The 56,077-nt window shown below is 67.8% G+C and carries 55 protein-coding genes (2 of these 55 cut by a window edge); 14 read left to right on the forward strand and 41 right to left on the reverse strand.

Annotated features, from left to right (window positions below; genetic code table 11):
- A protein-coding gene (gene mgtE, locus SMAL_RS19825; RefSeq protein WP_012512456.1) for a magnesium transporter crosses the window boundary here: on the reverse strand, window positions 1-89 show its 5' portion. Its footprint begins 1,282 nt before the window's first position; 89 of the gene's 1,371 nt are visible here — the first part of the coding sequence; it begins with the start codon at window positions 87-89; the stop codon falls past the left edge of the window.
- 340 nt (window positions 90-429) lie between these two features.
- On the opposite strand from mgtE, the gene SMAL_RS19830 reads away from it, so the two are divergent.
- A complete protein-coding gene (locus SMAL_RS19830; protein ID WP_012512457.1) occupies window positions 430-2,217 on the forward strand; it encodes a monovalent cation:proton antiporter-2 (CPA2) family protein in 1,788 nt (595 codons plus the stop codon).
- A gap of 204 nt (window positions 2,218-2,421) precedes the next feature.
- On the opposite strand, the gene SMAL_RS19835 is transcribed toward SMAL_RS19830, so the two are convergent.
- From SMAL_RS19835 to SMAL_RS19970, 28 genes are all read right to left on the reverse strand, one after another.
- Entirely contained in the window at window positions 2,422-5,760 is a 3,339-nt protein-coding gene (locus SMAL_RS19835) for an ankyrin repeat domain-containing protein (RefSeq protein ID WP_012512458.1), read from the reverse strand.
- The gene (locus tag SMAL_RS19840) at window positions 5,753-6,013 is read right to left on the reverse strand and encodes a YcgL domain-containing protein (RefSeq protein ID WP_012512459.1); all 261 of its coding nucleotides are present in this window, start codon (window positions 6,011-6,013) and stop codon (window positions 5,753-5,755) included. Before SMAL_RS19840 ends, SMAL_RS19835 begins: the two co-directional genes overlap by 8 nt.
- 160 nt (window positions 6,014-6,173) lie before the next feature.
- Complete coding sequence (locus SMAL_RS19845; protein ID WP_006401882.1) at window positions 6,174-6,614, reverse strand: hypothetical protein; 441 nt, start codon at window positions 6,612-6,614, stop codon at window positions 6,174-6,176.
- Between the two features lie 62 nt (window positions 6,615-6,676).
- On the reverse strand, window positions 6,677-7,915 hold the full coding sequence (locus SMAL_RS19850; RefSeq protein ID WP_012512460.1) for a beta-ketoacyl-ACP synthase: 1,239 nt from the start codon (window positions 7,913-7,915) through the stop codon (window positions 6,677-6,679).
- Window positions 7,915-8,646 carry a 3-ketoacyl-ACP reductase FabG2 gene (locus tag SMAL_RS19855; protein WP_012512461.1) on the reverse strand — a complete coding sequence of 244 codons (732 nt, stop codon included), beginning with the start codon at window positions 8,644-8,646 and terminating at the stop codon, window positions 7,915-7,917. The genes SMAL_RS19850 and SMAL_RS19855 overlap by 1 nt, the downstream gene beginning before the upstream one ends.
- Window positions 8,643-9,098, reverse strand: coding sequence for a hotdog family protein (locus SMAL_RS19860; protein ID WP_012512462.1), 456 nt, complete (start codon window positions 9,096-9,098; stop codon window positions 8,643-8,645). The genes SMAL_RS19855 and SMAL_RS19860 overlap by 4 nt, the downstream gene beginning before the upstream one ends.
- On the reverse strand, window positions 9,095-10,279 hold the full coding sequence (locus SMAL_RS19865; RefSeq protein WP_012512463.1) for a beta-ketoacyl-ACP synthase: 1,185 nt from the start codon (window positions 10,277-10,279) through the stop codon (window positions 9,095-9,097). The genes SMAL_RS19860 and SMAL_RS19865 overlap by 4 nt, the downstream gene beginning before the upstream one ends.
- Window positions 10,276-10,833 carry a DUF3261 domain-containing protein gene (locus SMAL_RS19870; protein ID WP_012512464.1) on the reverse strand — a complete coding sequence of 186 codons (558 nt, stop codon included), beginning with the start codon at window positions 10,831-10,833 and terminating at the stop codon, window positions 10,276-10,278. Before SMAL_RS19870 ends, SMAL_RS19865 begins: the two co-directional genes overlap by 4 nt.
- Window positions 10,821-12,071 (reverse strand): NAD(P)/FAD-dependent oxidoreductase, encoded by a 1,251-nt coding sequence (locus SMAL_RS19875; protein WP_012512465.1) that lies wholly within the window; start codon window positions 12,069-12,071, stop codon window positions 10,821-10,823. Before SMAL_RS19875 ends, SMAL_RS19870 begins: the two co-directional genes overlap by 13 nt.
- Window positions 12,072-12,124: 53 nt before the next feature.
- The gene (locus SMAL_RS19880; RefSeq protein ID WP_050767043.1) at window positions 12,125-14,500 is read right to left on the reverse strand and encodes an MMPL family transporter; all 2,376 of its coding nucleotides are present in this window, start codon (window positions 14,498-14,500) and stop codon (window positions 12,125-12,127) included.
- Window positions 14,472-15,101, reverse strand: a complete 630-nt coding sequence (locus SMAL_RS19885; protein ID WP_012512467.1) for an outer membrane lipoprotein carrier protein LolA — start codon at window positions 15,099-15,101, stop codon at window positions 14,472-14,474. The genes SMAL_RS19880 and SMAL_RS19885 overlap by 29 nt, the downstream gene beginning before the upstream one ends.
- Window positions 15,098-15,529 carry an acyl-CoA thioesterase gene (locus SMAL_RS19890; RefSeq protein WP_012512468.1) on the reverse strand — a complete coding sequence of 144 codons (432 nt, stop codon included), beginning with the start codon at window positions 15,527-15,529 and terminating at the stop codon, window positions 15,098-15,100. The genes SMAL_RS19885 and SMAL_RS19890 overlap by 4 nt, the downstream gene beginning before the upstream one ends.
- Complete coding sequence (locus SMAL_RS19895) at window positions 15,516-17,066, reverse strand: HAL/PAL/TAL family ammonia-lyase (RefSeq protein ID WP_012512469.1); 1,551 nt, start codon at window positions 17,064-17,066, stop codon at window positions 15,516-15,518. Before SMAL_RS19895 ends, SMAL_RS19890 begins: the two co-directional genes overlap by 14 nt.
- Window positions 17,056-17,997 carry a lysophospholipid acyltransferase family protein gene (locus SMAL_RS19900; RefSeq protein ID WP_012512470.1) on the reverse strand — a complete coding sequence of 314 codons (942 nt, stop codon included), beginning with the start codon at window positions 17,995-17,997 and terminating at the stop codon, window positions 17,056-17,058. The genes SMAL_RS19895 and SMAL_RS19900 overlap by 11 nt, the downstream gene beginning before the upstream one ends.
- 1 nt (window position 17,998) lies before the next feature.
- A complete protein-coding gene (locus SMAL_RS19905; RefSeq protein ID WP_012512471.1) occupies window positions 17,999-18,769 on the reverse strand; it encodes a glycosyltransferase family 2 protein in 771 nt (256 codons plus the stop codon).
- On the reverse strand, window positions 18,759-20,444 hold the full coding sequence (locus tag SMAL_RS19910) for an ApeI family dehydratase (RefSeq protein WP_012512472.1): 1,686 nt from the start codon (window positions 20,442-20,444) through the stop codon (window positions 18,759-18,761). Before SMAL_RS19910 ends, SMAL_RS19905 begins: the two co-directional genes overlap by 11 nt.
- A complete protein-coding gene (locus tag SMAL_RS19915; RefSeq protein ID WP_012512473.1) occupies window positions 20,437-20,988 on the reverse strand; it encodes a COG4648 family protein in 552 nt (183 codons plus the stop codon). The genes SMAL_RS19910 and SMAL_RS19915 overlap by 8 nt, the downstream gene beginning before the upstream one ends.
- Before the next feature lie 22 nt (window positions 20,989-21,010).
- Window positions 21,011-21,268 (reverse strand): acyl carrier protein, encoded by a 258-nt coding sequence (locus tag SMAL_RS19920; protein WP_006402206.1) that lies wholly within the window; start codon window positions 21,266-21,268, stop codon window positions 21,011-21,013.
- Window positions 21,269-21,285: 17 nt separating this feature from the next.
- The gene (locus SMAL_RS19925; RefSeq protein ID WP_005411610.1) at window positions 21,286-21,543 is read right to left on the reverse strand and encodes a phosphopantetheine-binding protein; all 258 of its coding nucleotides are present in this window, start codon (window positions 21,541-21,543) and stop codon (window positions 21,286-21,288) included.
- Window positions 21,530-22,327: a lysophospholipid acyltransferase family protein gene (locus SMAL_RS19930; RefSeq protein WP_006402207.1), complete on the reverse strand. Its 798-nt coding sequence runs from the start codon at window positions 22,325-22,327 to the stop codon at window positions 21,530-21,532. Before SMAL_RS19930 ends, SMAL_RS19925 begins: the two co-directional genes overlap by 14 nt.
- Window positions 22,320-23,063, reverse strand: a complete 744-nt coding sequence (locus tag SMAL_RS19935; RefSeq protein ID WP_012512474.1) for a beta-ketoacyl synthase chain length factor — start codon at window positions 23,061-23,063, stop codon at window positions 22,320-22,322. Before SMAL_RS19935 ends, SMAL_RS19930 begins: the two co-directional genes overlap by 8 nt.
- Window positions 23,064-23,280: 217 nt before the next feature.
- Window positions 23,281-24,294: a cytochrome d ubiquinol oxidase subunit II gene (gene cydB, locus SMAL_RS19940; RefSeq protein WP_012512475.1), complete on the reverse strand. Its 1,014-nt coding sequence runs from the start codon at window positions 24,292-24,294 to the stop codon at window positions 23,281-23,283.
- Window position 24,295: 1 nt separating this feature from the next.
- Window positions 24,296-25,693: a cytochrome ubiquinol oxidase subunit I gene (locus tag SMAL_RS19945; RefSeq protein ID WP_012512476.1), complete on the reverse strand. Its 1,398-nt coding sequence runs from the start codon at window positions 25,691-25,693 to the stop codon at window positions 24,296-24,298.
- A 128-nt stretch (window positions 25,694-25,821) separates the two neighbouring features.
- Entirely contained in the window at window positions 25,822-27,009 is a 1,188-nt protein-coding gene (locus tag SMAL_RS19950; RefSeq protein ID WP_232273999.1) for an ABC transporter permease, read from the reverse strand.
- A 13-nt stretch (window positions 27,010-27,022) separates the two neighbouring features.
- Window positions 27,023-28,318: an ABC transporter permease gene (locus SMAL_RS19955; protein WP_232274000.1), complete on the reverse strand. Its 1,296-nt coding sequence runs from the start codon at window positions 28,316-28,318 to the stop codon at window positions 27,023-27,025.
- 321 nt (window positions 28,319-28,639) lie between these two features.
- Window positions 28,640-28,855 carry a hypothetical protein gene (locus SMAL_RS19960; protein WP_012512479.1) on the reverse strand — a complete coding sequence of 72 codons (216 nt, stop codon included), beginning with the start codon at window positions 28,853-28,855 and terminating at the stop codon, window positions 28,640-28,642.
- On the reverse strand, window positions 28,852-29,505 hold the full coding sequence (locus SMAL_RS19965; protein ID WP_012512480.1) for an RNA polymerase sigma factor: 654 nt from the start codon (window positions 29,503-29,505) through the stop codon (window positions 28,852-28,854). The genes SMAL_RS19960 and SMAL_RS19965 overlap by 4 nt, the downstream gene beginning before the upstream one ends.
- Before the next feature lie 37 nt (window positions 29,506-29,542).
- Entirely contained in the window at window positions 29,543-29,872 is a 330-nt protein-coding gene (locus SMAL_RS19970; RefSeq protein ID WP_012512481.1) for a hypothetical protein, read from the reverse strand.
- A gap of 167 nt (window positions 29,873-30,039) precedes the next feature.
- Here SMAL_RS19970 and SMAL_RS19975 point away from each other — a divergent pair, with 167 nt between their 5' ends.
- The 7 genes from SMAL_RS19975 to SMAL_RS20005 all read left to right on the forward strand — a co-directional run bounded on the left by SMAL_RS19975 (window position 30,040) and on the right by SMAL_RS20005 (window position 38,792).
- On the forward strand, window positions 30,040-32,409 hold the full coding sequence (locus SMAL_RS19975) for a S9 family peptidase (protein ID WP_012512482.1): 2,370 nt from the start codon (window positions 30,040-30,042) through the stop codon (window positions 32,407-32,409).
- Window positions 32,406-32,825: an NUDIX hydrolase gene (locus tag SMAL_RS19980; protein ID WP_012512483.1), complete on the forward strand. Its 420-nt coding sequence runs from the start codon at window positions 32,406-32,408 to the stop codon at window positions 32,823-32,825. Before SMAL_RS19975 ends, SMAL_RS19980 begins: the two co-directional genes overlap by 4 nt.
- Window positions 32,826-32,855: 30 nt before the next feature.
- Window positions 32,856-33,416, forward strand: coding sequence for a hypothetical protein (locus tag SMAL_RS19985; RefSeq protein WP_012512484.1), 561 nt, complete (start codon window positions 32,856-32,858; stop codon window positions 33,414-33,416).
- 35 nt (window positions 33,417-33,451) lie between these two features.
- Complete coding sequence (locus tag SMAL_RS19990; RefSeq protein WP_012512485.1) at window positions 33,452-34,573, forward strand: hypothetical protein; 1,122 nt, start codon at window positions 33,452-33,454, stop codon at window positions 34,571-34,573.
- Between the two features lie 37 nt (window positions 34,574-34,610).
- On the forward strand, window positions 34,611-36,227 hold the full coding sequence (locus tag SMAL_RS19995; RefSeq protein ID WP_012512486.1) for a hypothetical protein: 1,617 nt from the start codon (window positions 34,611-34,613) through the stop codon (window positions 36,225-36,227).
- A gap of 54 nt (window positions 36,228-36,281) precedes the next feature.
- Window positions 36,282-37,178 carry an oxygen-dependent coproporphyrinogen oxidase gene (gene hemF / locus SMAL_RS20000; RefSeq protein WP_012512487.1) on the forward strand — a complete coding sequence of 299 codons (897 nt, stop codon included), beginning with the start codon at window positions 36,282-36,284 and terminating at the stop codon, window positions 37,176-37,178.
- A gap of 93 nt (window positions 37,179-37,271) precedes the next feature.
- The gene (locus SMAL_RS20005; protein ID WP_012512488.1) at window positions 37,272-38,792 is read left to right on the forward strand and encodes a hypothetical protein; all 1,521 of its coding nucleotides are present in this window, start codon (window positions 37,272-37,274) and stop codon (window positions 38,790-38,792) included.
- A gap of 60 nt (window positions 38,793-38,852) precedes the next feature.
- On the opposite strand, the gene SMAL_RS20010 is transcribed toward SMAL_RS20005, so the two are convergent.
- A complete protein-coding gene (locus tag SMAL_RS20010) occupies window positions 38,853-39,332 on the reverse strand; it encodes a DUF421 domain-containing protein (RefSeq protein ID WP_012512489.1) in 480 nt (159 codons plus the stop codon).
- Between the two features lie 330 nt (window positions 39,333-39,662).
- Complete coding sequence (gene polA, locus SMAL_RS20015; RefSeq protein ID WP_012512490.1) at window positions 39,663-42,437, reverse strand: DNA polymerase I; 2,775 nt, start codon at window positions 42,435-42,437, stop codon at window positions 39,663-39,665.
- 98 nt (window positions 42,438-42,535) lie between these two features.
- On the opposite strand from polA, the gene SMAL_RS20020 reads away from it, so the two are divergent.
- Window positions 42,536-42,820 (forward strand): DUF2782 domain-containing protein, encoded by a 285-nt coding sequence (locus SMAL_RS20020; protein WP_012512491.1) that lies wholly within the window; start codon window positions 42,536-42,538, stop codon window positions 42,818-42,820.
- A gap of 134 nt (window positions 42,821-42,954) precedes the next feature.
- On the opposite strand, the gene SMAL_RS20025 is transcribed toward SMAL_RS20020, so the two are convergent.
- Complete coding sequence (locus tag SMAL_RS20025) at window positions 42,955-43,401, reverse strand: universal stress protein (RefSeq protein ID WP_005411629.1); 447 nt, start codon at window positions 43,399-43,401, stop codon at window positions 42,955-42,957.
- A gap of 183 nt (window positions 43,402-43,584) precedes the next feature.
- On the opposite strand from SMAL_RS20025, the gene SMAL_RS21160 reads away from it, so the two are divergent.
- Entirely contained in the window at window positions 43,585-43,731 is a 147-nt protein-coding gene (locus SMAL_RS21160) for a hypothetical protein (RefSeq protein ID WP_006402488.1), read from the forward strand.
- Between the two features lie 84 nt (window positions 43,732-43,815).
- Here the strand turns inward: SMAL_RS21160 and SMAL_RS20030 are convergent, their stop codons facing one another.
- From SMAL_RS20030 to SMAL_RS20070, 9 genes are all read right to left on the reverse strand, one after another.
- Window positions 43,816-44,370, reverse strand: coding sequence for a hypothetical protein (locus SMAL_RS20030; RefSeq protein WP_012512492.1), 555 nt, complete (start codon window positions 44,368-44,370; stop codon window positions 43,816-43,818).
- A gap of 178 nt (window positions 44,371-44,548) precedes the next feature.
- A complete protein-coding gene (locus SMAL_RS20035; protein WP_006402491.1) occupies window positions 44,549-44,875 on the reverse strand; it encodes a low molecular weight protein tyrosine phosphatase family protein in 327 nt (108 codons plus the stop codon).
- Window positions 44,876-44,973: 98 nt separating this feature from the next.
- Window positions 44,974-47,166 (reverse strand): DNA helicase II, encoded by a 2,193-nt coding sequence (gene uvrD / locus SMAL_RS20040; protein WP_006402493.1) that lies wholly within the window; start codon window positions 47,164-47,166, stop codon window positions 44,974-44,976.
- Window positions 47,167-47,175: 9 nt separating this feature from the next.
- A complete protein-coding gene (locus SMAL_RS20045; RefSeq protein WP_012512493.1) occupies window positions 47,176-48,597 on the reverse strand; it encodes an FAD/NAD(P)-binding protein in 1,422 nt (473 codons plus the stop codon).
- A gap of 45 nt (window positions 48,598-48,642) precedes the next feature.
- A complete protein-coding gene (gene cls / locus SMAL_RS20050; RefSeq protein WP_012512494.1) occupies window positions 48,643-50,061 on the reverse strand; it encodes a cardiolipin synthase in 1,419 nt (472 codons plus the stop codon).
- A gap of 242 nt (window positions 50,062-50,303) precedes the next feature.
- Entirely contained in the window at window positions 50,304-50,471 is a 168-nt protein-coding gene (gene rpmG, locus SMAL_RS20055) for a 50S ribosomal protein L33 (protein ID WP_170272460.1), read from the reverse strand.
- A 10-nt stretch (window positions 50,472-50,481) separates the two neighbouring features.
- Complete coding sequence (gene rpmB / locus SMAL_RS20060; RefSeq protein WP_005411638.1) at window positions 50,482-50,718, reverse strand: 50S ribosomal protein L28; 237 nt, start codon at window positions 50,716-50,718, stop codon at window positions 50,482-50,484.
- Window positions 50,719-51,039: 321 nt separating this feature from the next.
- The gene (dnaQ, locus tag SMAL_RS20065) at window positions 51,040-51,549 is read right to left on the reverse strand and encodes a DNA polymerase III subunit epsilon (protein WP_006402525.1); all 510 of its coding nucleotides are present in this window, start codon (window positions 51,547-51,549) and stop codon (window positions 51,040-51,042) included.
- Between the two features lie 165 nt (window positions 51,550-51,714).
- Window positions 51,715-52,608 (reverse strand): LysR family transcriptional regulator, encoded by an 894-nt coding sequence (locus SMAL_RS20070; protein WP_012512495.1) that lies wholly within the window; start codon window positions 52,606-52,608, stop codon window positions 51,715-51,717.
- A 108-nt stretch (window positions 52,609-52,716) separates the two neighbouring features.
- Here SMAL_RS20070 and SMAL_RS20075 point away from each other — a divergent pair, with 108 nt between their 5' ends.
- From SMAL_RS20075 to SMAL_RS20090, 4 genes are all read left to right on the forward strand, one after another.
- Window positions 52,717-53,106, forward strand: a complete 390-nt coding sequence (locus tag SMAL_RS20075) for a RidA family protein (RefSeq protein ID WP_012512496.1) — start codon at window positions 52,717-52,719, stop codon at window positions 53,104-53,106.
- A gap of 454 nt (window positions 53,107-53,560) precedes the next feature.
- The gene (locus SMAL_RS20080) at window positions 53,561-53,896 is read left to right on the forward strand and encodes a hypothetical protein (RefSeq protein WP_006402574.1); all 336 of its coding nucleotides are present in this window, start codon (window positions 53,561-53,563) and stop codon (window positions 53,894-53,896) included.
- Between the two features lie 56 nt (window positions 53,897-53,952).
- Window positions 53,953-55,206, forward strand: coding sequence for a TolC family protein (locus SMAL_RS20085; protein WP_012512497.1), 1,254 nt, complete (start codon window positions 53,953-53,955; stop codon window positions 55,204-55,206).
- On the forward strand, window positions 55,203-56,077 hold the 5' portion of the coding sequence (locus SMAL_RS20090) for an efflux RND transporter periplasmic adaptor subunit (protein WP_012512498.1). Its footprint extends 331 nt past the window's final position; the window shows 875 of its 1,206 coding nt (coding positions 1-875); its start codon is at window positions 55,203-55,205; its stop codon lies off the right edge, out of view. The genes SMAL_RS20085 and SMAL_RS20090 overlap by 4 nt, the downstream gene beginning before the upstream one ends.

Here is a 56,077-nt window from a genome sequence, read left to right on the forward strand (position 1 = left end):
TCCACCGCGTCGGCGGTGTTGTAGTTCGCCAGGGGTGCGGCCAGTGTGGCGGCATCGGCCACCGGGCGCAGCAATTGCTTCTGGTTCATCGGATTGCCTTGTGGGGGTGCGACCTCGCGCAACGCCAACGCAGGCAAACCGTCCCGATGTCAGGCGGTGGCCATCGCTGGCGTCGAACGAGGTCGACTTCTACTGTCGCTGGACATGGGTTGGGGACTCCGGGATGCGTGTGCTGGCGGACGCGCCGCCAGCGGCGGGCAGTCTGGACCCGGCGACATTGCAGGTCAACCCGCGCCGCGCGGCGTGGCCCGGCCCCGCAGGTCGTTCTCGTGCCTGCACGGAGCGGCGCGCATAATGGCCGGGTGGCGCTCGCCACGCTTTTCCTACCCGAACGGACGCGCAGCGGCTTCCCGATGACCAGGTATTCCCATGCATAGCGGCGGTCTGGAACTGGCCCTGGTGCTGCTGCTGGCGGCGGTCATCGCCGTGCCGGTGTTCAAGAAATTCGGCTTCGGCGCGGTGCTGGGCTACCTGGCGGCCGGCGTGGTACTGGGCCCGGACGGGTTGGGCTTCGTGCAGGACGCCGATCGCATCCTCGGCGCCGCCGAGATCGGCGTGGTGATGCTGCTGTTCGTGATCGGGCTGGAGCTGTCGCCCGCGCGCCTGAAGGTAATGCGACGCTCGGTATTCGGTGCCGGTGCGGCGCAGGTGGCGCTGTCCGGGCTGGTGCTGGGCGGCCTGCTGCTGCTCGACCACTTCCAATGGAAAAGTGCGCTGGTGGTGGGCGTGGCGCTGGCGCTGTCATCCACTGCGGTGGGCCTGCAGCTGCTGTCAGAACACAAGGCGATCAACAGCGACCATGGCCGGCTCGGGTTCGCCATCCTGCTGTTCCAGGACCTGATCGCGATTCCACTGCTGGCGGCCATCCCGCTGCTGGGCGGGGTGAAGAACGAGACGCTGCGCTGGGAAGATGCGGCCGTGGCGCTGGGTGCGCTGGCGGTGGTGATCCTGTGCGGGCGGCCGGTACTGCGCAGGGTGTTCAGCATCATCGCGCGCACCCGCAGCCCGGAAGTTTTCACTGCCACTGCCCTGCTGGTGGTGCTCGGCACCGCTTGGTTCATGCAGGAAGCCGGCCTCAGCCCCAGCCTGGGCGCGTTCCTGGCCGGCGTACTGCTGTCCGACTCGGAGTTCCGGCACGAACTGGAAGCGCAGATCGAGCCGTTCAAGGGGCTGCTGCTGGGCCTGTTCTTCATTGCGGTGGGCATGGGCATCGACCTCGACCGCATCGTTGCCGAGCCGTGGCTCATCGCCGCCGGCGTGGCGATCCTGCTGGTGGTCAAATTCAGCCTGCTGTACGTGATCGGGCGCATCGCAAAGCTCAGTTCACGGCACTCGCTGCTACTGGGCAGCGTGCTGTGGCTGGGCGGCGAGTTCGCCTTCGTGGTGTTCAACGAAGCGCAGCGCGCGCACCTGCTGGGCAGCGCCAACCATGACCGTCTGGTGGCGATCGTCGGCCTGTCGATGGCGATCACGCCACTGCTGATGATCGCGCTGCTCAAGCTGCTCGGCCAGGAGAAGGCAACGCCGCGCGAGGCAGCCGAGGCCGACAAGGTGGCGCCGGACAACCGGCCGAAAGTGCTGATTGCCGGCATGGGCCGCTTCGGCCAGGTCATCGCGCGCCTGTTGACCGCGCAGAAGGTGCCGTTCGTGGCACTGGAAGCGAACCCCGATACCGTGGCCGACCTGCGCCGCTTCGGCAACCAGCTGTATTACGGCGACCCGACCCGGCCGGAGATGCTGCGCGCTGCGGGCGGCGAACACATCGATGTGTTCGTGATCACCGTGGACGACCCGGAGACCAACCTGCGTGCAGTGCGCATGGTGCGCCGGCTGTACCCGGACGCGAAGGTGCTGGCGCGTGCACGCAACCGCCAGCATGCGTGGCGCCTGATGGACATGTCGGCCGAACCGTTCCGCGAAGTGTTCGGCACCAGCCTGGAAATGAGCGGGCGCGTGCTGACCGCATTGGGTGTTGCACCTGAAGTGGCCGAACGCCACGTGCAGCGCTTCCGTGAGCACGACGAGCAGCTGCTGCGCGACCAGTATCTGGTGTACGACGACGAGGCCGCGGTGATCCAGACCTCGCGCGATGCACGCAACGACCTGATGCACCTGTTTGAAGCCGACGCGGAAAGTGACGGCGACAAGGAGCGGTGACAGCCAGCCAGTGTGCCGACCAACGGTCGGCACCCACCCGATGGATGGTGGACCCGGTAGTGCCGGCCGCTGGCCGGCAGCCTCGGGATCCCGGAGGTTTCATGAGGTTGCCGGCCAGCGGCCGGCACTACCCACTACAGATTCCCGCAGCGCGGTGTTGGGGTCAGAGCCCTTTCCGTTGGAAAGGGATCCGACCCCGGCCTGTCAGCCGTTGTCGCGCAGGAACCGGGCCATCGACGAGACGCCCGGCACGCGCGGTTCAAACTCGCCGGCCACGTCGATGAAGCCACGCATCACCGCGATCTCGCGCGGGCTGCGGTTGAGGCTGTCGCGCACTTCCGGATCGGCACCGGCGCGCAACAGGCGCTGCACCAGCAGCGGCAGGCCGTGCAGGGCAGCCAGATGCAGCGGGCCGAAGCCACGAGGATCACGCACCTCCAGGCTCACCTCCTCGTCCAGCAGGCGCTCCACTGCGGCCATCACCACCTGCTCGTCGCAGGCGGTACCCGGTTCGGCGCGTGCACCCAGCAGCAGCAGCAGCGGCGTGACCGAGCCCGCGGCGGCCTGGTCCGGTTCGGCACCGGCCAGCAACAGGGTATCGAGCAGGGCCAGCAGGCGCGAGCGGTCGCGGGCACTGAAGCCGTACAGCGCGGCGCAGTGCAGCGGGCCCAGCTGCTGCGCGTCACCGGCATGCACATCGGCACCGGCAGTGAGCAGGCGCGCGACGATGTCCGGCAGGCCCAGCGCCGAGGCCAGCATCAGCACGGTCACCCCGCCCGGCAGGCGGTGTTCCAGCTTGGCGCCGGCGTCGAGCAGGGCCGAAACGATGTCCACCTGGCGCATGCTGACCGCGGCCGACAGTGGCGTCGCACCGCTGGCAGCGGCGTGCTGCGGATCGGCGCCGCGTGCCAGCAGCAGGTCGGTTACTGCCAGATGACCACCGCCGGCCGCACGCAGCAGCGCGGTGCAACCCTGTGCATCGACCGCGTCGACGGCAAATCCCAGATCGATCAGGCGGCGCACCGCATCGACGTCACCGGCCATCGCAGCGGCCGGCAGATCGGCCTCGCGCAGGGTGCGGCGCGGCAACGGCCACACCCGCCAGTCCAGCCAGTCGGCCAGGTCACGGCGACCGATCGACAGCGCCACGCCCAGCGGTGTCTGCCCATCGGCAGCGCGTGCTTCCGGCGAGGCGCCGTGCTGCACCAGCAGCTTCAGCGCACCTTCGCGGGCCAGTGCGGTAGCCAGATGCAGGGCGGTCATGCCGTGGCTGTCGCGCGCTTCGCGGTCGACCCCGGCCTTGAGCAGGGCCTGCTGCAGGCGCAGCCAGCCCAGGCGCACCGCCAGCGACAACGGCGGATCGCCCGCCGGCGAAGCCGCGAACGGATCGGCGCCACGTTCCAGCAGTTCCAGTGCCAGCTGTTCCAGGCCACGGGCGGCCTGGTCGTGCTGTGCGCAGGCGGCAAGGAAGCGCGCCAGGCCACCGCGGCCGGCCGGTGACAGGCCACGCTGCAGCATCACCTGCAGCGCAGGCACTGCATCGATGCCGCGCGACAGCAGCGCGAACATCGGCGTATCGGAGCAAGCGTCGCGCACATAGGGATCCGCACCGTGGGCCAGCAGCCAATCGACCGCGGCCGGCTCCAGCGCCAGTTCGGGGTCGAGCAGCAGCCCGCCCAGCTCTTCCGGCTGGCACAGCTTGGCCAGCGCGGCCATGCCGTCGGTGTTGCCGAAGCCCAGCGCCTCGCGCAGCAGGGTCAACGGCGGGCGGTCCGGCAGCAGGCCACTGGCGCTGGCGGCTTCGCCGCGCTCGGCCAGGCCATCACTGACGGCGGCCGGCAACGGATAGGACGGGTCCAGCAGGGCCACGATCGCCCAGCGGCCGGCTTCGGCGGCGTAGTCCACCGCACGGCGGCCGACCGGATCGGTGGCATCGGCGGCAATGCCCAGATCGACCAGGCGCTTGATCAGCAGCGGCGAGACATCCTCGGCCATGACGGCCAGCTGCACCGCATTGCGGCCTTCACCATCCACCGCGACCAGGTCGGGCTTGTGCGGCAGCAGGTGTTCCATCACACCGGCGCGGCCGGCGCGGGCCGCTTCCAGCCACGGCGTGCGACCGAGCGCATCGCGCGCTTCCAGGTTGGCGCCAGCGCCGAGCAGCACGCCGATGATCTCGACGTGGCCGGCCAGTGCCGCCTCATGCAGCGCGCTGCGGCGCTGGCGGTCACGGGCATCGGCCCGGGCCTTGTGCTTGAGCAGCAGCTGCACGCCGGCCGGATCATCGTCTTCGGTGGCGGCGGCGGCCAGCAGCACCGGCGTACCCTCGGCCGGTTCGCTGCGCGCACCGCGCTCCAGCAGGAAGCGGGCCAGGCGCCAGTTACCGACCTGGCAGGCCACCGCCAGCGGCGACCAGCCGTCGCTGTTCAGTGCATCAACTTCGGCAGCGGCATCGCGCAGCAGCGCGGCCACGCCCGGGTCGGAACTGCGCGCGGCATGGTGCAGCGGGGTATTGCCATCGCTGTCGGTGGCACGTGAATCGGCACCGTTGGCGAGCAGGGTCATCACCGCTTCCGGGCGGCCGTGCCAGCTGTCGCGGGTGGCGGCCAGCAGCGGGGTCATGCCCCGGTGCGGCGCGTTCACGTCGACGCCGCGGCCAATCAGTTCGCGCAGCAGGCGCAGGTCCGGCAGCACCGCGGCCAGCACCGCCAGGCTGCGCTGGTCGCGCCAGTTCGGGTCCGGCAGCGCATAGGGATCGGCGCCGGCCTGCAGCAGCTGCAGGCCACGGTCGATGCGGCCATGGCGCGCGGCTTCATACAGCGCCGGAGTCAGCTCCTGCGGCGCCATCGCCTCAAGCGGCACGGTTTCGACCGCGGCGGAGAACATCGGTTCGTGCTCGCTGCTGGCCGTGGCCAACGGGCTCGCACGCAGTGACACCAACGGCGCCGGCGCCACCCGTTGCAACAACAGGTGCAGCAGCGGCGACAGCACCAGCACTGCCAATGTGGCGGGCCAACGCGCGCTTTCCGGCAGCAGGTCCGGCCAGGCCGGCAGTACCACCAGTGCCGCCAGGGCAATCACCAGCGCGGCCACACCGAGGCCACGCCAGGCGGTCAGGTCGCGCCCGGCCAGCGCCTGCCAATGCTGGGCCAGGCTGCCATCAAGCCGTTCAACATCGTTCCACAACGGCCAGGTGCGCCAGGCTGCCAGCAGGCCGGCACTGACCAGCACGCTCAGGCCCAGCACCGCAGCCAGGCTGCCGCTGTCGCGCAGCGCCGCCAGCGGCCAGGCCAGCAGCAGCGCCAGCAGCAGCGGTGCGGCGGCCCACAGCGCCAACAGCGCGGGCAGGTCCTGGCGCGCGACCACCTTCAGTGGCAGCAGCGCGCGGCTGCGCCGCCACCAGGACACGCCCAGCGCGAACGCCGGTTGCGCCAGTGCGGCAAGGATGGCCCCTGGAATGCCGCCCACAGCGGCACCCAGCGCCAGCACGGCACCCACGGCAAAGGCGATCGACAGGACGCGCGGACGGGAGGCGTCAGTCATAGTGTCGCGGCATCAGGCTGGACACCGATGGCGGTACCTGCAGGTAGAAACCACGTTCATTCATTTCGCTGCGGACCTTGTCCGGATCAGCCTGGGCCAGGCGGCGCCGGGCCTCCAGGGCCACGTCCAGGACGAAGGTAAGCGCCCCCAGCGAGGTGAGCAGCGGCGCGGGCAGCGCGCTGAAATCATCGCGTCGGGGGACGTAGACGTAGGTGTCTGGCTTGAGTTGGCTTTTATAGACGTAGGCGTGCATGTCCGCGGGACGATAACCCGGGAAGAGCCATGATTGTGTCGGAAAGCCGACACCGGGGAAAGCCGTCAGCCGACGATGGCGGCGTGATCGGCGGCGTTTCCCCGGCGGGATTCAGCAATGTGGCGGCGGCGTTCAGCCAACGCCGCCGCCGCACGGGCGCTTACTTGACCTTGGCGTAGGTGCCCTTCAGCGCGACACCGGCGAGGATGGTGCCGGCGTAGCACTCGTAATTGGTGCTGCTCTTGAACTCGTTCTTCTTGTAGTAACTGACGATGTCGACCACGGCGTTGGCACCGCGCGACTTGGCACCGTCCTGCAGCGCGCGCAGCGCCGACAGCGCAACCCAGCGGCAGGCCTCGGCGTCGCTCTTGTTGGCGGCGTTGGTCTTCTTGTTGGTCACGTCTTCGCCGAGGCGCTGCTGCACGCTGACCGGCTGGCCGGCCAGGTAGAAGCGGACGCTGCCGTCGATGCCGGCGTCCTTGGCAGCCTGCGAGCTGACCAGTTCCTGCAGGGACTGCTCCACGCGGGTGTCGCGGGCGGAGGCGGTGGAGGTCAGGGCCAGCAGCGCGGTGGCCGTGGCGATCATCAGGGTGCGGCGCATCGGAACATCTCCTTGTCGAGGGTGCGGGTAGGTTGCGGGAACAGCAGCGGTGGGGCGGTGGATCACTCGCTCCAGCGGCGGAACACCAGCGAGGTGTTGATGCCGCCGAAGGCGAAGTTGTTGCTCATCACGTACTCGGCCTGCAGTTCGCGGCCTTGGCCGGTGATGAAGTCGAGCTGGCCACAGCGTGGATCGACCTCGGCCAGGTTCAGCGTAGGGGCGAACCAGCCGGCGCGCATCATCTCGATGCTCATCCAGGCCTCGAACGCACCGCAGGCACCCAGCATGTGGCCGACGTAGCTCTTCAGCGAGCTGATCGGCATGCGGCTGCCGAACACCTGCGCGGTCGCCTGGGTCTCGGCGATGTCGCCGTGATCGGTGGCGGTGCCGTGGGCGTTGACGTAGTCGATCTGTGCCGCGTCCAGCCCGGCATCCTCCAGCGCCAAGCGCATGGCCTGGGCCATGGTGTCGGCGCTGGGCTGGGTGACGTGCTGGCCATCGCTGTTGGTGCCGTAGCCGACCACTTCGGCAAGGATGGTGGCACCGCGCGCCTGCGCGTGCTCCAGGTCTTCCAGGATCAGCGTGCAGGCACCCTCGCCCAGCACCAGGCCATCACGGCCGGCATCGAACGGGCGCGGCGTGGTCTGCGGCGCATCGTTGCGCACGCTGGTGGCAAACAGGGTGTCGAACACCGCCGCAGCGGTGGCATCGAGCTGCTCGGCACCGCCGGCCACCATCACCGTCTGCTTGCCGCTGCGGATGGCCTCGTAGGCCGCGCCCACGCCCTGGCTGCCCGAGGTGCAGGCACTGGAGGTGGTGTAGACGCGCCCGGACAAACCAAAGAACACACCGATGTTGACCGGCGCGGTGTGGCTCATCATCTTCAGGTAGGTGGTGGCACTGATGCCGTCGGTGGTGAATTCGTTGAGCATGCGGCCGAATTCGCCGGTGGCCTCATGGCTGCCCGAGGACGAGCCGTAGGCCACGCCGGTACGGCCGCTGCGCAGCACCGGGTGTTCATGCAGGCCGGCCCGGCGCAGCGCCATCTCGGTGGCGCGCACCGACATGATCGCGACCTTGCCCATCGAGCGGGTGGTCTTGCGGTTGTAGTTCGGCGGCAGCTCGAAGTCCTGCGCCGGCGCGGCCAGCTTGGTGTTCAGGCCGGCATAGACATCCCATTCGGGCATCGTGCGCACGGCATTGCGGCAGCTGCGCAGGTGCGCTTCGATGGTGGGCCAGTCGTGGCCGAGCGGACTGATGGCGGCGGCACCGGTGACCACCACGCGACGATCGGCGGCCATCAGAGCATGCCTCCGTTCACCGAGATCACCTGGCGGGTGATGTAGCCGGCCGGCTCGGACAGCAGGAACGCCACCGTGGCCGCCACTTCGTCGGGACGACCGACGCGGCCGGCGGGAATCAGCTTGAGCGCGTGTTCGATCACTTCATCATTGAGCATTTCGGTCTCGATCAGGCCCGGGGCCACGCAGTTGACGGTGATCTGGCGGCTGGCCAGTTCCAGCGCCAGCGCCTTGGTGGCACCGATGATGCCGGCCTTGGCGGCACTGTAATTGACCTGGCCGCGGTTGCCGGCCAGCCCGGACACCGACGACAGGGTGACGATGCGGCCCGGCTTGCGCCGCCGCACCATCGGCATGATCAGCGGATGCAGCACGTTGTAGAAGCCATCCAGGTTGGTGTGGATGACCTGGTCCCAATCCTCCGCCGACAGCGCCGGGAAGGCGCCATCACGGGCGATGCCGGCATTGCAGACCACGCCGTAGTACGCGCCGTGCGCTTCGACATCAGCCTCCAGCGCGGCGCGTGCGGCCTCGCGGTCGGCTACGTCGAACGCCAGCACGCGGGCCTGCTGGCCCATGGCCTGGATCTCGGCCACCACGGCCTGTGCCTCTTCCAGGCGGCTGCGGCAATGCACCACCACGTCGAAGCCATCGCGCGCGATGCGCAGCGCGATGGCCCGGCCGATGCCCCGGCTGGCGCCGGTCACCAGCACGCTTCGATTCCCTGTCATGCCTGTCCACTCTCCAGATAGGCCATCGCGTCGGCCGGTTCGAACACCGACACGTTGGCTGTCGCCCATTCGTCCTCACCTGCCAGGATGCGGCAGGCGAACATCCCCAATCCATTGTCACCCAACAGCTCGCAGCGCGCCTGTACGCGCAGCCGCGAACCGCTGGGGAAGCTGCTGCGCGCGCTGCTGTAGCGGCGGCTGCCGAGCAGGAAGCCCAGCTGCGGCGGCTTGCCGGCCGCACGCGCGCGGCAGCCGGCCCAGGCCGCGATGGCCTGCGCCATGTATTCGATGCCGACCCATGCCGGCACCTGGCCATCCTCGACGAACAGGCCGGCCTCGGGCACCACCAGTTCGGCCTCGAGGGCGTCCTGGTCCCACTGCGTGATGCACTCCAGCAGGCACATGTCCTGGCGATGCGGCACCACGTCTTCGATCGCGTACAGCGTGTTCATCGACGCTCCAGTGCCAGCACGGCATTGCTGCCGCCGAAGGCGAACGAATTGCTCAGCACCCGCCGCGGCGCCTGCGCCAGGCAGGAGCCCGGCGCGACCAGCGGCAGCACCGGCAGTGCGGGGTCGGGCACGCCGTCCCACCAGTGCGGCGGCAGCTGCTGCTGTGGGTTCTCGGCCAGCAGGATCCAGCACAGCGCCGCCTCGATCGCGCCCGAGGCACCCAGCGTATGGCCGGTCAGCGGCTTGGTCGAACTGGCCGGCACGCCATTGCCCAGCACCTGCGAGACCGCCAGGCTTTCCATCGCATCGTTGTGCCCGGTGGCGGTGCCATGCAGGTTCACGTAATCCACTTCGTCGGCACCCCAGCCGGCGCGCAGCAGCGCCTGCTGCAGGGCGTCGATGGCCCCCATCCCCTGCGGATCGGGGGCGGACATGTGATGGGCATCGGCCGATTCGCCCCACCCGGCCAGGCACACCGGACCCGGCTCGCGGGTAAGCAGGAACAGCGCGGCGCCCTCGCCGATGTTGATGCCGGCGCGGTGCTGCGAGAACGGATTGCAGCGCAGTGCCGACACCGATTCCAACGCGCTGAAGCCGGCCACGGTGAAGCGGCACAGCGAATCGGCACCGCCGGCAATCACCGCATCGACGATGCCGGCGCGCAGCATGCGCGCGGCCGACATCAGCGCCTTGGCGCTGGACGAGCAGGCGGTGGACAGGGTCCATGCCGGCCCCTGTGCACCACTGCGCTGGCGCACGAACTGCGCGGCGGTGCCCATTTCCTGCTGGGCGTAATCGAAGCCCTGCGGCCACTGGCCCTGTTCGGCGTGGGTGCGCAGGGCCTGCTCGGATTCACCAATGCCCGAGGTGCTGGTGCCCAGCACCACCGCCACACGCTCGGCACCATGGCGGGCGATCGCGGCGGCCACCGCTGGTGCGATCTGCGCCAGTGCCACGTCCAGCAGGGCGTTGTTGCGCCCGCGCAGGGCCACCGGCAGGTCCTCCAGCGCCGGCAGCGGCGTGCGCACCTCTCCCAGCGCCAGGGTGCGCCCCGGCAGCAGGCTGTCGTTGTCGCTGAGCCCGCCCGGCACATCGGCGAACATCGCCGACGCGACCGCGGCGCGGCCATCGCCGAGCGCGCAGACTACGCCCAGGTCGTTCAGGTAGATCGGTGCACTCATCGGTCCTGCCCGGCCATGTCGATCGATTCGATGCGCAGCGCATAGCCTTCGGCGCGGTTGTCCAGCTGCACGCTGCCATCGTCCAGGCGCTGCAGCTGCAGCCACACCGTGCCGTCGCGCGACAGGCTGCGCTGTCGGCCGTCATCGCTGACCTGCCAGCCGGCCGGCAGCGCGGCGGCAATGGCCGCGGTCGGCCACAGCGCGAACTGCAGGTCATCCAGCACACGCTCGGCACGTACCTGCGGCGGCAGCCACGGTGCGCGCTGCTGGGTCAGCTGCTGGCCGTCCCACTGCAGGCGCACGCCGGTCTGGCCCATCGCCTGCACCGCCAGCTGCACCTGCTGCGCATCGGCTTCCAGCAGAGCATCCAGGTCGCGCTCATGCGTACCGAAACGGAAATGCAGCTGCTGCTGCAATGCCAGCGGCGCCGGCAGGCTGGCCGGCGACAGGCGCAGCGGCGGCAGTTCCACCAATGGCTTGGGCATGCGGCCGGCACAGGCGGCCAGCACCAGGCACAGCAGCACGGCCGCGGTACGGGCGATCAGGCGCTGCACAGCTGCTCCAGCACGCGCATGCGGCGGCCGCTTTCGTCGGCCACATACGGGTTGTTGGTGTCCCAGGCGTAGCCGGCCAGGATGGAACTGATCATGTCGCGTACTTCGGGCTGCTGCTGCGGGTGGTAGATGATCTTCTGGAAGCCGCCCTCGTACCAGCTTTCAACGAAGCGGCGGAAGGTCTTCACGCCAGCACGCAGCGGGATCGAGAATTCAGCTTCCCAGTCGACGGTTTCGCCGGCATAGCGGCGCGCCAGGCATTCGCTGGCCAGCTGCGCGGACTTGAAGGCGATGGTGACGCCGGAGGAGAACACCGGGTCGAGGAACTCGCCGGCATTGCCCAGCAGGGCGTAGCCCGGGCCCCACAACGAGCTGACATTGGCCGAGTAACCGGTGATGCGGCGCACCGGCAGCACCGCCCATTCGGCGTTGGCCAGCAGCCGGGTCAGGTTGGGGTCCTCGCCGACGATGGCCCGCAGCTTCTGCAGGTCGTCGCCTTCGTAGCGTTCGAAGAACGACGGCTCGGCGACCACGCCCAGCGAGCAGCAGCCGTTGGAGAACGGGATCGTCCAGTACCAGACGTCGATGTGCTCGGGATGGGTGGTGATCAGGATCTTGTTGCGATCGAAGTCCGCTTCGGCCGGAATGTTGTCCCGCACGTGGCAGAAGATCGCGCCGCGCACCGGGAAGTTGGACGGCGATTCCAGCTGCAGCAGGCGCGGCAGCAGGCGTGCGAAACCGGATGCATCGAGGATGAAATCGGCTTCGATGCGGTACTCGCTGCCGTCCGGACGGCGCACGGTCACCGCCGGCTGCTCGCCCGCTTCAACCGACAGCACTTCATCACCGAAGCGCAGCGTGGTGCCCATGCGTTCGGCACCGCGCGCCAGCACGTTGTCGAAGTCGGCGCGCTGCACCTGGTAGGTCGTGCCCCAACCCGGCGAGAACTTCTTCCTGAAGTCGAACGCGGTGCGCGCCTCGCCATGCACGAAGGCCGCGCCGTTCTTGTGCTGGAAGCCCGCTTCGACCACGTCCTGCAACAGGCCGGCAGCCTCGATGTACTCCATGCTCTGCGGCAGCAGGCTTTCACCGATGGAGAAACGCGGGAACTGCTGGCGCTCCAGCATCAGCACCTGGCGGCCCTGCTGGCGCAGCATCGCCGCGGCCACCGAGCCGGCCGGGCCCGCACCGATGATCAGGATTTCAGTACGTTCGACAGCATCCACAGCAGTATTCATCGGTGCGTCCTTGTTGCTCGATCAGGTGGAAAGAAGGAAGTCAGAAGACAGGTTCAAGCTGGCGGCAGGTCATGTGGCGGCGGCCGGAACAGCGGCGAGATCAGCCAGACCAGGCCGATGCCGAACAGCAGCGTCAGGCCGAACGCGCGCAGCGCCGGGGTCTGCGACAGGCCCAGCAGGCCGAACGACAGCCAGGTGCTGGCCGCGCCCACGCACACTGCCAGCCAGGCGCTGGCATCGCCACGGTGCTCGATCAGGAAGATGCCGTAGTCGATGCCCATGCCCAGCAGCAGCATCAGTGCCAGCACGTTGAACAGCTGCAGCGGCTGGCCGAACAGACCCAGCAGGCCCAGGGTCAAGGCACCGGCAATCAGGGTCGGCGCGAACACGCGCCAGGCCTGGCCGCGGTAGCGCAGCCACAGCGCGCCGAACACCAGCGCGATGCCGACCAGCAGCAGCCCACCCATCAGCTTGCGGTAGTGGCCCAGCAGCGTGGAGAAGTCGGCAGTACGGTCCACCCAGCGCACACCCGGCAGGCCTTCGGCCGCGCCCTGCAGGGTGGCCAGCGCATCGGCGCGCGACAGGTCATCGACCATCACCACGCTGATCATCTGCCCACCGACCTCGCCCACCCACAGGTGGCGGAACGGCTGCGACGCCGGCGAGGCCAGGAAGGCTTCGGCGCTGAGTGGTGCGGCCGCGAACTGCGGTCGCTGCAGCGGCTCGCCCACGGCCTCGGACACGGCCGACAGCACGCTGGGTTCCACCCTCGCGGTCAGCGCGGCATCGGCCTGCTGGCGCGACGGCGACGGCAGCCAATCGCTGATCGCGCGATAGCCACCAATGCGCTTGTCGTTGGCCAATACACGCAGGCGTTCGGTCAGCGCTTCTTCGCGCTGCAGCAGCTGCGCGGCATCGGCACCCTGCACCAGGTAGAACTGCGCCGGGCTGGGCATGCCCAGCAACTGGCTCAGGCGGATCTGCTGCGCCATCAATGCCGGCGGCGACGACTGCAGGCTGCGCAGGTCGTCGTTGCTCTGCAGGCGCGCGATGCCGATGGCAGACAGTGCCAGCGTGATCACCACGAACATCGTCACCGCGCGGCGGCCATGCAGGCGCGGGAAACGCTCCAGCGTGTTGCCCAGCCACTGCGAGAAGCGGGTCTGGCGGATCTCGCCACCATCCAGCCACGGGAACCAGAAGATCACCGTGAGGAAGGCGGCAGCCAGGCCGACCACCGAGAACAGCGCCATCTGGCGCAGGCCCGGGAACGGGGCCAGGCCCAATGCCAGGTAGGCCAGCGCACTGGTCAGCAGGGCCAGCCACAGGCCAGGCAGCAGATGCCGCAGCAGTTTCCAGCGACGATCGGCCGGCTCGGCCTGGCGCGAGGCGAACCAGTGAATGCCGTAGTCCTCGGCCACGCCCACCAGCGACGCACCAAATACCAGAGTCAGCACGTGCACCTTGCCAAACACCAGCACGGTCACCGCCAGCGCCACACCACAGCCGATCAGCAGCGAGGCGGCCACCAGCAGGATCGGCCGCAGCGAGCGGAATGCCAGCCACACCAGCAGCAGCACCGCCGCCAGCGACCCCCAACCGATGGTGTTGATCTCCTGGTTGGCCTGCACCGCGGCCGCTTCGGCGTGCAGTGGCACGCCGGCATGCAGGATCTCCAGATCCGGAGCGGCCGCTTTTGCTGCCTGCCCGGCACGTTCCAGCAGGCCATCGAGATGGCGTTCGCCGTCGAGCTGGAACGCCGAACCCGGCGTGTCGAACTGCAGCGCGGCCCAATGCTTGTCCTCGGCTTCGAGCAGGCCGTCATCGCCCAGCCGCAGTCCCGAACCCTGCGCCTGCTGCTGCCACCACTGCGGCCACAGCGACAACGGGTCCTGCCGCCAGTCGGTCAGGCGCGGCGCGCCCATCGGGCCGTACAGCGCGGCCAACGCCTGTTCGGCCAACGCGCCCGGCTCGCTGCCCTGCAGCTGCTCGCGCTGTGCAGGTGTCAGCAGGCGGTCACGGTACGGCGCGTAGAACGCGCGCGCCTCATCGAACCAGCCTTCGATCGAGCCGCTGGGTACCAGCAGGGCGTGATCGGCGTCCTTGGCCATGGCTGCGGCAAAAGCCGCCTGCGCACGCTTGGCGACAGCACCGTCCTTGCTGCCCAGCAGCACGACCACCTGCCGCGAGCTGCCGTCGGCGATGCGCCGGGTGACATCGCTCAACAGGCGGTCGTGTGCATCCTGCGGCAGCAGGGCGAGGATGTCGGTGTCGATCCGCGATTGCTGGCTCCACAGGTGCCACTGCTGCGCGCCCAGTACCACCAGCACCAGCAGCCAGGCGATGCCCAGCCAGTGCCACCAGCGTCGCAACCGGTCCGGTGCGTTCGATGCCGCGGCCTCACTCAAAGCGGCGGGCCTCGTCGGCATTGAGCGTGGCCGGCGTCTCGCTCAACACGCTGAACTGGATCTGCGTGCGGTCCTTGTTGGCCTCCACGATCTCGACCTGGCGCACATAGCGGTCGCCCTGCAGGGTCAGCGATTCGAAAGCCTTGGCCAGCATCGCCGACTTCGGCGTCAGCCGCAGCCGCCAGCCCTGCCCTTCACGACTGGCCGCCACGTTGAACTGGCTGGACAGCGCCTGCACGTCGCCACTCATCAGCGCGAACATGATCGCGTTCACCGAACGCATCGCCGGTTGCTGCCGTGCATCGAGTTCGACGCGGGCGCTGCCATCGCGCTGGCGGCTGAGGATGCGGTCGGCGGTGACCACCACCTCGGAGGGGAACGGCTTGAGCGTGGACCAGATCACGCCGTGCTGGCGCGCGACCACGAACCGGCCCTGCGAGCGCAGCGGGTTCTTGAAGCCGCTGACCTGCTTTTCCTGGCTGAACTGGCCACGCAGCACGTCCGGCCGCGCCACCGCCTGGGTGATCGCATCGATGGCGGGGTCGGCCGCCTGCACCAGCGGTGCGGCCAGCAGCAGCAACGCGCACAGCAGTGCGCGCGCAAAACGGTTCGCTCGGTTCATGGCGCGGGCACTCCCAGGCGTTCCCACAGTACCGGCGGGCACTGGTACAACATTTCCTTGCTGGCCGCGTCCACCGCGACCTGGATGGTCATCGCACGGGTCAGCACCTGGCCGCTCTGCGCATCGATAATTTCGTACTCGATCTTCAGCCGGTTCTCCCATTCCACGATGCGCGCGATCACGCGCAGGGCCTGGTTGAACAGCAGTGGGCGCACATACTTCACCCGCGCATCGACCACCGGCCACAGGTAGCCCGATTCAAGCATCTGCGGGTAGTCGTAGTCGTAGCGCCCGAGCAGCGCGCAGCGCGCGATCTCGAAGTACTTGAAGTAGTTGCCATGCCAGACCACGTTCATCGGATCGCAGTCATGGAAGGCCGGGGTCAGCGCAATCTCGCCGACCCGTTCGATTGCTTCATTCACCGGCATACAGCTCCCAACGTTGCGCGCGGATCTCCACCAGCAGCTCCCGCAGTTCGCGATCCAGCGCGCGGTCTTCTTCAACCAGGGCGATGCGCTGCCCCAGGTCGGCGTACATGTCGGCCAGACTGCCATGCAGCTGCGCGTTCAGGCCAACCCGTTCGCGCAGCGCCAAGCCCTGGCGGGCAGCGACCAGCATCGCGGCCACAACCTGTTCAGTCAGCTCGATCACGCGCAGGCAATCGCGCGCGGCAATGGTGCCCATGCTGACCTTGTCCTGGTTGTGGCATTCGGTGGAACGCGAGAACACGCTGGCCGGCATGGTCTGCTTCAACGCTTCGGCGGTCCAGGCCGAAACGCTGATCTGCAGCGCCTTCAGGCCATGGTTGATGGCTGCGCGCGGGCCGGTGGCCGCCGACAGGTTGGCCGGCAGGCCATGGTTGTAGCGGGCGTCGACCACCAGCGCCAGCTGCCGGTCGAGCAGATCGGCGACGTTGGCCACGGTGTTCTTCAGGGTGTCCATCGCCAGCGCGATGTGGCCGCCGTAGAAGTGGCCGCCGTGCAGGATGCGCTCGCCATCGGCGTCGATCAGCGGGTTGTCGTTGGCGCTGTTCAGCTCGGTTTCGATCAGCTGGCGCAGGAACGGCAGGCTGTCTTCCAGCACGCCGATCACATGCGGCGCGCAGCGCAGCGAGTAGCGGTCCTGCAGGCGCTGTTCATTGCGCGGCGGACGCTCGCTGTGCAGGTCGCTGCGCAGGCGCGCGGCGATGCGGCCCTGGCCCGGGTGCGGCTTGGCGGCGAACAGGGTTTCGTCGAAGTGATGCGCGTTGCCGTCGCTGGCCAGCACGTTGAACGCAGTCAGCCGCGTGGCCATGCGCGCAAGGTAATCGGCGCGCTGCCAGGCCAGGCATGCCAGGCCGGTCATCACCGCGGTGCCGTTCATGATCGCCAGGCCTTCCTTCGGTCGCAGCTTCAGCGGGGTCATGCCGATCTTCGCCAGCACATCCGCCGCCGGCTGCACGCGGCCGTCGTGCAGCACCTCGCGCTCGCCGCACAGCACAGCGGCCACGTACGACAGCGGGGTCAGGTCGCCACTGGCACCGACCGAGCCTTCGGCCGGAATCATCGGCAGTACATCGTGCTGCAGCAGCGTGGCCAGGCCTTCCAGCAGCGGCACACTGACACCGGACATGCCGCGCACCAGCGACGCCAGGCGCGCGGCCAGTACCGCACGGGTCTCGACCGGGTCCAGGTAACGGCCCAGGCCACAGCCGTGGTAGGTGTACAGGTGGTGCGGCAGCTCAGCCACCAGCGCCGGCGGGATGTTCACCGTGCACGAGTCACCGTAGCCGGTGGTCACGCCATAGATCACACCGTCCTCGCGCAGCAGGCGGTCGAGGAAGTCGGCACCGCGCTGGATGTGCGCGCGGAACACCGGCGCGTCGCTCAGGGCGGCGTCGCACTGGCGCTGGGCCAGGGCAACCACGTCTTCAATGGTCAACGGTGCATCGCCAAAGCGGCACACGGGTACGGCGTCAGTCGTCATGCGGAGCCTGATCCCAGAAGGGGAAGAAATTGAACCAGTCCAACGGGGACTGGATGACCTGGAGTTCCAGCCAGCGCGCGAAGCGCTGTGCCTGTTCGGCCAGCGCGGCGTCGCGCGAGCCACGCGGCAGCACGATGCGGTCGGCGAACTGTTCAAATGCCACGCGATAGCCCTCGCCCTGGTGCAGGCAGGCCATCGTGTAGACCGGGCAGCCCAGCGCGGCAGCGAGCACGTAGGCGCCGATCGGGAACGGCGCGCGGTGGCCAAGGAAATCGGCGGTGACGCTGCGGCCGCCCTGCACCGGCGTGCGGTCGCCGACGATAGCGACGAAGCCACCGGCCGCCACGCGCTCGGCCAGCATCATTGCCGTGGCCGGGCCCATTTCGGTTACCTGCACCAGCTCCACCGCCGCCAGCGGGTCCAGCCGCTGCAGCAGGCGGTTGAAGCGCTGTGCATGCGCGGTGTGCACCAGCACGGTGATGCGGAAACCCGGCACCTGTTCGGCCAGCACCTGGCACAGTTCCAGGCAGCCGATGTGCGCGGTGAGGATCAGCCCGCCTTCGCGGCGCGCGATCTTCTCCAGCACCAGGTCGCGATGCAGATGGATGCGTTCGGCCGGATAGCGCCCGCCCAGGCCGAGGATCTTGTCCAGCATCGTGTCGGCGAAGGCGAAGAAGTGGCGCAGGCTGTCGCGCCGGGTCGGCGCACGGCCCAGCACGCCGCTGTGCGCCTGCAGCCGCTGCAGGTACTGCATCGAGGCCTGGCGACCGACACGGTTGCCCAGCCAATGGCAGGCCACCACCGGCCACACGCACAGGCGGAATGGCCAGCGCCCGAACCAGCGGTGCACCCAGCACAGGAACAGCACGCCGGCCACCGAGGTGGATTCGCCGATGTCGGCCCAGTGCGGGGCACCCTGCGCGGCCGCCATCTCAGTGCTGTCCCCGCAGGCGGCGCCACAGCAGGCGCGGTGCGCGCCAGAGCATGCCGAAGAACAGGCGGGTGTGCATGCGGCTGATGCGCACGTTGTCGCGCCACACATCGAAGTGCGACACGCCATCGGATGGATAGGTCACGCGCGTGGCCAGGTGCTCGACCGGCAGTTGCCGCCAGTACAGGCGCACCATCACTTCGGTATCGAAATCCATGCGCCGGCCGATGGTCTCTTCGCCGACCAGGCGCAGCACTGGCGGCAGTGGATACACGCGGAAGCCGCACATGGTGTCGCGCAGGTGCAGCGACAGCGTGTTGATCCAGACCCAGATGTGGGTGGCGTAGCGGCCGTACAAACGCGCCTTGGGAACGCTGGCGTCGTAGGCCGGAATGCCACAGATCACCGCCTCGGGATGGGCGCGCGCCGCTTCGATGAAGCGTGGCAGGTCAGCGGTATCGTGCTGGCCGTCGGCATCGATCTGCAGCACGTGGCTGTAGCCACGCGCGCCGGCTTCGGCGAAACCGGCCAGCATCGCCCCGCCCTTGCCCTGGTTGATGTCCAGGCGCAGCAGGTCGACGCCCTGGCGCTGTGCCAGCGAACGCAGTGCTGCCGCGCACGCCTCATGCGAGCCATCGTCGACCAGCAGGCACGGCAGGCCGGCGGCCTGCACGCCGTCGACCACCGCCGCGATGGCATGCTCGTGGTCGTAGACGGGAATCACCACCAGTGGCGCGAACGCGGCACCGGCAACGGCCGGATCAGTCCGCATCGGCGAAGACCACCTTGCCGCTGGCATGCACACCGTGGCTGGAGGTGTAACGGAAGGCCAGCACGCTGCGTGTGGCATCCCAGTCCAGCTGCAGGGTCAGCTCTTCACCCGGGCGGGCCACGTGCTGGAACTTCACCGCATCCATGCGCAGGAATGCTGCCGGCATCGCGAACACCTGGCGGCCAAAACGCACCGCCCAGTCCAGCTGCGCCACGCCGGGGAGGATCGCCGCCTGCGGGAAGTGGCCCTGGAATGGTCGCAGCGCCGGGTCCAGAGTCATCCGCAGCGTGGCGCTGGCAGCATCACGGTGATCCCAGACCGGCACCGGCATCAGCGGCTGGAACAGCGCTGCCAGTGCCGCCTGGGTGACCTTGCCCTGTGCGTTGATCGGCAACGCCGGCACCAGCCGCCAGCGGCGCGGTCGGGTGACCGCGTCATGAGCCTGTGCCAGGCGTGCGCCAAGGCGCTGGCCCAGCGCGCGGCGCGCGGCCTCACCGCCCTCCAGCAGCGTCGGATCGGCCGGTACCACCACCGCGGCCAGCTGCTCGCGCTGCCCGGGCAGCACCAGCACGCGCACGTCATCCACTTCGGCGTCTTCGCGCAGCGCACGTTCCAGCGCATCCAGTGAAACGCGGCGTTCTTCGATCTTGACGATGCGGTCGGCGCGGCCCAGCAGGCGGAAGCGGCCATCGGCCAACGCTTCAACGCGGTCCTGGGTACGCCACCAATCCGGGGTTTCCAGATGTGCGGAGGCCACCGCCAGGCAGCCCTCCTCAATGCGCCACTGCACGCCGGGCAGCGGCTGCCACGGCGGCAGGTCGGTGTCCCAGCGGCGCCAGGCGATGCCGCCGGTCTCGCTGCTGCCATAGACCTCGGTCGGGGCCACGCCCAGCCACTGACGCACCTGGCGTGCGGCTTCTTCCGGCAGCGGGCCGCCAGAGGAGAACACCGCACGCAGGCGGCCATGCAGGCTGGCCCAGTCAAGCTGCTCGGGCAGGCGCTTGAGGTGGGCAGGGGTCGCGACCAGCACCGTGTCGGTACCGGCCAGCGCGCCCACCAGGTCCTCATGGAAGAACCGGCGTGGATGGATCAGGCGGCCGGCGGCCAGCGGCCACAGCACGCGGAACAGCAGGCCATAGATGTGCTGGTGGGACACCGTGCCATGCACCTGCACGCCTTCCAGCTGCGTGCCGAACGCAGCCTGCAGTGCGTCCACCTCGCGCGTCAGCTGGTCCATGCGCTTGTTGATCGCACTGGGCTGTCCGGTGCTGCCGGAGGTGAACACGCACAGCTCGCAGGCGCGCTCGTCCAGCGCCTGAAGACCCTCGTCCGATGTGGCGCCCAGCGCCGCCAGCGGGCGGTAATCGGCGGACACGTCGCCTGCGAAACCACTCACCTGCGGCTGCAGCGCCTGCAGCGTGGCCGGCAGGTTGTCGGCGGCCAGGAACACCCGCTTGCCGGCATGCCAGGCACCGAACAACGCAGCGGCAAAGGCCACCGCATCATCGAAATACAAGGCCCAGTCACGGCCTTCGGCCGCCGCAAACGCGGCGCGCCAGGCCAGTACGCGCTGGCGGAAGCAGGCGTGGTCGATCACCTCGCCATCGCAGACGCCAACGCTTCGATGCGGCCGCGCCTCCAGCAGCAGCCGGTCCAGAGCAATCCACTCAGCCATGCGCGTGCGCCGCCTTCACCCGCCGCCGCACCAGCCACTCACCTGCGAACAACACGCCCATCATCACGTACGCCAACAATCCGTTGTAGAGCATCCAGACCCGGTCCGACGCGTACAGCGCGGTCAGCAGGGCCAGGCTGCCGTTGAGAACGAAGAAGCCGCACCACACCTGGGTGACGCGGCGGGTATAGGCCACCGCGAACGGGGGCAGGTCCGGTTCCTGCAGCCGAGCCAGGCGTTCCACCAGCGGCGGGCCGAAACGCAGGCTGGTGCCGAATACCGCCAGCATCACTGCGTTGACCAGCGCCGGGTACAGCTTCAGCGGCAGGGCCTGGTTGAGCACGGTGGCCAGCACCGCCAGCAGGCCGGTGCCGGCTGCCGCGGCCCACCACAGCGGCTGGCGCGTACTCAGCGCGCGCAGCAGGGCCAGGGTGAACAGCAGCAGCGACAGCCAGCGTGGCTCGAAGCGGCCCATCGCCAGGTACACCAGCACCGGGTAGGCCAGCGAGATCGCAGCCACCACGACCGTGCGTGCGCGTGCCATGGTGGAGCCGCCGGCGCTGCGGTCAGGCTGCTGCCTGGTCCGGCAGCAGCCTGTGCACCACATCGACGATGTCCTGCACGGTACGCACGGCCTTGAACGCTTCCGGCTGCAGGTTGCGGCCGAGCAGCGGCTTGAGCTGCACGATCAGGTCGACCGCGTCGATGCTGTCGATGTCCAGGTCGTCGTACAGGCGGGCCTCCGGGGTGATCCGGGCGGTTTCGATCTCGAAGCTGTCGGTCAGGATGCTGACGATGCGTTCGAACAGTTCATTCTTGGTCATGGCAGGTCCTGGCACCGTTACGACTGGCGGGCGGCGACGAACTCGCCGAGCGCGCGCACGCTGGAGAAATGGCGACGGGTTTCTTCCGAATCGGCCGAGAGGCTCACACCGTACTTCTTCTGCAGCGCCAGGCCCAGCTCCAGCGCGTCGATCGAATCCAGGCCGAGACCCTCGACGAACAGTGGGGCGGTCGGATCGATGTCCTCCGGCGTGATGTCCTCCAGCGAAAGGGAGGAAATGATCAATTCCTTGATCTCGTGCTCAAGTGCTTGCACGGTTCGGATCTCCAGACAGGTCGAAATAACGAGAAAGGTGCTCGGTGACGCGACGGGCTGCCAAGGCATCCCCCCTTGGCGAGTCGTCTTCGGCCAGAAATGGCGCGATCGGGATATCTTCGCCGATCTGCAGCCGAACGTGAAAGCGACGTGAGGGGACACGATACCACTTCTGCCCCTTGGTCAGCGTTGGCGGGCTGCAGGTGATCCGCACCGGGGTGACGTCCAGGCGGCCCCGCACGGCGATGTTGGCGGCCCCGCGCTGCAGCCGTGGTGGCTGCCCTGGCACGCTGCGGGTGCCCTCCGGGAAGATGACCAGGGTGCCGCCGGCATGCACCGCGGCCACGCAGTCATCGACCAGGCCGGCGCCGTCGTCATTGGAGATGTAGCCGGCGGCCCGTACCGGACCGCGCATGAACGGGTTGCAGGCCACGGCCCGCTTGACCACGCAGTCGGCGTTGGGCAGCAGCGAGATCAGGCAGACCACGTCGATCAGGGTCGGGTGGTTGGCCAGCACCAGCAGGCCGTCGCGCTGCAGGCGTTCACCGCCCTCGATCTCGTAGGTCATCACCCCCAGCCCGCGCATCAGCCGCAGATGGCTGGCGAAGGCGGCCTGGACCACGCGGCGGGCCCGGCGGCGGCGGACCACCGGGTCGCGCATCAGCAGCAGCACCGGCATCACCAGCACGCCCAGCAGCAGGCCGCCGAGGCCAAATGCGACAAAGCTCAGGCCGGTGCCAAACACCCGCCAGGCATGGTCGAGGCGGCGCAGCAGCTCAGCCACGGCGGCTCCAGCGCCAGCGCTGGCCGTGGGCCACGTGTTCCAGCGCCGGCGCGCCGGACAACAGGAACCGGTGCAGGTCCAGCGCATGCGGCAGCAGGCCGGGCGCAGTGCTGGCCTGGGCGTCGGCCTGCTGCCACTGCAGCGACAGCGTCGGTCGGCCCTCTGCCGGGGCGGTCAGGCGCCAGCACCAGGCAAAGAACGGGTCGGGTTCGTCGGCGAACGTCGCGTAAATTTCCGGAAGTGGCGACTCATAGACCACCACCCGCACCTCGCGGGCACCGTCGGCCAGCAGGCCGACGGCCTCCAGGCAGGCCGTCTCCACGGTGGCCTGGCCCGCCGCCAGCGCCAGGTAGTTGCCGCGGTGGCCGCGGGCGATCGAGTACAGCGCCGCGATCGCGTTGTGCACAGACAGACCGAATCCGGTCGGCGACAACGGCTCGTCGGCGGCCAACGCACCCAACAGGTCCATCGAGCGGGCGACATCGCCGTGGCGGCTGGCGAACACCAGCGGCACGTCACTGTCGGCGCCCTGCCCGTCCTCGCACCAGCACGCGGCCTGGATCGCCATCCGGCCCAGCCGCTCGATGCGGCGGCGCTGCATCGCCGGCACTTCGGCCAGCGCCGGCGTGTCCGCGCCATGCGGCAGGTACGGCGCATCGGCCCAGCCCAGCCACTGGCTACGCTCACTCAGGCCGGGCGCCCAGGCAGCCCAGTCGACGATGGAGAATTCGATCATTTAGCGATGGTGCTTCAACGGGAGAACGATAGGCACGAGCCATTACAGCGACGCGCGGCGGCCCCCCGTTCCTGCAGCCGTGCGTCCGTCCAGGACGTCGCCGGCTGCCCCCCTGGCCGCCGGAAAGGAGCGCACGCTAGCACGTCCCGCGCAGGGTGTGCAGGTTTCACATTCCCCAACACGGGGCCCGGCAACGGCAGGCCCCGTGTTCAATCGATCAGTGGTAACCGGTGTCGGCGTGCACCTTGCCGCGGAATACCCGGTAGGACCACGCCGTATAGCCGAGGATGACCGGCAGCAATATGACCAGCCCGACCAGCGTGAAGCCCAGCGACGACGCCGGCGCGGCGGCCTGCCACAGGGTCATCGACGGTGGCAGCAGATAAGGCCACATGCCCAGTACCAGGCCGAGGAAGCCGAGCACGAACAGGGCCAGGCTGAGCAGGAACGGCGGCAGGTCACGGCGCGGGTGAGTGGCACTGCGCCACAGCGCGGCGGCCACCACCAGGGTCAGCAGCGGCACCGGTGACAGCCACCAGAAGTTGCCGTCGCTGAACCAGCGATCCATCAACCGCGAATCGAGGAACGGCAGCCAGCTGCTCACAAGGCCCATCGCCGCGATCACCGCCACCACCAGTGGCCGGGTCATCTGCCGCGCCAGCGCCTGCACGCGCCCCTCGGTCTTCAGGATCAGCCAGGTGCTGCCCAGCAGCGCATAGCCGGCCACCAGCGCGGCACCGGTCAGCATCGCGAACGGGCTGAACCAGGCAAACGGCCCGCCCTGATAGACACCGTCCACCAGCGGGATGCCCTGCACCAGGGTGCCGAGGATCACGCCCTGGGCAAACGTGGCCAACAACGAACCGAGGCCGAACGCCACGCTCCACAGCCGGCGCGATCGATGCGCCTTGAAGCGGAACTCGAAGGCCACACCGCGGAACACCAGCGCCACCACCAGCAGCAGCACCGGCAGGTACAGCGCCGACAGCAGCACCGCATACGCCTTTGGGAACGCCGCCAGCAGGCCGGCGCCACCGAGCACCAGCCAGGTCTCGTTGCCGTCCCAGATCGGCGCGGCGGTGTTCATCATCAGGTCCAGCTGTTCCTCGTCCTCGGCGAACGGGGCAAGGATGCCGATGCCGAGCACGAAGCCGTCCAGCACCACGTACATCAGCACGCCGAAGCCGATCACCGCGAACCACGCCACCGGCAGCCAGGTCATCAGGTCCATGTCAGCGCTCCTCCAGCGGTTCATCGGCCGCCGACAACGGACGCGCCGGGGTGTGGCTGCCGTGGTCCAGCGACGGCCCCTCGGCATACGGCTGCGGCCCATGGCGCAGGATCTTCACCAGGTACCAGATGCCCCAGCCGAACACGAAGGCATAGCCAACCACATAGACACCCAGCGACAACGCAGTCATCCACGCACTCTGCGGGCCGACCGCATCAGCGGTGCGCAGCACGCCATACACCACCCACGGCTGGCGCCCCATCTCGGTGACGAACCAGCCCGACAGAAGAGCGATGAAGCCGCTCGGCAGCATCCAGTTCCAGCCGCGCAGCAGCCACGGCGAATCCAGCAGCTTCTTCCGCCAGAGCTGGAACGCTGACACCCAGGCCAGCAGCAGCATCAACGTGCCCAGCCCGACCATGATGCGGAAGGCAAAGAACACTGGCGTCACCGGCGGCCGCTCGCTGGCCGGCACCGAGGTGAGCGGATCGAAGGTGCCGTCCAGGCTGTGGGTGAGGATCACGCTGCCCAGCTTCGGAATCGCCACTTCGAAGTCGTTGCGCTCTTCCTTCTCGTTCGGCAGCGCGAACACCACCAGCGGCACGCCCTCGCCTTCCTGGGTTTCATGCCAGTGCGCTTCCATCGCCGCGATCTTCATCGGCTGATGCTTGAGCGTGTTCAGTCCATGCATGTCGCCGACGAAGATCTGTACCGGCACGGTCAGTGCGGCGAACGCCACCGCCGCGATCAGCATGCGCCGTCCGGCCTCGACATGTGTGCCCTTGCGCAGGTACCACGCGCCGACGCCACCGATCACGAAACAGGTGGTGATGAACGAGCCCAGCGCCATGTGGGCCAGGCGATAGGGGAACGAGGGGTTGAACACCACCTGCCACCAGTCCACCGGATGCACGATGCCGTTGACCATCTCGTAGCCGGCCGGTGTATGCAGCCAGCTGTTGGACGACAGGATCCAGAACGTGGAGAACAGCGTGCCCAGCGCCACCATGCAGGTGGAGAAGAAATGCAGGCGCGGCGAGACCCGGCCCCAGCCGAACATCATCACGCCGAGGAAGCTGGCTTCCAGGAAGAACGCGGTCAGCACCTCATAGGTCAGCAACGGACCGATGACCGTACCGGCCACCTCGCTCAATCGTGGCCAGTTGGTGCCGAACTGGAAGGCCATGACGATGCCGCTGACTACGCCCATGCCGAACGACACGGCGAAGATCTTCTGCCAGAAGAAATACAGCTCGCGCCACACGGGCAACTTCGTGCGCAGCCACCGCCATTCGATGAAGGCCAGCCAGCTGGCCGTACCGATGGTGAAGGCGGGGAACAGCACGTGGAAACTGATGACGAATCCGAACTGGATCCGGGACAACAACAACGCGTCCAAGGGACGCCTCCTGCCAGCTGCCGGTGGGATACCGCACCACTTTAGGTGGATATTGTTAAAACGGGATGCGACCGGGTGACGCGCTGCTTCACTTTGTCGCAGGGAAGCTGGATGACAGAATGAACGGGCTACAGGGGCTTCAGCAAGGTCAAGGGCGGCTCCTTGGCGATTCGCAGGGCCCGGGGTACCAATGCAGTCAAGCAGGCCGCCATCACCAGTACGACAGCGCTCGATATCGAGAACCACAGTGAACCTGTGATGCCATCCTGTGGCGGCCCTATCCACTGCAACGACAACGCGCCGAGCAGGGCGCCCAGTGTGGTGAACAGTGAAACTTCGAACATGATTTCGGCAAAGATCACTGAGCCGCGAGCACCGAGTGTCCGTCGAACCCCAATGGAGTGCCGGCGCCGATCAAGCCAGGCGCCTACGACTCCGGAAACCCCGGCCATCAGCACACCGAGAACGATGGCCGTCATGACCGCGAGCACGGTCGTAGCGAAGCGATCAGCTTTGACGTAGGCGTCGCGATATCCCGCCAGCGTCTCGACACCGGTCGAATTCACGATCCGATAGGGCCGCTGCAGCGCATCGACAGTGCGATCAAGCGATGAACGATCAACCTCCGACTTCCACTTCGCCAGATAATAGCGACTGGCGCCCGTGGGAAGGCCCGGAAGCAGCGCCCACTGCGAGTCCCGCTCATTGCCTCCTGGTGCCGGTCCAGCAACAGACGCAAATACGCCCACGATGACCCGGCTGCTGCCGGGGCCGAAATACAGGTGGCGGCCAACAGCACTCTCCGTTCCGAACAGACGGGCAGCCAGCGCTTCACTGATCAGCACTATCGGAGCACCTTCAGCCATGTCGTCCTCTGTGGCATCCCGTCCCAGGACGATTCCCGCGCCCAGCATCGCCAGCAAGCCAGAGCTGGCAGTTGCCACGGGAATGCGATCACATCCAGCAACGTCTGTCGTACCCGCGTTCATCGAGTACGCCATGGCCGACTCGCTGGTGCACACGCCGTATCGATGGGCTCTTCCCCCGAACGGAACAGCGTCGCTCACAACCGTGTCCTGAACACCGGGCAGCCGGATCGCGGACAGGTCTGCCCGCAGCACTGCAGCATCAGCGCCTTCTTCGACATCCGAGACCCTGACCACACCAATCGATACTGCGTCCCGGATGCTGCGGGTGTTCAATCTGGCGAAGCTGTCCAGCACAGATTGCAGTGCGAACGCACATGCCAGGCTTGCAAGCGCAGCCTGCACTGCAAGCAGTGCGGCGCTTCCCAGATGTCGTCGAGTCTCCCTCATTGATTCGAACATTTCAGGCAGCCCCCTTCGCGAAGGCACTCGACAGTGAGCTGACCCTGCAGATTCCAAACGATGGGACCAATGAACAGAGCAGCGTCGTGACGACTCCCAGACCAACCGCCATCAGCACTGCTCCGGCATGCATCGCTGTTATCGCGCTGGGCAGAACGTCTCCCGCAGCAACCACCCGGATTCCCAGCGTATAGGTGACGACAGCGAGCGCACTGCTTGCGACGCCCGCCGCGATGGATTCCCACATGAGCTGGATGAACACGTCTCGGCGTCGCGCTCCCAGTGCACGTCGAATCGCGAGCTCCCGCCGACGGCGCCCCAGACTGAAGCTCAGCAGCGCCGCCGCGTTGACGATGCACACGCCGAGAAGGATCAGCGACAACCGAAGCTGCATCCTGGCCTGCTCCGGAACCAATCCCAGCCTGTCCAGCCAATCCATCAACGGCCAGAGTGCCACCTGCTGGGCGCCTGGCTCGATCCGAAGCCCCTTCTCCTGCGCATAGGCGTTCAGATTCGCGCGGTAAGCGGCGACATCATCTGCGGTGGGCAGCCACGCCCACAATTGAAGCCAGGAAACATTGGCCCCTGCAGGATCCGTGTCCTGGTCACCACCCCAGATCGCCGTCCCGTCCACAACAGTCAGTTTGTCTGCGATTGCGGTTTCAACCGGCAGGTAGATCTCGTCAGGTTCCACAAACGGCCTGCGTGTGAGATCTCCCTGAAACATTGGCACCGGATGCCAATCCTCCGCGACACCCACCACGGTGTAGGCGCGTCTACCCAGTTCCAACCGATGACCAACGCAGTCCTGTGCACACTCGCGCGCTGCGAGCGCACGCGACAGAACCACGATTCGGCTCGCAGCATGCCCCTCCTCGGCGGTCCATGCGCGCCCTTGAACAACGGCAATGCCAAGGACACTGAAGACTTCGGACGTGGCGAACCTGGCACGCAGTCTTGCGCTGGGCTCTCCCGGCCGGGAGAGCGTCACCGCGCCCCCTGCCATTGCTGCCTGCTTCCACGTCCGGCCTTGGTTCAGAAGCACCTTCGCGTCTGGCCAGGTCAGTGCCTGGCCAGGATCCGGAGAGCCACTGCGCAGTGCATCTGGACGCGCGTCAAGGTAGGGGCGGAACAATGCCGAGCTCCGGCCTGGAGCGGGATCCGACGATGCCTGGAGAACAATGGAAAGCATCACGGTGGTGATCCCTACCCCCGCACCCAGCATGAGAGCGATTGCCAGATGAGTGCCGATTCGCTGCTTGAATCGGGCGAGCGAAAGCTGGATGTAGTAGAGCATCATCCAACTGCATCCGGCATTGGCTTACTCGCGCACCTGTCCATGTGATTCTCACTCCATACCCCTGGAAACTGATGGTTGAGAATCTCTGATTGTGAAACTGCGCCTCAAGTGGAGACATGGAATTTGCAACTTTCCTCAGGAAACACACGCAGCTCGTAGGTCCTGGATAGAGCCACCGACACTGATGACGAGACCGAGGTGACGGAATCTGACGCGGAAGACCAACTGTCGATTTGCAGACAACGCCCGATGCCTGGCCATCTGATCGGGTGTTGGAGGAAAAAGCGTCCAGAATCAGGTGCAGGCGTCAGTGCTTTCCTAGACCCAGAAATACCAGACAGCCGCCGCCACCAACGCCCCCAGCAACACCACCTGCACCACCACATAGCCCACGCCACTGTCACGCGACTCTGCGGCAATGCGCTTCTGCAGCGCCTCGCTCACATCCGGCGTTTCTTCCTGTTGCGTCTGCTCACGCAACGCCTGCGCCAGCGCGCGTTCTTCCGCATCGCGAGGGTCAGTCGATGGGCTCACAGCAATTCTCCGGCGGCGGCATGCCGCGTCAGTTCCTGCTTCAGGACCTGGCGCGCGCGGTGCAGGTGGATCTTGATGGTACCGCGTGCCAGCCCGGTCACCTGCTCGATCTCGGCCAGGTCGAAGTCCTCCAGATAGTGCAGGCCGACAATCAATCGTTGCGGTGCACTCAACCGCTCCAGCGCGATGCCAAGATGGCGGCCGGCCTGCAGCGCCTCGCTGAATTCGGCCGGCCCCGGGCCTTCATCGCCGATCCCCAGTTCCTCCGGCACCTCCACCGCCACCATCCATTGCGCCTCCAGCCGCCGCCGGCGCAGGTGCTGCAGCGCGGAGGTGTAGGCCACCCGGGAAACCCAGGTGCGCAGCGAGGATTCAAAGCGAAACCGGTGCAGCTGGCGGAACACGGCCAGGAAGGTCTCCTGCAGCAGGTCGGCCACCTGGTCGCGGTCGCCGACCATGCGCCCGATCACATGCGCGCAGGTGCGCTGGTGGGTCTCGACCAGCTGCGAAAACGCCGCCTGCGAGCCATCGATGATGGCCCGTACCAGGGCCTGGTCCGCATCCAGCGGTTCAACAGCCGGTGCGGCCGCTGCTGTGTCCTGCCGGTCACGACCCCTCAATGCCGACAGTGCGTCGCCAAGCAGGCTCATGTGCGGGGCGCCCCCTGTGCCCGTGGCATGTCCTGGCTCAGCCCTTGCGCGCGACGGGACGGGTGAAGTGCCAGGCCAGCAGCTGGCCGAGGCCGGCACTGCCCACCATTGCGGCAGCGGCACCGAAGGTCAGGTCACGGGCACCGATGGCTTCCAGCAGGGCCATGGCCAGCGCCAGGCAGACCAGGCTGATGCCCCAGCGCAATGCGCCTTGGCGGCGGCGCTCTTCCTCCAGCATGGCCAGCGAGCGGATCACTTCCTCCGGCACATGGGGAGCGACCAGTTTGCTGCGGGCGCGGGCATCGGCAATGGCGTGGATCGCGTAGGCGATGCAGATGAAGAGGGTGATCGGGATCAGTTCCTGCATGGTCGGGCTCCTGTTCGGTGGATGATGCGGGTTCAGGAGAATGGATGCGCAAGCCCGGCAACCGGTTGCACCACTTTGCCAATCCCGCTGCCATGACCTGTGGCCCCCTCCCCCGGCCCGGGCGGCTGCTACCCTTGCCCGGTTTCCTCTACTGGTGCTGTCCGCCCATGTCCCGAGTGCTGCCCCTGTCCCTCCTGCTGTCGGCCGTGCTGGCCGCACCGGCTGCGCATGCCGCGCCGACGCCGATCACCATCGAACAGGCCATGGCCGACCCGGACTGGATCGGTCCGCCGGTCGAGAAGGCCTGGTGGTCGTGGAACAGCCAGCAGGTGGAATACCAGCTCAAGCGCAGCGGCAGCCCGGTGCGCGATACCTTCCGCCAGCCGGTGGCGGGTGGCGTGGCCGCACAGGTGGCCGATGACCAGCGCGGCACCCTGGACGTGGCCGAGCCGGTCTACGACCGCAGCCGCAGCCGCAGCGCCTTCGTCCGCAATGGCGACGTGTTCGTGCGCGACCTGCGCAGCGGCGCGCTGACGCAGCTGACCCGCAGCAACGAGCGCGCGGGCAACGTGAACTTCGCCGCCGACAATGGCGTGATCTGGCGCGTCGGCCAGAACTGGTTCCACTGGACCGCCGCCAGCGGCGTGCAGCAGGTGGCCAGCCTGAAGGCCGAAAAGGACCCACGTACGCCGCCGAAGGCCGACGTGCTGCGCGACCAGCAGCTGCGCACGCTGGAAACCCTTCGCCGCGACCGTGACCAGCGCGAAGCACTGAAGGACCAGGACCAGCGCTGGCGCCAGGCTGACCCGACCCGCGCGCCGGGCCCGGTGTACCTGGGCGCCGACGTGGAGATCGCCGACAGCGTGCTGTCGCCTGACCTGACCCACCTGGTCGTGGTGACCAAGCCGAAGGACTTCGATGACGGCCGTGGCGGCAAGATGCCGCTGTACGTGACCGAGTCGGGCTACGAGGAAACCGAAGACACCCGCACCCGCGTCGGCCGTAACGGCTTCGAGCCGCACACGCTGTGGTACGTGGACGTGCGCACCGGCAAGGCCGAGAAAGTCTCGCTGGCCGGCCTGCCGGGCATCAGCACCGATCCGCTGGCCGAGCTGCGCCGCAAGGCCGGCAAGGACGCGCTGAAGGGCGAGCGCAGCCTGCAGGTGATGAGCGACTTCATGGGCGGTGGCATCCGCTGGAGCCCCGATGGCCAGCAGGCCGCGGTGATGCTGCGTGCCAACGACAACAAGGACCGCTGGATCATCAGCGTCAACGCTACCGATGGCCGCGTGCAGAACCGCCATCGCCTGACCGACAGCGGCTGGATCAACTGGGGCTTCAACGATTTCGGCTGGATGGCCGATGGCCGCACGCTGTGGCTGCTGTCCGAGGAATCGGGCTTCTCGCACCTGTACACCCAGGCCGGCACAGCCAAGCCGCAGGCGCTGACCAGCGGCAAGTGGGAAACCTCGGCGCCGGTGCCGTCGGCCGATGGCAAGGGCTTCTATTTCCTGTGCAACCAGCAGGCACCGCATGACTACGAAGTCTGCGCGGTGGACACCGGCAACCGCCAGGTGCGCGAGCTGACCAGCCTCAACGGCGTGGAAGACTTCTCGTTGTCGCCGGACGGCCAGCAGCTGCTGGTGCGCTATTCCGGTGCCTACCTGCCGCCGCAGCTGGCCGTGCTGCCGAGCACCGGTGGCCAGGCCCGCGTACTGACCGACACCCGCACTGCCGACTACAAGGCGCGCCAGTGGATCCAGCCGAAGCTGGTGGCGGTGCCGTCCAAGCACGGTGCCGGCGTGGTCTGGGCCAAGTACTACGAACCGGAAAACAAGGAACCCGGCAAAAAGTACCCGATCGTGATGTTCGTGCACGGTGCCGGCTACCTGCAGAACGTGCACCAGCGCTACCCGGCCTACTTCCGCGAGCAGATGTTCCACAACCTGCTGGTGCAGAAGGGCTACATCGTGCTGGACATGGATTACCGTGGCAGCGAGGGCTACGGCCGCGACTGGCGAACGGCGATCTACCGCAACATGGGCCACCCGGAACTGGAAGACTACAAGGACGGCCTGGACTGGCTGGTCGATACCCAGCAGGGTGACCGCGATCATGCCGGCATCTACGGCGGTTCCTACGGCGGCTTCATGACCTTCATGGCCCTGTTCCGCTCGCCGGGCACGTTCAAGGCCGGCGCCGCGCTGCGCCCGGTGGTCGACTGGCACCAGTACAACCACGGCTATACCAGCAACATCCTCAACACCCCGGACATCGATCCGGAGGCGTACCGCGTGTCCTCGCCGATCGAGTACGCGCAGAACCTGCAGGACAACCTGCTGATCGCCCACGGCATGATGGATGACAACGTGTTCTTCCAGGACTCGGTGAACCTCACCCAGCGCCTGATCGAACTGCACAAGGACAACTGGTCGATCGCACCGTACCCGCTGGAGCGCCACGGCTACGTGCGCGCCGATTCCTGGCTGGACCAGTACAAGCGCATCCTCAAGCTGTTCGAGCAGAACCTGAAGTGAGCAACGCCGCGGCCACGATCCACATCGTGGCCGCGGTCATCCTGGATGACCGCGGCCGGGCGCTGGTGGTGCGCAAGCACGGCGCCAGCCGCTTCATCCAGCCGGGCGGCAAGCCCGAACCCGGCGAAGCACCGCTGCAGGCGCTGGCCCGCGAGCTGGACGAGGAACTCGCCGTGCAGCTGCGCACCGATGCCTCCATCGCGCTGGGCCACTTCGAGGACTGGGCGGTGAACGAACCCGGTCACCGCGTGCAGGCACAGGCATGGTGGGTGCGGGTGGACGGCATGCCACAGGCACGCGCGGAGATCGCCGAACTGGCCTGGGTACCGCTGCAGCCGCCGCACGGCCTGCCCTTGGCACCGCTGAGCGAACACCATATCCTGCCGGCCGTCGCCACCCGGGTGACGGCCCGCTGATCGCGCGGGTGACGACTGCAAGGACACCGGATGTCAGTGCCGATCCCGCCGCTTCCCTCGCCTGCCGCTCCAGCCTATTACGCCTGGGTGCGCCCGATCGGACAGGCTTCGTTCTGGCTGTCACTGCTGCTGACGGTCTACTTCGTGCTGCAGGGCCTGCTGCTCTGGCCGCTGCACGATCTCCCGCTCTGGCAACTGCTGGCCAATGAAGCGCAGCACCAACAGGTGCACAGCCTGACCTGGCTGCTGGCGCACCCGGTGGGCGCGTCGATGATCGCCGCACTGCTGTGCCTGGCCTCGACCCTGGCCAGCTGGGGACTGCTGCGCGAGCGTCGCTGGGGCCTGTGGAGCTTCGTGGCGATACTGCTGCTGAGCGCATTGACCAACTTCGCGATCGCCGGGTGGCTGGACGTGTTCATGCGCGACCTCATCCCGCTTCTGACCGATGAACCGGGGCTGGTGCAGGAACTGCAGGTGAAGCGCTGGCTGATCACGTTGACCGTGGTCGGCACCTCAATCCTGTTCCTCGGCCTGCAGGGCTGGCTGGCCTGGCGCCTGCTGCGAGCAGACATCCGCTCGCGCTTCCACTGAGCCCCTCCCCTCCTCTGCTCGACAAGGACCGTCGCATGCGCTTGCTGACCCTTCTCCCCGCGCTGCTGCTGTTCGCCGCGCTGCCTGCCGCCGCCGATGCGCTGCGCTGTGGCGAGTACCGCAGCACCGACGGCGGCATGGCGCTGGTGTTCACATCACCCAGCACCGGCTACCGCCACGACGACGGCAGCGAGCCGGAGCCGCTGTGGGTCGATCGCAGTGCGGCGCAGACCCGCCTGGTCATGCTCGACGATGGCGTGGCACTGCCGGTCCGGATCAGTGCCGATGGGCAGCGCATCGAAGACGAGGTTGTGGTGGTCTACACGTTGCGCCAGTCCCGGGACTGCGCCAGCGAACCCGCCGCGATTGCCGGCAGCTGCCGCGCCGCCGGCAGCCACTGCATTGCGCAGCTGCCCGCGGCTTCGCCCGGCCAAATCCAGCGCGCGTGCGACGAAGGCGTTGGCGCGGGCTGCTCGGCGCTGCTGCGACAACTGCGGGATGGCAGCCCAGCAAAGGCCACCGACGACGTCGGTGCCACGGGCTTTGAACGCCCGCCTGCCTGCCGCGAACACACGCCCGGGCATGACCCGCAGGCCTGCGAGGCGCTGACGAATGATGCATTGGCTGCCGCCATGCAGCGGGTGAATCAACGCCTGCAGCAGGAAGACGAAGACACGCTGGGTTCGCCGCTTCAGGCCGCTGCTCGCGATCAGCTGCAGCAGCGGTGCCTGCAGCACCGCAATGGCCGCTTCTGCGTGGAAGTGGCCGCGCAGCAATTGAACGCGCTGGAACCTGCGTTGGCAGTGCAGGCCCTGCAGGTGGTCTGCGATGCGGGACGCGTTACTGCCTGCGAACGTACCGCACCGCTGCGTGAACTCGGCACCGACCTGCGCCTGGTGCCGTTGCAGCGGGTGCCGTGCGGCCGCTATCAGGCCGACGGTGGGGTGATCGACATGCTCGACTTCGGTGATGGCGCGCGTGCCCGCCTGCACGAAGGCGCCGTCCAGCTGCAGCAGAACGGCGAAACCCTTGTGCTGCGCCAGCTCGGCAATGGCGACCTGCTCGGCATGGACAACCAGACGGCCTACCAGCGTTACCAGCTCGTGCCCGGCACGGCACAATGCACGCCCCCGCGCGAGGGCCAGGGTTCGCCGTAGCGCCAGGAGCTTCCCGTTCGATCGTCAAGGAGACGACATGCATTCACCCGCACCGCGCCGCCGCTGGCTGGCCTGGGCGTTGCTGCTGGCCGCGCCGATGGCTGCCGCACAATCGCCGCAATGCGGCCTGTTCAAGGCCGATGAAGGCAGCAGCACGCTGCGCATCAGCTCACCCAACCGCGGCGAGCAGAAGCACTTCGGCAGTGCGCCGTCTCCGGTCGCGTTCCAGCAGATCGACGGAAAGCTGCAGCTGGTGAACCTGGAGTACGGCCTGCCCAGCGCGCTGCAGGTGCGCGATCGTGGCCGCACGGTCGAGGTGGATGGCACGGTCTACCTCCTGCAGGCGCCAGCACAGTGCGCCGCAGCCGCCACGCCGGCTGATGGCAGCTGCCTGGCCGATGCGGCGGCGTGCCTGGACAACCGTCGCGAAGCGACCCCGGCCGCGCTGGAAGCAGGGTGCCGGGAAGGCGTGCCCGGCATGTGCCTGCAACTGGCCGATCGTTGGCACGAGGAGGCCAAACCCACGGTCGAGGCCGATCCCGCCCTGGCAAAGGCAGCGCTCGACGCCGTCTTGTCCGGTATCAAACTCCCCGCCGCCTGTGACAACGGTGGCTTCGAACAGGGAACCCCGGCGTGTGCCGCCGCACTCGAGGCCGACCCGGCAGTGCAGGAGCAGCTGGTCAAGGCCGCGATGACGGCCGCCATGACCGAAGCCATGGTAACGATGACGGCACCGACCGTGCCGGTGATCATTCCAGCTGAGCGGCGGCAACAGTTGTTGCGGTTGTGCCGCGAGGTACCGCACGGCGGCTTCTGCACCCGCGTGGCTGAGCTGTCCTGGGACGCGGGAGATCCCCAGCAGGCGGTGCAGGCCCTGGCTGCAGCCTGCACCCCCGGCAACGACACCGCCACCTGCGAGCGCCTGCCGGCGTTGCAGGCGGTGGGCGCATCGCTGCGACCGCAGCCCGCGACAGCATTGCCCTGCGGCAATTACCGGTCCGACGGCGGCCTGATGGACACGCTGGACTTCGGCGATGCCGGCCTGGTTGGCGTTGGCTGGAGCAGCCATCTTCGCGCACGTGTCGAAAAGGGCGACATCCGCATCCACCACGACCGGGACGGCGACTTCGTGCTGCGCCCGCTGCCCGGCGGCCAGTTGCTGGGCCTGGATAACTGGACCCGCTTCCAGGTGTTCGTCCCCACCGGCGAGGGCCCGACCCGGTGCAGTGCACCGAAGCAGTTCAAGGTGCTGCCACTGCCACAGGATTGCCCGCTGGCGCTGGCCAACGAGGGCGGTGCCGAAGCCTGCTGCGCGCAGGGCAAGCTGCAGGGCTGCAACATTCTCGGCAACCGCCTTGCGCTGTCCGGGAACTGGCTGCAGGCCGCCGGGCACTACACCACGGTCTGCCGCGCCGGCGTGCGCGAAGGGTGCGAGAACCTGGTGACCGCGCAGGGCAACGGCGCGGAACTGGACGCACGGGCAACCCTGGAGCAGCTGTGCAAGGCCGACCGTAGTGGCCTGCATGTGGCCTGCGACGTGCTCGGCACCCAGAACTGGGAGCTGATTACGTTGGGTGGTGCCCTGCAGAAGGCGGTTGATGAGGCAGCCGAGGACGACACTCCAGCGCCGCGCAACTCCAACCGCAAGCGCTGAGCCGGCCAGGGCCTGTCCGCAGCTTCGGGCAGGCCCTGCGGTAAAGTACGCGCCATGAACGAATTCGAGCGCGTGCGCGCCTACCTCACCGACCTGCAGGACCGCATCTGTGCGGCGATCGAGGCCGCCGATGGCCAGGCCCGCTTCCAGGAAGACCTGTGGCAGCGTGCCGAGGGCGGTGGCGGGCGCACCCGCGTGCTGCGCGACGGTGCGGTGTTCGAACAGGCCGGCATCGGCTTCTCCGACGTGGCCGGCAGCCGCCTGCCGCCCTCGGCCTCGGCCAACCGTCCGGAACTGGCTGGCGCCTCCTGGCGCGCCACCGGCGTGTCGCTGGTGTTTCACCCGCTGAACCCCTACGTGCCGACCACCCATGCCAACGTGCGCTTCTTCCAGGCGCAGCGCGACGGCGAGGTGGTGGCCAGCTGGTTCGGCGGCGGCTTCGACCTGACCCCGTTCTATCCGTTCGACGAGGACGTGCAGCACTGGCACCGGGTTGCGCGCGACCTGTGCGCACCGTTCGGCGATGAGCGCTACGCTGCGCACAAGCGCTGGTGCGACGAGTATTTCTTCCTGCGCCATCGCAACGAGACACGCGGTGTCGGCGGCCTGTTCTTCGACGACCTGCACGGCGACTTCGAGCGTGATTTCGATTATCTGCGTGCGGTCGGCGATGGCTTCCTTGATGCGTACCTGCCGATCGTGCAGCAGCGCAAGGACACCGCCTACGGCGAGCGCGAGCGAGAGTTCCAGCTGTACCGACGCGGCCGCTATGTGGAATTCAACCTGGTCTACGACCGCGGCACGCTGTTTGGCCTGCAGAGTGGTGGCCGCAGCGAAAGCATCCTGATGAGCCTGCCGCCGCGGGTGCGTTGGGAGTACGGCTTCAACCCGGAAGCGGGCAGCGCCGAGGCACGCCTGGCCGATTACCTGGTGCCGCGCGACTGGCTCTGATCTTCCGGCACCACGCCTGAGGCGTGGTGCTTTCCCCTGCCTGGTCCGTCCTGTATCGGACGGGTCGTGTTTTTCTTCTTCAAGGATGACGTCATGCCTGCTGCTGTTCCCCTCCGTCCCCGCGCTGCGGGCTGGCGCCCCCTGCTGTTGCTCGCCCTCGCCTCGGCCAGTCTGCCGGCTGCCGCGCAATCGATGGCCTGCGGCACCTACAAGGACAGCGACGGCAATATCACGCTGACCATCGAGAGCGAAGGCCACGCCTTCCTGTCCGGCCCCTACCAGGCCACCGAGGAGCTGCGCATCGCCCGCCAGGAAGACGTGCTCGGCACCGGCAACCTGTCCACGGGACGCCTGGAAAACTGGTTCTTCTCGGACAACGACCGCACGATCAACACGCCCTATCGCGAGTTCACCCGTGAGCACGCCGCCGCCTGCAAGACGATGCCCGAGCCCATCGAAGATGGTTGCGTGATGAACACCTCAGAGTGCCTGGAGGCGCTGCCGGAGGCCGCACCGGTGAAGCTGCACGCCTGGTGTGCCGAGGGCGTGGGCGCGGCCTGCTCCCAGCTGTTGGAGACCTACCAGCAGCAGGCCAAGGACGCTGCCCCGGCGCCTGCACGGGCCGAGCCGCCGAAGCCGGAGATCTGCAAGGAGGATTCCGCGTCCTTCAACGCCGAGGGCTGCAGGGCGATCGCCGAGGTGGTCGGGCTGGAGATGATCGGCAAGTCCCTGCTCGGGCTGCAGCATTCGGTTGATCCCGTGTTGCCGTCCGCGCAGCTCGATGAGCTGGCCGCACTGTGCCGGCAGCAGCACGGCGAGACCTTCTGCGCCGACGTTGCCGAGGTGCTGTGGAGTGGCGGGCGCCTGTTGCAGGCCCACGAAGCGCTGCAGCTGTCGTGCGCGCAGCGCGCGGACGGCGTGGCCTGCGGCCGCGCCAAGGCGCTTGCCAGCCTGGCCGCTGCGCCGGTCGCTTCACTGGCTCCGGTGCCGGCCACTGCGCTGCCGTGTGGGAGCTATGAAGCCGAGTACGGTGTGCTCTCGCAGCTGCGCTTCCTCGATGCCGGCCTGGTTGAGGCCGAGGGCCGCGACCAGCGCCTGCGCGCGCGCCTGCAGGACGGCCGCATCCTCATCCGTCCCGATGTCGGCAGCGACTTCGTGCTGCAACCGCTGAAGAACGGAAACCTCGCCAGCGTCGACGGCGGCAACCGCTTCGCCTACTACGAGCGCAAGCTCGCCGCAGGCAATGCCAGCTGCAAGCCGCCGGTGGCGTTCGTGGAAATTCCACTGCCACTGGATTGCCCGACCCTGGGCCGCAAGGATGGTGCCAAGGCCTGCTGCGCCGATGGCAAGCTGCTCGGCTGCAAGGTTGCCGGCGAAGCGCTGTTCGAGGCCGAGAAATGGGCCGCGTCGCTGCCCTATTTCGAGACGCTGTGCGGCGCCGGTGTCCGCGAAGGGTGCCTGGCATTGGCAGCGGTGTATTCGCACACCGCCGACCCGAAGATCCCGCAGGCCATGGCGGCACTCTGCGCGAAGGATGGCAAGGGCACGCATGTGGCCTGTGATGTGGACGCCACCCGCAACTGGCCGGCGCTGAAGGCCGAAGCCGCGCCCTGAGGCTCATGCACCTGTAGAGCTGGGCGCAAGGCAGCCGAGCATGGGCTCGGCTCTACAGGGTCAGGTGCTCTTCCTGGGGATGATGGTGATGTGCCCGTTGATCTCCAGCAGGGCCAGCTCGACATCCTCCACGCCCAGGCAGCCCTGCTGACGCATCGCGGCCTCGAAATCGGCGCGGGTGACCTGCTCGCGTCGCAGAACGGCGTCGAACAGGCGCCCATCGCGCGCGAGCACCACCGGTTCCCCCTCGACCAGGCGCTCGATGCGACGGCTGCGGGTACTCACCCAGCCTACGCCGTAGTTGAGCAGGATCAGGGTCGCGGCCAGCAACAAGCCACCGCCCAGCGAGGTATCGGTGCCGAGCAGTGCGTTCTGCACGGCATTGCCCAGCAGCACCACCAGCAGCACGTCGAAGGGGGTGATCTGCCCCAGCGGACGTTTGCCACTGAGCCGGACCATGCCCAGCACCACGACGTAGACCACCACCGCGCGCAGGATGAACTCCCACCACGGCATCGCCAGTGAGAACAGATCGGGCATTGCGGGTTCCCCTGCGGAGCGGTGGCCCAGCGTGGCGCAGGCCACGTCATCTGGCAACGGCACAAATAAAAAGCCCCGCTGACCAGGGGGAGGTCAACGGGGCCGGGGAACGGGCACTTGGGGAGGAGTCCCCGTTCCGAGATCTGCTCCAGGGGATGGGAGAGATCCACAACAGGCGTTGCGCCTGTCGAGAGTTATAGAAGCACTCCGAACACTAACGGTTCGTGAAGGGGCCCAATTTAATGAACCTCCATCAGGGCAACATTCATGATCGAGTCAGAAACCTCTGACGAATGAACGAATTCACGTCGTTTTCGGCCTGAAACACCCTCAGTGTGCTTCGTCCCAGTTGTTGCCGATGCCGGTATCGACCACCAGCGGCACCCGCAGTTTGGCCGCTTGCGACATGCGCTCGACCACCTGCAAACGCAACTCCTCGACGAAACTGCTTTCGGTTTCGAACACCAGTTCATCGTGCACCTGCAGGATCATCCGTGCCGGCGCGCCGCTGTCACGCAGCCACTGGTCCACGTCCACCATCGCACGCTTGATGATGTCGGCGGCGGTGCCCTGCATCGGCGCGTTGATCGCGGCGCGCTCGGCACCGGCGCGCAGGCCCTGGTTACGTGCATGAATGTCGTTCAGGTACAGGCGGCGGCCGAACAGGGTTTCCACATAGCCCTGGTCGCGGGCCTGCTGGCGCATCCGCTCCATGAAATCACGCACGCCCGGGTAGCGGCTGAAGTACAGCGCCACGTAGTCCTGCGCCTGGCCACGGTCGATGCCCAGGTTGCGGGCCAGGCCGAAGGCGCTCATGCCGTACATCAGGCCGAAGTTGATCGCCTTGGCCGCGCGGCGCTCGTTCGGAGTCACCTCTTCCAGCGTGCGCCCGAACACCTCGGCGGCGGTGGCGCGGTGGACGTCGGCGCCCTGCTCGAAGGCGCCCACCAGGCCCGGATCTTCCGACAGATGGGCCATGATCCGCAGCTCGATCTGCGAATAGTCGGCCGCCAGCAGCTGGAAGCCCTCCGGGGCGATGAATGCGCGTCGGATACGGCGGCCATCCTCGGTGCGGATCGGGATGTTCTGCAGGTTGGGGTCCGACGAGGACAGGCGGCCGGTGGCGGCGCCGGACTGGTGGTAGCTGGTATGCACGCGGCCGGTGTCCGGATTGACCATCTCCGGCAGCTTGTCGGTATAGGTGCTGCGCAGCTTGGCCAGGCCGCGGTACTCCAGGATCACCCGCGGCAGCTCGTGCTGGTCGGCAATCGCCTCCAGTGCCTCTTCGTTGGTGCTGGGCTGGCCCTTCGGGGTCTTCACCACCGCCGGCAGCTTCAGCTCATCGAACAGCACCGCCTGCAGCTGCTTGGGCGAATCCAGGTTGAAGCTGCGGCCGGCCAGCTCGGTGGCCTTCTGCTGCGCGGCCAGCATGCGCGAGGACAGGTCCTGGCTCTGCCGGCGCAGCTCGACGGTATCGATCCGCACGCCATTGGCTTCGATGCTGGTGAGCACCGGCACCAGCGGCATCTCGATGTCGCGGTACACGCTGTCCAGCGCCGGCTCGGCCAGCAGCTGCGGTTGCAGCGCGCGGTGCAGGCGCAGGGTGATGTCGGCGTCCTCGGCCGCGTAGCGGCTGGCTTCGTCGATGCCCACCTGCGAGAACGGAATCTGCTTGGCGCCCTTGCCGGCCACGTCCTCGAACTTGATGGTGTTGTAGCCCAGGTAACGCAGGGCCAGCGAATCCATGTCGTGGCGGGTGGCGGTGGAATTGAGCACGAAGCTCTCGAGCATGGTGTCGTCGTGGTAGCCCTGCACCTCCACGCCGTGGCGGCGCAGTACGTGCAGGTCGTACTTGCCGTGCTGGCCCAGCTTCTTCTTCGCCGGGTCCTGCAACACCGGGCGCAGTGCGTCCAGCACCTGCTGCATCGGCAGCTGCGGCGGCGCGCCCGGGTAATCGTGGCCGACCGGAATATAGGCGGCCTTGCCCGGCTCGACCGCCAGGCTGATGCCCACCAGGCGCGCACGCATCGCGTCCAGCGCATCGGTTTCGGTATCGAAACTGATCAGGTCCGCCTGCTGCAGGCGCTCGACCCAGGCCTGCAGCTGCTCGGCGGTCAGCACGGTCTCGTATTCACCCGGCGCGGCCAGGGCCGGATCCAGCGTGCCCGCTGCCGGTGCCTCGGCGCTGCCCCGGGCGAAGCCAGCGGCGGTGCCACGCAGGCTCGGCGTTGCTTCGCTGGCGGCCGTCGGCGCCGGCAGCGGTGCACCCAGCTCCTTCAGCGCCTGGGTGAAGCCATAGCGCGCATACAGCTCGGTCAGCTCCGGCACGTCCTGCTCGCGCAGGGCCAGCGTGGTCGGGCTGGCCTCCAGCTCCACGTCGGTGCGGATGGTCACCAGCTCGCGGTTCAGCGGCAGGCGCTCCAGCGCGGCGCGCAGGTTTTCGCCGATCTTGCCCTTCATGGTCGGCGCGGCCGCCATCACCCCATCCAGGTGCTGGTACTCGGCCAGCCACTTGGCGGCGGTCTTCGGCCCACATTTCTCCACGCCCGGCACGTTGTCGACGGTGTCGCCCATCAGCGCCAGCAGGTCGATGATCTGGTCGGCGCGCACGCCGAACTTCTCCATCACCGCCGCATCGGAATCCATGCGGCTGCCGGTCATGGTGTTGACCAGTTCGATGCCCGGGCGCACCAGCTGGGCAAAGTCCTTGTCGCCGGTGGAGATGGTCACCTTCAGGTCCTGCGCCACGCCCTGCAGGGCCAGCGTGCCGATCACATCATCGGCCTCCACGCCAGGGATGCGCAGGATGCTGATGCCCAGCGCTTCGACGATGCGGCACATCGGTTCAACCTGGCTGCGCAGCTCGTCCGGCATCGGCGGGCGGTTGGCCTTGTACTGCTCGTACAGGTCATCGCGGAAGGTCTTGCCGGGCGCATCGACCACGAACGCCACGTAGGCCGGGCGCTCCTTCAGGGTCGAGCGCAGCATGTTGACCACGCCGAACAGCGCGCCGGTGGGTTCGCCCTGTGCATTGGACAGGGGCGGCAGCGCGTGGAACGCGCGGTACAGGTAACTGGACCCGTCGATCAGGACTAATCTGCTCATGGGTCGATTCTACGCGCCCGTGCCTGCACTGCGACGACACGGCACAGCCGCGGCGATGGGGCATAATCAAGGCTCTTTCCAGGCAAAGGCCCCCGCCGATGAAGACCCTGATGCTGGCTTCCGTGCTCCTGCTCGCTGGCTGCGCCAGCCTGGGCGGCGCCGGCGCTCCCCCGGTGGACGTCAAGGGCGCGGATGTGTCCAAGCGCACCATGGACAACGGCGACACGATCGAGGAATACCGTGTGTCCGGCCAGCTGCGCATGGTCAAGGTGACCCCGTCGCGCGGCGCACCGTTCTACATGTACGACAAGAACGGCGATGGCCGTTTCGACAACGACAAGGACGGCGTGTCGCCGGTGTACTGGAAGCTGTACAGCTGGTGATGTGATCGGGGGTCAGAGCCCTTTCCTGCGGAAAGGGATCCGACCCCAACAAGGCAATCGCCACGGCCCACAAAAGATGACGCCGGCACGCATCCTGCGGCCGGCGTCGGGTCCCCTCCCCGGGAACGCTTGAATCAGCGGATGACCAGCACCGGCAGGGTGCTGCGTGCCAGCACTTCGGCAGTCTGGCTGCCCAGCAGCACGCGGGTCACGCCACGACGGCCATGCGAGGTCATCACGATCAGGTCGCTGTTGCGCTCCCCTGCTGTCTCGATGATGCCGTCGGCGGCGTAGCGGTCCAGCACATGCACAGGGTTGGCGGTGATGCCCTGCTCGGCAGCCTTGGCCAGCGCCGGCTGCAGTACCTTCTGCGCACCTTCCTCGCGGTCGGCCTTGTATTCAGGGCTGTTCATGTAGCCCACGCTCCAGCCCATGGCGTCGTACATGCCGACGGCCCACGGCTCGGAAACGGTCACGATATCGACCTCGGCGTTGAGGTCCTTGGCCAGCTCCAGACCCTTGGCCAGGCCCTTGTCGGCCAGCTCGGATCCGTCGGTGGCAATCAGGATGCGCTTGTACATGGTGGGGCTCCGTAGCGATCTGCCAGATGGGAACGACACCATTGCACACCGGATGTGCAGGGCGCGCCTTGAGCAGGATCAATCCGGCGCGGCGCAGCGGCGTGTGCGCACCGCCGGCTTGCACACCCCCTGACCGCAGCGCATGCTTGACCAGCGGCACCGCGCCGCCCTGGGAGAACGCCCATGCAGGACAGCAAGCCGACACCACGAAGCCCCCTCAGGATCATCCTTTGGAGCCTCATCGCCGCCTTCGTGCTGTTCTACGGCGGCTATCATCTGGGCAAGGACATGGCGCTGCGTGACAACGCCCGGCAGTCAGCCGGCCGATAACGCTCTTCTGTAGAGCCGAGCCATGCTCGGCTGCTTTTCCCGCCAGAAGCAGCCGAGCATGGCTCGGCTCTACATTTTCTGCCCTCAGGCGATCTGCACCACGCGTGCGTTCTGGCACAGCGGGTAGCTGCCGACGAATTCAGCAATCGCATCACGCATCGCCTCGAACGATTCGCCGTACATGTACAGCGCCGTTTCGGTCGGGCCCTGCCACCAGCTGCAGATCTCGCCCAGGCCATCGATGCGCTCGGACAACTGCTCGAACACGTGGTTGGAATCGCACTGCTCGTAGACCTCGTCCGGCAGGGTCAGGCCATCCAGGTAGATGCCCAGGCCCTCGGTCACGCCGAAGCCTCGATCAGCGTCGCCCGCACCCTGCAGTTGCGAACCCTTCGGCGCGCCCAGCTGCTCCAGCAGGTCGATCAGCTTCGGCACGCCCGCAGCGTCCACCAGCGCCACTTCGATATCGCCGTACTCGACCTCGCCCTCGTCGGACATCGCGGTGCCACCGCCAGTGATCCCGCCGACCTCGGCCGCCTGCAGCAACGCATCGAGCGGATCCTCGAACAGCTCATGGCGATGCTCGGGCTGCAGCTTGGCGTTCAACTTCACGGTGACGTGCAGCGTGGGTTCGGTCATCGGGGCGTTCCTGGAAGATGTCAGGCCCCATTGTAGAGTCGAAGGTAGCGGCAGGAGCCGCTGCCAACGTCGCCTGCGACGGCCCGAAGGGTGCCGGTCAGGACGACCGGCATAGCCGTGCTCGGCTGTTCTTCCAGCCAGAAGCAGCCGAGCATGGGCTCGGCTCTACAACAGCCCGTCAACGCAGGAACGCCGCCACCTTGCGCTTCAGCAGCTCCACCAGCACCGGGTCCATGTAGTCGTAGTCGTCCGGGATATCCAGGCAGATCACCCGCTTGCCGTTCAACCAGGCCTTGTAACGGCTGGACAGACGGTTGCGGTGCGCCTTTTCCATCACGAAGACCAGATCGGCCCACTGCAGCAGCTCCGGGCTGAGCACTTCTTCGGCGTCAGCCAGCAGCCCGGCCGAGGCCGTCTCGATGCCCGGCCAATCGGCGAATACCTGCTCGGCCGTGGGGCTGCGCAGGCGGTTCTGGCTGCAGAGGAAGAGCACGTTGCGGGTCATGAGTACTCGCCCTTGTAGAGCCGAGCCATGCTCGGCAGCGTTTTTCCGCACCAGGGTCAGAGCCCTCCCTGTGGGAGGGATCCGACCCCTGACGTTGATCAGATCACCGTCAGGTTGGCATACGCCATCACCAGCCACTTGCTGCCGGCATCGGCGAACTCGACCTGCACGCGGGCGTGGGCACCGTTGCCTTCGTAGTCGGTCACCATGCCTTCGCCGAACTTGGGATGGGTGACCAGTGCGCCGAGCTTCAGCGGCGGTGCCTCGATCGAGGCATGGCCCATCACCCGGCTGGCGCCCATCGAGGCCGGCCGCGAGACCTGCACCTTCGGGCGCACTTCGTGCAGCAGCTCGCGCGGAATCTCGCGCAGGAAGCGCGACGGCAGGCTGTAGTTGTCCTGGCCATGGATGCGGCGCGATTCGGCGTAGCTCAGCACCAGTTTCTGGCGTGCGCGGGTGATGCCCACGTAGGCCAGGCGGCGCTCTTCTTCCAGCCGCCCGCTTTCCTCCAGCGAACGTGCGCTGGGGAACAAGCCTTCTTCCAGGCCGGCCAGGAACACCAGCGGGAATTCCAGGCCCTTGGCCGAGTGCAGGGTCATCAGCTGCACGCCTTCCTCGCCCGCCTGCGCCTGGCCCTCGCCGGCCTCCAGCGCGGCATAGGCCAGGAATGCGACCAGCTCGTCCATGTCCTCGCCCACTTCCTCGATGTCGTCGGCGCGGCGCACGAAGCGAGAGGCCACCGAGACCAGTTCGTCGAGGTTGTCGGTGCGCGATTCCGAATCGAGCGCGTTGCGGCTTTCCTTGCTCCAGTGCTCGCGCAGCTGCGAGCGCGCCAGCACGTGGTCCACGCGCTCGGCCAGGGTCATGTGCAGAGTCTGCGCCTGCAGCTCGTTGACCAGCACCAGGAAGCCGGCCAGCGCATTGCGCGCACGTGCGGCCAGCGCGCTGCCCTGGGTGACCAGCATGGTCGCTTCCCACAGCGAAATACCCTGCGCGCGCGCTTCGCGGCGCACTTCGTCCAGCGTGCGGTCGCCGATGCCACGCGTCGGCGTGTTGACCGCGCGCTCGAACGCCGCGTCATCGTTGCGGTTGGACAGCAGGCGCAGGTAGGCCAGCGCGTCCTTGATTTCGGCACGTTCGAAGAAGCGCATGCCGCCATACACGCGGTACGGCACCTGCTCGCTCAGCAGTGCTTCTTCCAGCGCGCGCGACTGCGCGTTGCTGCGGTAGAGCACGGCCACTTCGGTGTAGCTGCCACCGTCGCGCACCCACTGGCGGGCACGCTCGACGATGTAGCGCGCTTCGTCCATCTCGTTGTAGGCGGCATACAGGTCGATCGGCTCGCCGTCGCCGCTGTCGGTCCACAGTTCCTTGCCGATGCGATCCGGGTTGTGCGCGATCACCGCGTTGGCGGCACCGAGGATGTTGGCGGTGGAGCGGTAGTTCTGTTCCAGGCGGATGGTCTGCGCGCCCGGGAAGTCGCGCAGGAAGCCCTGCACGTTCTCGACCTTGGCACCGCGCCAGCCGTAGATGGCCTGGTCATCGTCACCGACCACGAACACGTGGCCGGAATCGCCGGCCAGCACGCGCACGAAGGCGTACTGGATGGCATTGGTGTCCTGGAACTCGTCTACCAGGATCTCGCGGAAGCGCGCGCGGTAGTGCGACAGCAACGCCGGGTTGTCGCGCAGCAGCTCATGCGCGCGCAGCAGCAGCTCGGCGAAGTCGACCAGGCCGGCGCGGTCGCAGCGTGCCTGGTACTCGATGTAGGCCTGGCGCATGGTTTCCAGCCACGCGTCGTGCGGTTCGGGCTGGATGTGCTGTGGGCGGCGGCCCTCGTCCTTCTGCGCGTTGATCCACCACGCGATCTGCTTGGCCGGGTACTTGCCGTCATCCAGTTCCAGCGCCTGCACCACGCGCTTGACCAGTCGCAGCTGGTCGTCCGAATCCATGACCTGGAAGCCTTCGGGCAGCTTCGCGTCCTGCCAGTGCAGGCGCAGCAGGCGGTTGGCCAGGCCATGGAAGGTGCCGATCCACATGCCGCGGCTGCCATTGGGCAGCTGTGCGTCGATGCGGTGGCGCATTTCGCCGGCCGCCTTGTTGGTGAAGGTCACCGCGAAAATGCCGTGGGTCGGCACGCCATCGACTTCATGCAGCCAGGCGATGCGGTGGGTGAGTACGCGGGTCTTGCCGGAACCGGCACCGGCCAGCACCAGGTGGTGGCCGGGGGGAGCGGAGACGGCTTCGCGCTGGGCCGGGTTCAGGCCATCAAGCAGGTGGGAGACATCCATGCCCCCATTTTACGGCATCGCCGTCGCGGCTCCTGCGACCACCTGGGTTGCCAGTGCCTGCGCCTGCTGACGCAGTTCAGGCACCGCCAGGCTTTCCCACAGGCTGCCGATGCGCAGGCTGCCGAGCACGCCCAGCCGTGCCTGCGGCTGGCCACCGGCGGCACACAGGCGATCGCCCGGCACCGTGCTGTCCAGGCCCAGCCCGTGCGGGCCGGGGCGCGCCAGCCCATCGGCCTGCAGCTGCTGCAGCAACGGATTGCGCAGCGCGCTGGCGCGGGTCTCCACGCCGGTGGCGTTGATCACCCCGCTGATCGTCCACTGCTGTTCATTGCCCGAGGCATCGCGGCCGGACAGCTGCAGCGCATTGCCGTCGCGCCAGACGCGTTGCAGGCGGGACCGGTGGATACGCAGCTGGCCGCTGTCCTGCAGGGACTGCAGCTGCGCATCCACTTCTTCGGCGATGCGGTGGCGATGCACGTCCCAATAGCGCACCACATGGCGCAGGAAGCGACGCTGGTCCGCCCCATCGAGGCTGCACCACAGCGCCTGCCCGTGCGGACGGATGCGGTCCATCACGCCCTGCCACGGCAGGCCGTCGGCCTGTGCCTGGCGTGCGAACCCACGCAACGCGCGCAGGCGCTGGCGCAGGTTCATCGGCAGCAGCGTGGCCGGGTCGAACGTGGGCAGGCCACCATGCGCGTGCGGCAACGGCAGCAGGCCATGGCGCGAGATCACATGCAGCGGTCCGCTGTGGCCGGCGGCGACCAGCGCCAGCACGGTGTCGGCCATGCTCAGGCCGGAGCCGACAATGGCTACAGCCTGTTCGCCGGCCAGGGTGCGCACGCCGTCGTAGTCCCAGGCCTCGATCACGTCATCCGCAGGCAGTGCCTCGGCACCGGCTACCGGCAGCGGCCGCATGCTGTTGCCGGTGGCCAGCACGGCCTGTGCGGCGTGCAGCGTCTGGCCATCGCCGAGTGTCAGCTGGTAACCGTGGTCATCCGGCTGCAGGCCCAGCACCGGCTGCGCGATCACCTGCAGCTGTGCCGGGCTGGTCGCAGCGGCCTCCTGCAGGCGCTGCTGCAGGTAGGCAGCAAAGTAGTGGCGGCACACATAGCGCTCGCCCAGCACCTCGCGCGCCTCGCCCGGGTAGGCATTGGCGGCCATCAGGTAGTCGAGGAAATCGCCGGGCTGGTCGGCAAACGCACTCATCTTCGCCGCCGGCACGTTCAGCAGGTGCTCCGGCCACGGCGTGGCATAGGCGATACCCTGGGCCAGCTGCGAGGCGGGTTCGAAGATGGCCAGCGCCAGCGGCGCCTTGGCCTGGCGCAGTACCTGGATCGCCACCAGCACCCCGGCCGCACCACCACCGATGATTGCCAGGTCCAGTTCGCCATTACGCGGTGAATCAGTCATGTGCCGATTGTAGGCCATCGGCGATGACAGGCCGGATTGCCGAAATGGGCGGCCGGCATTGCCTTACATCAACGCATCGGCCAAGCGTGCGATGCCCTCGCGGCTACGCCGCCACGTGGGGCGGCTGCGCCACTGCTGCAGATCCAGCTGTCGCGACTCACGCAGATAGCCATCCTCGATCTCGCACAACTGCTTCACCAGCGCGTGGTCGTAGCAGATCAGGCCGATCTCGGCATTCAGCGCGAACGAGCGGATATCCATGTTGATCGAGCCCAGCACGGCGATGTCCTCGTCCACGCTCATGTGCTTGGCGTGCAGGAACTGTGGTTCGTACAGGGCGATGCGTACACCACAACGCAGCAGTTCGTCGTAGTACGCCTCCTGCGCCCACGAGGTCAGCCGCTGGTTGTTGCTGGCCGACAGGATCAGCTGCACGTCCACGCCGGACAACGCCGCGATGCGCAGCGCGCTCAGCGTGGCTTCGTCGGGCACGAAGTACGGGGTGACCATCACCAGCCGGCGCCGTGCGAGGTGGATCAGCGCCGCCACCGCGTCGCGTGCGTTGCTGTACGGGTAGGCCGGGCCGCTGGGCAGCAGCTGGGTGGCGATGTCGTCGCTGCACTCGGGCACGTCGGCGATCACGTCCAGGCGCTGGCCGGTTTCCATGTACCAGTCGCTGGCGAACACGGCTTCCAGATGCGCCACCGCCGGGCCGCGCACGCGCGCCACCAGCTCGCGGTTCGGGTGGCCGGGCACGAACCCGGGGCCGGCCAGGTTCTGCGAACCGACGTAGGCCACTTCGTTGTCGATCACCGCGATCTTGCGGTGATTGCGCAGGTCCATGCGCCCGCTGCGGCGCCAGCGCAGGCCGCCGGGCAGCATCGCGCGCACCTCGATGTCACGCGCTTCAAGGCGCTTGCGATAGGCGCGCAGACCGCGCTTGGCACCCACCGCGTCGAGCAGCACGCGGCATTGCACGCCACGCGCCGCTGCTCGCTGCAGTGCCTCGACCACCGCCTCGCCCACCGCGTCATCGAACATCAGGTAGTACAGCAGGTGCACACGGTCTTCAGCCTGGTCGATGTCGGCGATCAGCGTGTGCAGCGATTCGTCGTAGTCGGTCAACAGGTCCACCGCGTTGCCGTGCACCGGCATGAAGTCGCCCTGGCGCTGCACCAGCGGCACGATCTCGGCGCAGGCGGTGTCTGGCTGCGGGGTCCAGCGCAGGCGATGCTGCAGCGCCTGTTCTTCGCGGATGACCTGCGAGGCCTCGGCCTGGCGGCGGATGCGCTCGCGCGACAGCCACGGGTGGCCGAACAGCAGGTACAGCGGCAGGCCCAGCAGCGGCACGAAGCCGACCAGCAGCAGCCAGCTGCGCGCCGCCCCCGGCGTGGTGCGGGTGGGGATCCAGCACAGCGCGACCAGCCGGATCAGCCAGTCGATCAGCAGCAGGTAGGAACCCAGCAACCACTCGAACAGCATCGCGTCGCCCGTCGGGAGGTGATGGGCCATTCTGCCCAGCGGGGTGTGTAGAGTCGAGCCGCGCTCGACTGCTTTGAAGCCGTGTGCCAACCAAGGTTGGCACCTACCGGGGGTGGAGGGAATGTGCCGACCAACGGTCGGCACCCACAGGCACCCACAGGCACCCACCGGCCCCACCGTCGGGCATGAAAAAACCCGCCACAAGGGCGGGTTTCTTCGCGGGGATCAGCAATCCTTGCGGATTACTTGATCTTGCCTTCCTTGTACGGGACGTGCTTGCGCACGACCGGATCGTACTTGGAGAATTCCATCTTCCCCGGGGTGTTCTTCTTGTTCTTGTCGGTCGTGTAGAAGTGACCGGTACCAGCGGTCGAAATCATACGGACCTTATCGCGCTTGCCTGCCATGATCGTCTACTCCTCAGACCTTTTCGCCGCGCGCACGCAGCTCAGCCAGAACGGAATCGATACCGTTCTTGTCGATGGTGCGCAGTGCATGCGCGGAAACACGAAGCTTCACCCAGCGGTTTTCGCTGGCAACCCAGAAGCGGCGCTCGTGCAGATTCGGCAGGAAACGACGACGGGTCTTGTTGTTGGCGTGCGAGACGTTGTTACCCGTCTGCACTCGCTTGCCGGAAACCTGGCATACGCGGGACATGGCGCACCTCGATAGTAAGTTGTGTCAGCCCGTAGCCCGGGAGACGGCGGCCTCGATGGTTGCCCACCACACGTCAAGAGAATCAAAGGGTTACGCTGGCGTTGGGCGGCCGGGGACGTGCTCCCGGGGACGCCGCCCGGTAGAAAACCGGACACAGCGAGCCGCGCATTATGCACGGGTTCAAGCACTTGCGCAAGTTACCCACAGGCTGGGGCTGAACGCGACGGCCACTCCCCCTGTAGAACCGAGCGCATGCTCGGCTCGGTCCTTCCGGGGCGCAGCAGCCGAGCATGGGCTCGGCTCTACAGCTACCAGGCCAGCTCAACGCAGGTGCGGAATCACCTGGGCCAGCAGATGGGCATCCTTCAACGCGCCGTGCAGGCCACGGTTACCCGGGATGCGCAGGCGCTGCAGCACATCGTCCAGCTTGTTGCCCTGGCCCGGCCAACGCCCACGCGCCAGCTTCAAGCTGCAGGTAATGCGGCAATGCTGGGCCAGCGTGCCGGGGATGCCCGCCAGGCGCAGCTCGTTGTCCAGGAAGCCGACATCGAAGGTGGCGTTGTGCGCGACCATCTCGCTGCCGCGCAGGAAATCCAGCAGTTCGGCAGCCTTGCTGGAGAACAGCGGCTTGCCCACCAGCATCGCGTCGCTGATGCCGTGCACGCGCTGCGCGCCCCAGTCCACCTTGCGCTGCGGCTGCAGGTAGGTGTGGAACTGGCGACCGGTCAGCTGGCCATCGATCAGTTCGACGGCACCGATTTCGATGACCCGGTGCCCCAGGCGGTGGGAGATGCCGGTGGTTTCGGTATCCAGTGCGACGATGCGGCTCATGCGTGTTGCTGTTTCCTGTTGCGTGCTGTGGTGATTTTCGCATGCCTGCAGCAGGAAGCCCCCTGTAGAGCCGAGCCCGCGCTCGGCTCACGCGCGAAGCGCGGGCCTTGAACGTTGCAGCCAGAAGCAGCCGAGCCTGGGCTCGGCTCTACAGATAAGCGGATTTCACCCCAATACCTCCACCACCCAGTCGATGAACACCCGCAGACGCTGGCTCTTGTGCCGGTTAGGCGGGAACATCACGTGCATCGGCATCGGCGGCAGCTGCCAGTCCTGCAACACCGGCAGCAGCTCGCCGCGCGCCAGGTGCGGCTCGGCCATGTAGCTGGGCAGCGCGACCACGCCCAGCCCTGCCAATGCAGCCGCCAGATAGGCGTTGCCGTCGTCGAAGCCGACCGTATAGCGGCCCTGCACCTCAACGCGCTCATCGCCACGCTGTGCAGTGAACACGCGGGCGCGGCCACTGCGCGGGCTGAGGAAACCGACCATGTGGTGATCCGGACCTTCCAGCGCGCGCGGGTCGGCTGGCAGCCCGAAACGCTGCACATAGCCCGGGCTGGCATGGAAGCCGATCGGCAGCGCGCCGAGCGGCCTCGCCACCAGCGCCGGGTCGGCCGGGGTGCCACCACGGATCACGCAATCGACGTTGTCGGCGATGACGTCGACCTCGCGGTCACTCACGCCGATGTCCAACTGGATCTCCGGGTAGCGCGCCTGGAAATCCGGCAGCGCCGGTACCAGCCGCAGCCGCGCGTAGGGCCCCGGCACATCCACGCGCAGTCGCCCACGCGGCTGCGTGGCGGCATCGCCCAGTCCGCCCTCCACCTCTTCCAGCTCAGCCAGCAGGCGGGCGATGCGCGGGTAGTAGGCCGCGCCATCGGCGGTGACGCTGACCCGGCGCGTGGTGCGGTTGAGCAACCGCAGCCGCAGGTGCGCCTCCAGCTGCTGCACCAGCTGGGTGGCCGTGGTGCGGCTGATCTGCAGGGTCTGCGCGGCGCGGGTGAAGCTGCCGGTTTCCACTACCCGGGCAAAGGCGCGCATCGCCTCGAAACGGTCCATGGCTGGCCATGATTGTTTGGAATTGGCAATCAATCTAGGCCGATCATCGCGGTTTATCCAGACAGCGCTGGCGGGGAGGATGGCGTTCTTTCCCACGGGTTCCTTCCCATGTCACAGCGCGATGTCGTTTTCCCCGCCGGCCGCCAGGCCCTGTACGAGCGCAACCGCTACTCGCCGGCGATCCGTTCCAATGGCTTCCTGTTCGTCTCCGGCCAGGTCGGCAGCCGCGAGGATGGTTCGCCTGAGCCGGACTTCGAAGCGCAGGTGCGCCGCGCCTTCGAAAATCTCAATGCGGTACTGGCTGCCGCCGGCTGCAGCTTCGATGACGTGGTCGACGTGACCGTGTTCCTGGTCGACCCCGAGAAGAACTTCGAGAAGGCCTGGGCGATCGTGCCCGAGTACTGGGGCGAGGCGCCGCACCCGACCCTGACCGGCATCGGCGTGACCTGGCTGTACGGATTCCAGTTCGAGATCAAGGTGATCGCGAAGCTGCCGTGATACGGGTAGTGCCGGCCGCTGGCCGGCAATGTGTCGGGGGTCGAAAAGCGTGTCGACCAAGGTCGACACCTACCAGGGCAGTCGGCGTGACCTGGCTATACGGGTTCCAGTTCGAGATCAAGGTGATCGCTAAGCTGCCTGCAGACCGGTAGTGCCGGCCGCTGGCCGGCAATGTGTCGGGGGTCGAAAAGCGTGTCGACCAAGGTCGACACCTACCAAGGCAGTCGGCGTGACCTGGCTGTATGGGTTCCAGTTCGAGATCAAGGTGATCGCGAAGCTGCCTGCAGACCGGTAGTGCCGGCCGCTGGCCGGCAGCAATGTGCCGGGGCCAGCCCGTTCCAGAGGAACGGGATCCGACCCCACACCCGGCGCACCTGAACGGGAGGTTCCGACGAATTCCCGAGGTGGCCATTGATATTGTATCCGGCGAAAACCGCTTGCTAGCCTCCCCTCCATGCGCCGGATCACCCGCCAACTGCGTACGTACCTGATGATGCTGCTGATGGCGGCATTCGTGGTCGTGCCGGTGGCCGACGCACTGGTGTGTGCGGTGGAACCGCATGCCAGCAGCGCCCATGTCGAATCCCTCGCGGACGATGCAGGCGGTGACAGCGACAGCAAGCACACGGGTGCCTGCACGCATAACCACTGCCACCACTCCACGCTGAGCCTGCCGGCGAACGATTTCGCCGCCTTCGGTACGCCGCTGCCGGCGCGCTGGATGAATGCCGGCGACGTTGCGACCTATGCGGTCGCCCAGGATGAATTGACGCGTCCCCCCCGGGCGTGAGTTGAGCGCGTCCCGCAATCGCGGGCTCCCGTTTCACTCACAACCGGAATCCCCCTATGTCGATCCTGACACCTCGGTCGCCGCGCGCGGCCGGGCTGGTCGTCGCTGTACTGCTGGGCCTTGCCCCGGCAATGCAGGCGTCGGCGCAAGCCGCCCCTTCCTACGACACCCTGCTTGAACGCCTCGACCAGTTGCCCGGCACCCGTGTCGGCGCGGCGCTGGCCGAAGCCGCCGATGCCCGTGCCGACCAGGCCCGTGCGTTGCCCAATCCTTCCCTCTCCTACTCCGCCGAGAACGCGTGGGGCACCGGCTCCTATGGCGGCATGGGCAAGGCCGATACCGTGCTCACCCTGTCCCAGCCCCTGGAGGTATGGGGCCAGCGCGGCGCGCGCGTCCGTGCCGCCCGCGCCGAGGCACAGGCGGCCAACCTGCGTGGCGCCCAAAGCCGCAGCGATGTGGCCAGCCAGTTGGCGGTGGTCTATGCACAGGCGGAAAGTGCATTGCGCCGCTACAGCCTGGCCGAAGAGGCACTGACCCTCACCCGCGACGACGCCAACGCCGTCAACGCGATGGTCAAGCAGGGCCGCGAGCCGCAGCTGCGTGCGGTGCAGGCGCAGAGCGAAGTGGCCAACGCCAGCGCCGCGCTGGATGAGGCACAGGCCTTCCGCGACGCCGCACTGGCCCGCCTGGCTGGCGCCGCGCTGCTGGATGCACCGGTGCAGTCGATCGACAACAGCCTGCTCGACCGTGCTCCGCCGCTGCCGCGTGGCGCCACCGATGCCGCGCTGGCGGTGCGCATCGCCGAGGCCGAAGCCGATGCAGCGGGCAAGCTGGTCGATGTGGAGCGCAAGCGCGCCCTGCCCGACCTCAGCGTCACTGCCGCACAGACACGCTTCCGCGAGGGCGGCGAGCGCGCCTACAACCTCGGGGTCAGCCTCAGCATCCCGCTGTTCGACCGTAACCGCGGTGGCATCCGCGCCGCCAATGCCGACCAGCGCGCGGCCGAAGCCCGTCTGGACCAGCAACGCCGTGACAGCGAGGCCGCGCGCCTCTCCGCCGTGGCTGGACTGAAGGCCGCCGGCAGCCGCACCCGTGCCTCCGACGAAAGCGTGGTCGCTGCCGAGGAGGCGTATCGGCTGGCCCGGGTCGGCTTCGACGCAGGACGCATCTCGCAGCTGGAACTGCGCAGCACGCGCAGCGCCCTCATCGCCGCCCGCGGCACCGCCGTGGACGCACGCCTGTCGCGCGTCGGCGCCGAAATCGATCTTGCGCGCCTTGAAGGGCGCGCCCCCTTTGTGGAGGCCCCATGACTCTCTCCCGTACTTTTCCGCTGATCGGCGGCGTCCTGCTGGCCGTGTTCCTGGCCGGCTGCGCCGGCAACGCGCAGACGCCGGAAACGGTGGATGCGACCACCGCCAAGGCAGGCAACGATGATGGCCACGGCCATGCTGCCGACAGCAAGGAAGCCAAGGCGGAAACCGCCAAGGCTCCCGCCGACGCCGATGAAGGCGTGGTGCAGCTGACCCAGGAACAGATCAAGGCGTCCGGTATCGAGGTGGTCGCCATCGGCCGTGGTGGCGGTGGCTCCACGCGCCTGTCCGGCCGGGTCGAACCGTCGGTGGGCGCACGTGCCTCGGTGGCATCCACGGTGACCGGCCGGGTCGAACGCGTGCTGGTCGCGCCGGGCACGGCGGTGAAGCAGAACCAGGCACTGGCCATCGTGGTCAGTGGCGAGGCAGCGGTGTTCCGCGCCAATGCGCTGGCCGCATCGGCTGAAGCCGAGGCCGCACGCCTGGCCTACGGTCGCGACAAGGCGCTGGTCGACCAGGGCGTGGTCGCCCGCCAGGAGCTGGAAACCTCGCGCGCGCGTTCGCTGGCGGCACAGGCCCAGGCGGCCGCCGCGCAGGCCCAGGCCGCCGCCAACGGTGCGCCCGATGCCAGTGGCCGCGTACGCATCACCAGCCCGGTGGCCGGCATCGTCGGCAACGTGCAGGTCACACCGGGCGGCGTGGTCGCTGCCGGTAGTGCCGTGGCTGACGTCGCCGATCCGAGCATGAACGAACTGGTGTTCACCGCGCCGCCGGCGCTGGCCGCGCAGGTCACGCCCGGCATGAAGCTGGAAGTGAGCGTGCCGGGTGGCAGCTTCACCGCCACCGTCACCGGTTCGGCCGCCGATGTCCG

Source organism: Stenotrophomonas maltophilia R551-3, assembly GCF_000020665.1.
Lineage (GTDB): Bacteria > Pseudomonadota > Gammaproteobacteria > Xanthomonadales > Xanthomonadaceae > Stenotrophomonas > Stenotrophomonas maltophilia_L.

Excerpts from the sequence above, each read along its gene's own strand:
- SMAL_RS19950 (WP_232273999.1), bottom strand. The coding sequence starts at position 27,009 with ATGAGGGAGACTCGACGACATCTGGGAAGCGCCGCACTGCTTGCAGTG.
- rpmB (WP_005411638.1), bottom strand. The coding sequence starts at position 50,718 with ATGTCCCGCGTATGCCAGGTTTCCGGCAAGCGAGTGCAGACGGGTAAC.
- SMAL_RS20030 (WP_012512492.1), bottom strand. The coding sequence starts at position 44,370 with ATGACCGAACCCACGCTGCACGTCACCGTGAAGTTGAACGCCAAGCTG.
- SMAL_RS19970 (WP_012512481.1), bottom strand. The coding sequence starts at position 29,872 with ATGCAGGAACTGATCCCGATCACCCTCTTCATCTGCATCGCCTACGCG.
- SMAL_RS20045 (WP_012512493.1), bottom strand. The coding sequence starts at position 48,597 with ATGGCCTACAATCGGCACATGACTGATTCACCGCGTAATGGCGAACTG.
- SMAL_RS19860 (WP_012512462.1), bottom strand. The coding sequence starts at position 9,098 with ATGAACACGCTGTACGCGATCGAAGACGTGGTGCCGCATCGCCAGGAC.
- cls (WP_012512494.1), bottom strand. The coding sequence starts at position 50,061 with ATGCTGTTCGAGTGGTTGCTGGGTTCCTACCTGCTGCTGATCGACTGG.
- cydB (WP_012512475.1), bottom strand. The coding sequence starts at position 24,294 with ATGGACCTGATGACCTGGCTGCCGGTGGCGTGGTTCGCGGTGATCGGC.
- SMAL_RS19880 (WP_050767043.1), bottom strand. The coding sequence starts at position 14,500 with ATGCCGACGAGGCCCGCCGCTTTGAGTGAGGCCGCGGCATCGAACGCA.
- polA (WP_012512490.1), bottom strand. The coding sequence starts at position 42,437 with ATGAGCAGATTAGTCCTGATCGACGGGTCCAGTTACCTGTACCGCGCG.
- SMAL_RS19830 (WP_012512457.1), top strand. The coding sequence starts at position 430 with ATGCATAGCGGCGGTCTGGAACTGGCCCTGGTGCTGCTGCTGGCGGCG.
- SMAL_RS21160 (WP_006402488.1), top strand. The coding sequence starts at position 43,585 with ATGCAGGACAGCAAGCCGACACCACGAAGCCCCCTCAGGATCATCCTT.
- dnaQ (WP_006402525.1), bottom strand. The coding sequence starts at position 51,549 with ATGAGCCGCATCGTCGCACTGGATACCGAAACCACCGGCATCTCCCAC.
- SMAL_RS19885 (WP_012512467.1), bottom strand. The coding sequence starts at position 15,101 with ATGAACCGAGCGAACCGTTTTGCGCGCGCACTGCTGTGCGCGTTGCTG.
- hemF (WP_012512487.1), top strand. The coding sequence starts at position 36,282 with ATGAACGAATTCGAGCGCGTGCGCGCCTACCTCACCGACCTGCAGGAC.
- SMAL_RS20035 (WP_006402491.1), bottom strand. The coding sequence starts at position 44,875 with ATGACCCGCAACGTGCTCTTCCTCTGCAGCCAGAACCGCCTGCGCAGC.
- SMAL_RS20010 (WP_012512489.1), bottom strand. The coding sequence starts at position 39,332 with ATGCCCGATCTGTTCTCACTGGCGATGCCGTGGTGGGAGTTCATCCTG.
- SMAL_RS19855 (WP_012512461.1), bottom strand. The coding sequence starts at position 8,646 with ATGACAGGGAATCGAAGCGTGCTGGTGACCGGCGCCAGCCGGGGCATC.
- SMAL_RS20005 (WP_012512488.1), top strand. The coding sequence starts at position 37,272 with ATGCCTGCTGCTGTTCCCCTCCGTCCCCGCGCTGCGGGCTGGCGCCCC.
- SMAL_RS19900 (WP_012512470.1), bottom strand. The coding sequence starts at position 17,997 with ATGGCGGCCGCGCAGGGTGCCCCGCACTGGGCCGACATCGGCGAATCC.
- SMAL_RS20075 (WP_012512496.1), top strand. The coding sequence starts at position 52,717 with ATGTCACAGCGCGATGTCGTTTTCCCCGCCGGCCGCCAGGCCCTGTAC.
- SMAL_RS19920 (WP_006402206.1), bottom strand. The coding sequence starts at position 21,268 with ATGACCAAGAATGAACTGTTCGAACGCATCGTCAGCATCCTGACCGAC.
- SMAL_RS19965 (WP_012512480.1), bottom strand. The coding sequence starts at position 29,505 with ATGAGCCTGCTTGGCGACGCACTGTCGGCATTGAGGGGTCGTGACCGG.
- SMAL_RS19910 (WP_012512472.1), bottom strand. The coding sequence starts at position 20,444 with ATGGCTGAGTGGATTGCTCTGGACCGGCTGCTGCTGGAGGCGCGGCCG.
- SMAL_RS19990 (WP_012512485.1), top strand. The coding sequence starts at position 33,452 with ATGCGCTTGCTGACCCTTCTCCCCGCGCTGCTGCTGTTCGCCGCGCTG.
- SMAL_RS19905 (WP_012512471.1), bottom strand. The coding sequence starts at position 18,769 with ATGCGGACTGATCCGGCCGTTGCCGGTGCCGCGTTCGCGCCACTGGTG.
- SMAL_RS19935 (WP_012512474.1), bottom strand. The coding sequence starts at position 23,063 with ATGATCGAATTCTCCATCGTCGACTGGGCTGCCTGGGCGCCCGGCCTG.
- SMAL_RS20025 (WP_005411629.1), bottom strand. The coding sequence starts at position 43,401 with ATGTACAAGCGCATCCTGATTGCCACCGACGGATCCGAGCTGGCCGAC.
- SMAL_RS19915 (WP_012512473.1), bottom strand. The coding sequence starts at position 20,988 with ATGGCACGCGCACGCACGGTCGTGGTGGCTGCGATCTCGCTGGCCTAC.
- uvrD (WP_006402493.1), bottom strand. The coding sequence starts at position 47,166 with ATGGATGTCTCCCACCTGCTTGATGGCCTGAACCCGGCCCAGCGCGAA.
- SMAL_RS20085 (WP_012512497.1), top strand. The coding sequence starts at position 53,953 with ATGTCGATCCTGACACCTCGGTCGCCGCGCGCGGCCGGGCTGGTCGTC.
- SMAL_RS20020 (WP_012512491.1), top strand. The coding sequence starts at position 42,536 with ATGAAGACCCTGATGCTGGCTTCCGTGCTCCTGCTCGCTGGCTGCGCC.
- SMAL_RS19845 (WP_006401882.1), bottom strand. The coding sequence starts at position 6,614 with ATGCGCCGCACCCTGATGATCGCCACGGCCACCGCGCTGCTGGCCCTG.
- SMAL_RS19890 (WP_012512468.1), bottom strand. The coding sequence starts at position 15,529 with ATGCCGGTGAATGAAGCAATCGAACGGGTCGGCGAGATTGCGCTGACC.
- SMAL_RS20080 (WP_006402574.1), top strand. The coding sequence starts at position 53,561 with ATGCGCCGGATCACCCGCCAACTGCGTACGTACCTGATGATGCTGCTG.
- SMAL_RS19985 (WP_012512484.1), top strand. The coding sequence starts at position 32,856 with ATGTCAGTGCCGATCCCGCCGCTTCCCTCGCCTGCCGCTCCAGCCTAT.
- SMAL_RS20070 (WP_012512495.1), bottom strand. The coding sequence starts at position 52,608 with ATGGACCGTTTCGAGGCGATGCGCGCCTTTGCCCGGGTAGTGGAAACC.
- SMAL_RS19975 (WP_012512482.1), top strand. The coding sequence starts at position 30,040 with ATGTCCCGAGTGCTGCCCCTGTCCCTCCTGCTGTCGGCCGTGCTGGCC.
- SMAL_RS19995 (WP_012512486.1), top strand. The coding sequence starts at position 34,611 with ATGCATTCACCCGCACCGCGCCGCCGCTGGCTGGCCTGGGCGTTGCTG.
- SMAL_RS19865 (WP_012512463.1), bottom strand. The coding sequence starts at position 10,279 with ATGAGTGCACCGATCTACCTGAACGACCTGGGCGTAGTCTGCGCGCTC.
- SMAL_RS19835 (WP_012512458.1), bottom strand. The coding sequence starts at position 5,760 with ATGACTGACGCCTCCCGTCCGCGCGTCCTGTCGATCGCCTTTGCCGTG.
- SMAL_RS19955 (WP_232274000.1), bottom strand. The coding sequence starts at position 28,318 with ATGCTCTACTACATCCAGCTTTCGCTCGCCCGATTCAAGCAGCGAATC.
- SMAL_RS19875 (WP_012512465.1), bottom strand. The coding sequence starts at position 12,071 with ATGAATACTGCTGTGGATGCTGTCGAACGTACTGAAATCCTGATCATC.
- SMAL_RS19850 (WP_012512460.1), bottom strand. The coding sequence starts at position 7,915 with ATGGCCGCCGATCGTCGCGTGGTGGTCACCGGTGCCGCCGCCATCAGT.
- SMAL_RS19895 (WP_012512469.1), bottom strand. The coding sequence starts at position 17,066 with ATGACGACTGACGCCGTACCCGTGTGCCGCTTTGGCGATGCACCGTTG.
- SMAL_RS19840 (WP_012512459.1), bottom strand. The coding sequence starts at position 6,013 with ATGCACGCCTACGTCTATAAAAGCCAACTCAAGCCAGACACCTACGTC.